The organism is Mesorhizobium sp. M7A.F.Ca.US.008.03.1.1, from assembly GCF_003997495.1.
Taxonomy (GTDB): Bacteria; Pseudomonadota; Alphaproteobacteria; order Rhizobiales; family Rhizobiaceae; genus Mesorhizobium.
Map to the genome: position 1 here is coordinate 78,225 of NZ_RZRU01000006.1, position 57,671 is coordinate 135,895.

The window sequence follows — 57,671 nt, forward strand, 5'->3', positions numbered from 1 at the left end:
TGGCGCCCAGAACCAGCGTGCCGTACTGGCCCACGATCCCGCCCAGGCCGCCGCTCACCGGGTTCGACACGTTCGATCCCGTCGCAACGCCCGTCACCGCGCCGCCAGGCGCTGCGCCGTCGGCGCCCAGAACGTCCGCCGTCCCGTCGCTCAGCACGTTGCCCGAAGCCTGCGCGCCTTCCGAGACGCTGTTGGTGTCGGCATGCGCCGTCGGAATGTCATCGACGATGTCGATGACGATGGCCGCCGGGACCGACGACGAGGTGCCGTCCGAGACGGTGAGCGAGAAGCTGTCGGTCTCGGTAACTGCCGGAACGTCCGTGGTCGTGCTGGTCAGTGTGTATTGATAGCTCGCGACGCCGGTTGCCGGGTTGTAGCCGGTGATCAACAGCGTGCCGTGGTCGCCCTGGAAAGCCGAACCGCTGAGGCTGCCGATGGCAACCGTGACGCCGCCGATGGTGACGGTCTGCACATCGTCGAGCCCGTCGGCGTCCGACACCGTGAAGGTGCCTGTCGCCACCGTACTGCCGTCACCGGCCGCCGAACCCGCCGCCAGACCTGCTTCATAAACCTGGTCATGCGCGCCGGCCGGATTGCCCTGGTCAACGACGATCTGCGGCACGTCGTTGGTGCCGTTGATGGTGATGGTCAGCGTTGCCGTATCGGTGTCGCCGTCGGCATCCTTCATCGTGTAGTTGAAGGTCTCGGTCAGCGTCTGGCCGGCGTCCAGCGCCTGCACCGCCGGATCGGCATTGTTGAGCGTATAGGTGTAGGTGCCGTCGGGATTGGCAACGAAGGTGCCGTGCGCGCCCGTCGTCGAGCCATCCCAACTGACGAAGCTCGTCGGCGTGTCGGCGCCCGGCTGGTTGTTAGCATGCAGGTCGTTGGTCAGCACATTGCCGTTGACCGGCGAGAGCGCGTCCTCGCTGATGCTGTTGATGTCGTTGACCGCATTGGGCAGGTCGTCGACGATGTCGATGACGATGGCCGCCGGGACCGACGACGAGGTGCCGTCCGAGACGGTGAGCGAGAAGCTATCGGTCTCGGTGACTGCCGGAACGTCCGTGGTCGTGCTGGTCAGTGTGTACTGATAGGTCGCGACGCCGGTTGCCGGGTTATAGCCGGTGATCAGCAGCGTGCCGTGGTCGCCCTGGAAAGCCGAACCGTTGAGGCTGCCGATGGCAACCGTGACGCCGCCGATGGTGACGGTCTGCACGTCGTCGAGCCCGTCGGCGTCCGACACCGTGAAGGTGCCTGTCGCCACCGTGCTGCCGTCGCCAGCCGCCGAACCCGCCGCCAGACCTGCTTCATAGACCTGGTCATGCGCGCCGGCCGGGTTGCCCTGGTCAACGACGATCTGCGGCACGTCGTTGGTGCCGTTGATGGTGATCTCGACCGTTGTCGTCGAGATGTCGCCGTCGCCATCGGTCAGCGTGTAGGTGAACGTGTCCGTCAGATGCTGCCCGGTGGTCAGCGCCTGGACCGCCGCAGCGCCGTTGTTCAGCGTATAGCTGTAGTGGCCATCCGCATCGATCGTGATCGAACCGTAGCTGCCCGCCACGGCCGAACCGACATGGCCCGAGGCCGATGCCACCGTGCCCGCCTCGACGCCCGTTACCGTTGCGCCGTCCGCGCCCTTGGTGTCGGCAACGCCGTCCGTGTTGTTCGCGTCCGCGCCGCCGCTGGCCGTGATGACGTTGCCGTCCGCGACCGTCGCACCGTCTTCCGTCACACTATCCGTATCGGCATGCGCCGTCGGCACGTCGTCGACGATGTTGACGGCAAAGGTGGTGCTGGCAGTATCGCCGTCGACATCCGTGACAGTGATGCTGAAATTCTCAGGAACCGTGTCGGTGCTAGGATCATAGCCGGGTGTCTGATCCGTATGGGAAACCGATTCGGTCACCGTGTAATTGTATTCGATGGCACCGGTGCTCGGATTGAAGGAGACGATCGTCAGGTAGCCGTACTGCCCTAGGATGTGCTGATCGACGCCGGTGACGGTGACACCGTTGATGACGATCGAGCCAATTCCATCCGGCGCGTCGATGCTGATCGTACCGGTGCTGGACGTTTCTTTGTCGGTCGACGCTTCGCTACCCGGAGATTGCGCCCCACCGCCATCGAGGCCAGTTTCACTGGCCGCTTCGGTCGGGGCAAGCAGTGACGTGGCCGTCACGGTAACCTGCCTGTCGACGATCGAGGGGAACAGTTCGCGCCTGTCCAATTGACCAAACTGCAAGGCAGTCGGCGGCAACAGAGCCGACAGGTCGAACCCGTCGCCGATGCCGCCGGGGGGAACCGAGAAATCTCCGCCTGCGCTTGAATTAGAACCGCCAGGGCCAGCCGAGATCGAACCGTCGGCGCCGAAGGCAACGTCGACATGGCTGGCTTCCAGCGCCGCCAGCAACGCAACGCGCGGCACCTCGACGTCGCCAATGATGAAGGTCGGCACGTTCAGGGCGCCATCCTTGATCACGATCACCGAGCCGTCGGCCTGCTCGAGTACAAGGTTTTGGCCGTCGACCTTGATGTTGTCGATGGAGGCGTTGGCCGGAAGCCTTACCACGTGGCTGGCGTCGGCTACATATTCGTGCGGCGCAGCTGCCGGCGGTGCCTTTGCTTCCGCGGGGGCTTCCGGCTTGACAGGCGCTCCGCCGCCGACATCGACCGGCACCGGTTCGGACGCTGCCGGCGCGGGCTGCTGCGTCGAACTTGCCTGGGCGACGCGGATCTCCGCCGGCGATGTCTGATCGCCGTGTTCGTTGGACGCGGAATGCTCGTTCAAGGAACCCGAAAAGCTGTCCAACTCGATATTGTTCGTCATGGCTGAAACCCCTCCGATATTTACCGGATAGAGACAGCGGCCACTTCTACTTTGCAACTGCCTTCTAATCTATTTCATATATTATGATATGCATTGCTCGGCATTTTTTACACGTGGTAAACCGCAGCAATATAACCTGATATATGCTGCATTCTGGAGGCCTCCCTGACGGAGAGCCGGCCGGAGTCTTTTGGTAAATCAAAGTATAAATTTGAATAAAATTTTAAATAAAATGGATAGAGACAGTTGCTGGATCTTTATCCACCTTCCTTTCCAATAATTTGAGACAAGATTGGTAGCGTCCACAGTCAAAGGTGGGCGTTATGAAAAAGCAAAAATCAGCTCCGGGAAAAACCCGGCTCCAGATGCTCCTGCTGGCAATCGGACTTGTCGGCCTGGCGGGGCCGTCATTCGCGGGCGATATCGCCGCACCCGGCAGGCCTCAGGAGAAGGTCCAGACGCCGCCCTGTCTCGGCGGTGTTTCGCTGGTGAGGCCTCAGCCCTGGCAGCCCGCGGGCGCTTACCGGATCGGTATGGTCACCGGCAGCTATGGCCCAGATGTTGGCGGCGGGGATGGCTCGTCAACGGCGGGAGATGACGCCGGGATAGATCCGGTGCAGACCGCGTCGATTATTCCGGGGGTATTCGGATCGGTTGCCTTGTCCATGCGCAATTTCCCCGTCGCAGCGCGCTGGGCGCCCGTCTACCGGGCAATCACCGCCTGCTCGGCCGGTAGCGCCTGCGAGCACAAGAGCGCGGCTTTTGCCGGCATGATCGCCGCCGCTCAAGGCAAGGGCTTCAGCGAGAAGCTGTCCTTCGTCAACAGCAGCGTAAATCGCCTGATCGCCTACAGGAAAGACAGCGTCGTCTACGGCAAGCTCGACTATTGGGCGAAGCCTTCGGAAATTCTCGAGCGGCGAGCCGGCGATTGCGAAGATTTTGCCATCCTCAAGATGACGGCCCTGCTGAGGGCCGGCATTCCGACACAAAGCATGGCGCTTGTCGTACTCCAGGATCGCAAGCGAGGCTTCTTTCACGCAGTGCTGTCGGTGGGCACAGGCAGCGGCACCTTCATTCTCGACAGCCTCAGCAACACCGTCGTGCGCGACAGCGATCTCCCGGACTACGTTCCGCTCTATTCGTTCAGCACGGACCGGGCCTGGATCCACGGTTCAAGACCGGGCGGAGCCCAGATGGCCGACATCAAGGGCGGTTTCGCAACCGTCGCACCCGGCGAAGGTTTTCAGCCGTAAGTTCTCGTTGGGATTGGTGGTAATTCAGCCGCCGAAGACGAACGCCATCAGCAGCTCCGGCTCGAGCACCGGAGCCCGAACCGCATTCAATTGCCCCCGATAACGACGGTCACCGGCGCCGATGACAAAGCCGGTGGCCACCGGCGATTCGCCGTTGGCGTCGAGCCGCGTGAAGATGTCGGCCACATTGAGGTCCAATGCCAGCTTGAGGTCGTGCCGTGCTTCATCGCTTGGGGCGATCGGCAATTGACGCTTGACCAGCTGCTGGAACGGCGCGTTGAACGACAGGATCTTCTTCGACGATGCCAGGGCAAAGGCCGGAGACGGGCAAGCGACCAGTATGGCATTGATGGTGTTGATCGATGCAAGCCTTCGCAAGGTCAGGTTTTCGTCCCCCAATCCACGCATGCAGGCCACCCGGATCGCGGATGTCAAATTGCCTGTCTGGGCCTGGCTTTCGGCGATCTCGTCGATGAGCATGCCGATGGTGCATTTCCGACGTTCGGCCATCTGCTTCAGCGACACCCAGAATGCCCGCTCCAAACGGATGCCGCGCCGTATGCCGCCGCGCGCCACGACCCGAAATTCCAGCCCGAAATCCTCGGCGGCGACTGGCGGAAGCAGCCGTTCGCGATCGGAATGATGAGGGCTGGCGCTACCGCTCACTCATCGCCTCCTCACGCGCCTTGTTGATCGGCTTCAGGAGGTAATGCAGGATCGTCTTGCGCCCGGTCTTGATATCGACCGAGCAGATCATTCCGGGAATGATCGAATAGGCCTTGCCGTCTCTTTGAAGCGTAGATTTGTCCGTCGCCACACGCACCTGATAATAGGGTTCCCCCGTTTTCTGGTCGACCAGGCTGTCGGCTGTGATGTTGGAGACCTTGCCCTCGATGCCGCCGAAGATCGAGAAATCATAGGCGGTGACCTTGATAAGCGCTTCCTGGTCGGGGCGGATGAACGCGACATCCCGTGGCGAGACCCGTGCCTCCACCAGCAACGTTTCGGAGGTCGGCACGATGCCGGCCACGACGGCGCCAGGCTGGACGAAGGCGCCTACCGTGTTGAGCTCCAGCGTGTTGACGATGCCGTCCACGGGAGAACGGATATCGGTGCGCGCGACCTTGTCGGTGGCTCCCCTTATGGTCTCATCCACCACCGAAAGGTCCGCCAGCGCCTGGGTAAGGTCGTCCAACGCCTCCTGCTGCAGTTGCAGGCCCAGTTCCTCGACCTGAAGCTGGGCTTCCGTGATCGACGATTTGATCTTCTTTATCGTTTCGCCCGCCAGGTTCAGCTGGCCGTTGAGTTCGGTCTGTTCGCGCTCGACGCGAAGCTGCTCGGTCCTTGCCATCAGGCCTTTCTTGACCATCGCGTCAACCAGTTTTGCCTCCTGGTCGCTGACGACCAGGTTTTTGGTCAGACGGTCGGAATTGGCCTCCGCCTCGGCCAGCTCCTTCTCGCGCTGATCGAGGCGTGACTTGAGCACGGACAGCTTGTTGTCGAAGTTCCCGCGCCGGGCGATGAGCAGCTTCTGTTCATTGTCGCAGATTTGGGGAGCGACCGACTGAATGTCCTGAGGACACGGAAATGGACCCGAGAGATTGCCGGCCTGTTCGTATTTCAGCCTTGCTATGCGCACTTCCAGCGCGCGCGCCTTGGCCTGCTGCTCGCCCAGACTGGACGTGTTGAGCGTGTTGTCCAGACGAATGACGAGATCGTTCTTTTTGACGATCTGGCCGATCGTCACCGCGATTTCCTGAACGACGCCTGCTTCACTCGCCTGAATGATCTGGGTCTTGGAAGCGGGTATGACCTTGCCGTCGCCGCGTGCGATCTCATCGACTTCGGCAAAGGACGCCCAGGCGACAAAAACCACGAAGAGCGCTCCGATGATGAATATGGACGCCGACGCAAACAGCGGCGGCCGATCTTCCCTGGCAAGCATTTCCTACGCCCCAACGCATTGGATGCATTACTATTTGTTCTATCAGGCGCTTGTTTTCTGCAGCGCCTGTATGACTTGGTCCTTCGGTCCGTCGGCAACGATCTTGCCCCGCTCGATTACGATCAGGCGGTCGGCCAGTTCAAGCATGCTGAACCGGTGTGTGGAGACGATCAGCGTGGTGTCGCGGTCAAAGGCGACTTTGAGCTGTTTTATCAACTGCCGTTCCGATGCGAGATCCATCGAGCCCGATGGCTCGTCCAGAAAGACGATTTTCGGTTTGGTCAAAAGCAGACGTGCGATCGCCACCGTCTGCCTCTGGCCGCCGGAAAGATTGGTGCCGCGCTCGCCGACATTCATGTCGTAGCCGCGCGGGTGGCGTGAAACGAAATCGTCGACACCGGCCGCCTTTGCCGCTTCGATGATCTGTTCGTCGGTAGCCTCGGGGCATGCCATCAGGAGGTTTTCCTTGATGGTGCCCGAGAACAGGTCGCCGGCCTGCGCAACGATGCCGACCGCGGCGCGAACCTCGGACGGGTGATACTGGCGAATGTCGATCCCATCCAGCAGCAACTCACCGGAAGTCGGCAGGAAGAGCCGGCCGATCAGCCGCCCCATCGTCGTCTTTCCCGATCCTATGCGGCCTATGATGCCGATCCGCTCACCCGGCTTGACCGAGAAATTCAGGCCGGTCAGAACCTCGTTTTCGGACCCGGGATAGACAAACCCGACATTCCTGAACACCATCGCCCCCTTGCGAATGGGGCGGTTGACGAAACCCACCGTGTCGGGTCGGTCTTCCGGTTGAGCCATGATCGAGTTCACCATTCTCAGCGAGAGCATGGCCTGGCGGAACCGGGACAACGTTATGGCGATCTGGCCGAGCGGCGCCACGGCCCTGCTCGCCAGCATCACCGTTCCTATGATTGCTCCTGTCGAAACATGCCCTTCCGAGAAGGCATAGGCGCCGGCCACGACCAGAGCGACGGTCACCAGCTGTTGTATGGACTGGGTGATGTTGCCCGCCGCCGCCGATAGCTGCTTGATCTTCTCGGACGTGTTGGCGGCGTTCTTGGAGTGCTCCCCCCATTTTCGCAGCAGATACGCCTCGGCCCGCAGCGACTTGATGGTCTCCAGCGTCGAGATCGATTCGACCAGCAGGGCCTGGCGCTGCGATGCTTCGTTCATCGAGGCGGCGACGCGCTTGCCGATGCGGCGCTGGGTGACCAGGCCGACGATGACGGACATCACGAAGGCCAGCGCCGGTATGATCACCAGCCAGCCGCCTATTGCATAGATCACAAGGAGAAAGACGAAGACGAATGCCGTGTCGATGAACACGCTTATGGTGTTGGAGGTGAAGAACTCCCTGACGAATTCATATTGCGTGACCCTGTTTGCGTATTCGCCGGTCGATCCAGGGCGCGCCGACAGCGACGAGTTCAGCACTTTTTCGAACAGGAGATAGGATATCCGGAGATCCGCCTTGCGGCCGGCATAGTCGATGAGGGAAGCCCTGGCCGTCTTCAAAAGCAGATCGAACAGGATGACCGCACCGATGCCGAGAGCCAGGACCCACAGTGTCGATATTGCCTTGTTCGGCAGGATCCTGTCGTAGACGTTCATGGTGAAGATCGGCGAGGCTATGGCGAGCAGATTGATGAACACCGCCGCCAGGACGACTTTCGAGTAGGTGCGCCAGAAAGCGCCCATCGTCCCCGTAAGCCAATGTCTCCGCTCGATCCTGGCAGCCGAGCCGACCGACATGGTCTCCGCGGCATTGGCATAGGTGATCGAGAAGGAAGCGCCGCCGCTGATGTAGCTGGCGGCCAGTTCCGATCGGCCAATCGTGGTGCGGCCGTCTTCCTGGGGCGCGGTGATATACGCATCGTCTTCGCCTAGAGCGAGCAGGGCAACCGGCAATTGGCTGACGCGAAAGACGATTGCCGGCAGGTCGATACGCCCCCTGAGAAAATCGCGGTGGCTGAACTCGGTGACTTCCAGGCCGATGCGTTCGGCAAGGTGCCTGATGTCGTCGACCGCAATTCGCGTGTCCGAGAGCGGCACGCCGGCAAACAGCACGGTCTCCGCGCTCGGCCTGCCGAGATATCCGGCAACGGCTGAGAAACAGGCCTTGAACGCCTCCTTGGGGGAGAGGATGTTGGGTTGCTGGTTCACGATCTGCCCGTCAGGACGCTCGCTGGACCTTGCGTCGTCTTATTTCTTCCTCACCGGGGCGAGAATATCGAATGGCAGGTCGTTCTTCTGCTCCGATGGCGTCCGCGCATAGGTTTCGGTGTCTGCGGTTTCCGGTGCCGCAAACTCGGTTCGTGCATAGGCCGTCGCTTGTTTCGCCGGCTGAAGGTTCATCGTTTTCAGCAATTGTCCGGTCGCGGCCAGAAGCCGATACTGGGCAAACAGCGATGCGTAGGACGCGGTATCCGCCAGCGTTGCCGTGTTGAACCGCGTATTCTGCGCATCCAGCACGTCGAGCAGCGAGCGCTGTCCGACCTTGAACTGCTCGCGATAGGAACCGACCAGCTTCTCATTGGCGGCGGCTTGCTGCCTCAGGGTCTTTGCCAGATCGGCTTGCCGGAAACGGCGATCCCATGACGTGCGAACGGCTTCCTCGATTTCGCGCTGCACCTGATGCAGCGCCAGGCGCTGTTCACTGGTGCGGCGGATCTGCTCCTGCTCGTTGGCCTTGTCGATCCCACCGCGATAGAGATTCCAGCGCAGGACCAGCCGCGCCTGCAGATCGCTGGTGTCGCCATCGTCGCCGTCAATGTCGGTTCCCGCCCGCGCGCGACCTTCAGCGATGATGGAGGGGCCAAATTTTGCCCGTGCGGCATCCACGAGGGAGGCCGCCGCGTCGATGTCGCTGTTGGCCATGTGCACGCGCGGGTTGCTTTCCCGTGCCAACCCTATCGCCTCGTCAAGCGAGCGCGGGAGCGCGGCCGAGACATCGCCCGGCCTCGAAGGGCTGGTCAGTGGCTTTCCGACGGTCTTGAAGAAGCGGATCTTGGCCGCTTCCAGTTCCTCGGTCGCCTCCTGCATGCGCGCCTTGGCGGCGAACAACCGTTCCTCGGCCTGTTGCCGGTCGGCCTCGTTCAGCGCGCCGCCCGAGATGCCTTGCCGGATGTCGCCGAGAATTCCCTGGTGGAAGCCGAGATTCTTCTTCGCTTCGACAACGATCGAAGCCTGCAGCATGTACTCCAGGTAATCCTGGACAACGGACAGCCCGATGAATTCGGACCGTTCCAGCACCCGGAATGAAGCGCCGTCGACGCGCGATGCCTGACGGTTCAATTCGGCCCGCCTTGCGCCGCTGTCATAAAGCGTCTGCGAAACTGTAAGGTCCGTTTCAGCCGGATAGAGCGCGTCGTCTTCGATGGAAAGTGAGCGCCGGGATGGATTGTCGAGCCGGCGAACGCCGGCCGATGCCTCGACATCGACGCTGGGAAGATAAAGGCCCTTGGCCTGCCGCAGCTCGAACTCGATTGCTTCGCGGTTTTCGATCGCCTGTCCAATCTCGGGATTGGATTCCACCGCGACAGCCATCGCCTCCTTGAGCGTGAGCGCGTGAGCACTCCCGCAGGTCAGCATGGTGGCCGCCATCAAAAGACCAAGGCGCCTGCCTATGGTCGACATATTTGTCGTATTCATCAATCCCACCCTAACGTTTCCCCAGCGTCCTTTTCAGAGCGCTAACCAGGCCAAGGCCTGCCCGTCGGTGGATTATTCACAAATTCACGAAATATGTGAGCGATTATTGATTTAGAACTCGCTAAATAGCCTTTTTGGGCAACAAGGCTGCGAGATGTAGCAAAAATAGCACATAACGTCGGCTCGCTGCGGTTGTATCCGGACGCCGCACTCTGCGGGAAAATTCAGAAAACGCCGCGCTGTGGGCCGATAAGGTCAGACTCATGGCCGGTTTGGAGAGCGGTCGCTGGAGACCCAACCGGGAGTTGTAGTATTTTCAAGCACGCGACCTCGGGTGCCGCTCGCTCGTTATGGCCATAAGTCTGTCAGCGCGCACCATTGCGGAGCCACTTTTTGTCGCGGCCCGAGTCGTCGCCCCTAATTTGCCCTCAACGCCACCATGCGGTCGAGCGCTGCGGTCAGGCCGCGAAGCGAGACCGGGAAGCTCAGCGGGGTCTCGGCGTCCGTGGTGACATTGAGCTTCAGCACCGAGCCTCCCCTCAGCTTTTCAAGCGTCGGCCGATCGATCGTAAAGACGGAGACGCAACCCGTCGGCAGGCAGGTCCTGAAGCGCTGCGGGGACAGTGGCGGTTGATCGTCGATCTGCAGCGTCACGCCCGGATCGAGCAGGATGCCGAAGGGCAGAAGCAAGGTAGCCGTCGTCGAGCCGTCCGGGCGTGCCGCGATCTCCACGGCAAGAAGCCTCTGCCCGTTCTGCTGGACCTGGTCTTGCGCGAGCGAGCACACTCTCGCCTTCTCGCGAACAGAGCAGGTCACACTCCAGTCCTGATAGACCTCACGCAGCGATGAGGGTCCATCCGGGACAGCCGCCACCTGTTGCTGGGCAGACACCGGTGACATCAACGGGAATAGAATTGCCCCACATGCGGAGACGGCCTTCGGGCCAAGCTTCATGTGCAGACCCACTCGCGGATCTTGCATTTCTCTCCCGCCGCCTCGCAGGCCTGCAAAGCGAGATCCTCCGCTTCCCGACGGGTCTCGGCCGAATTCACGCCCCAGGCCGTGAAACGGTTCTCCACTTTGTCTGCCACGGCAAGCGCACCGCAATGCTTGTAGGGAAAGCCGGTCTCGTCGTCATCATTCCAATGGCGATGGTTGCGGAAGACGGTGACGACGTTGCAGGCCTTTCCGCCCGCGTTCTCGCAATATTTCTGTGCGATGTCCTTCGCTTCCTGCCGCTTGTCGGCGCCCCAGAAGAAGCCGTATTTGCTATCGGCCTGCGAATAGGCAATGGCCGCCCAGATGCCTTTTTCCTCCTGTTGCGGCTCCGATGGGGCCACAAGGTCGGCTGAGACGACTTGTCCGCTCCACAACAAAGTCAAGCCCAAAACTGCCAAAGCCTGCAATCTCATGGTCGGCATCCCTTTCCTTAACCTCATCGCTTCGCGTCCTACTTCGCCGCCGAAGCGAGGGAGATCACCACACAGCTTTTGCCCGTCGGCAGGAGAAGCGCTTCACCGGCATTGCCGCCGAGCTCGTAGACCTCGACCTGCCCGAGATGGTCGGTAATTTTGCTGCCCTGCGGCAGGATGGATGCGATGTCGGCGCACGGGCTGGCGAATGGCGCCACCCGCACCATCGCTCCTTCGCAACCCGTGGCGGTGGGCGACGCGAAGACGATGCCGGCGGCCGGTCCGCTATAGCGTTCCGACGCATAGTCCATGCCGACATAGGCCTGAATGGCGTGCTTGTCGGCGGCCTGGTCGTTCCACAGGGATTTGACGCTGTATTTCGTGCCGGTCGTCAGAATCTGTCCGAGCACCGGATAGACGGTCGAGCAAGCCTGCACCCCGGCCTGCTTGACATGCTCGAGGAAGGGCGTGTCCGGAAGCACGGGGGCCGCCGCTGTTTCTGCGGGTGCGGCCGTCGCGCCGCCGACCAGATTGGCGATCGCGGCATAGTTTCCGGCGGCGAAGCCAAGGCCCGCCACGACCAATCCCAGCAGTGAATATCCGGCCACGCGTGGCCAGCGCCGCCTTGGCGACTCGGCCCGCCTCTGCCGATCCGCCTCGACGGTCGCGGTGCGTTTCGCGGACGTGAACTGGTCCTGCTGGCTCATGGTGATGCCCCGGTTACTTGAGTGGTGAAAGGGCCTCTGACAGCCCCTTGAGCGTTGCGGTCACGGTGATCGTCTGGCCGTCGGCTGTCGAATAGGAGATCGCCGGTGTCGCATTCTGCGATATCTGTCGACGCATGACGGGGCCTACCGGCAACATGCCGACACAGACCATTTCGTTGCAGCCGTTCAGGTGCACATCGATCGGCTGCTTCTGTCCATCGAACTTCAGCGACACCAGGCCATCGCTCCTGGCGTTCGGAGCGGTGCGCAGGATCATGTACGGCTTGCCGTCCTGGGTGGCGGCAAGCGACCAGCTGAAAGCCATCTTGCCTGATGCGTCCTCGATGATCTGCGAGACGTTGCAGACCTTCTTGCGAGCCTTGAGGTTCTCGTCGCAGATCAGCGTCCAGTTATCGAATGGGCGAATGGTGCGCTGATAGTCTCCGAGCTTCACCTCGGGCGGCACCACTACGTCCGATGGCTTGATCCTGTAGGTCGACGCGACCTGCCCGGCGGCCGGCACGAGGCCGCCGCAGAGCGCCAGGCAGGTCAGGGCAGCAAATCCTTTCATTCCCGCCTCAGTTCAAGGTGAAGCTGATGCCGGCGCCGACACCGACATGCCCACCCGCGGCCGTGCCCGACAGATTGCCCCGGATGCGGCCGTCTTCGCTGGTGTAGCCAGCGCCGAAGGCGAACGCGCCTGCGTCCCGCCACAAGCCGCCACCCGCCGCGACGCTCAGCTTTCCGGGCCGGTCGTCATAGCGCAGCGAGGCGGCCGCAAGGCCTATTGCGGCCGCCTGCCGCGCCTCGTCGCGGATGCCGCTGATGTCCGAATTGAGCTGGCTGAGCTTCTGGTCGGTATAGTCGTTGGCCTGCTGCAAGGTCGTCACCGCCACCTTGTCGGTGTAGGCGTTGGACGTATCGATAGCGTAGGCCACGCGGTTGTCCGTATAGCTCTTGCCCGCGGTCAGGCCCTGGTTCATCTGGTCGACGTTGACCGCATCGGTCCCTTTGACGCCGGGGCCGACATTGGAGATGACGACCGGCGCGTTGACGTCGCCACCTTGCAACGTGATGGTGTTCGTCTTGTTGCCGCCCTGGGTGTCATAGGTCACCGCGTTCTGGGTGAGGTTTCCGACGCCGGCTTTCAGATCCTCGATCGCCGTGTTGGTGGCGTAGAGCTGCGAGCCGTTGATCGCATCGGTGCTGTCGGAAGACACGCGGCCGGCCGCGACATTGGTGATCGTCCGCTCGGCGCCGGCGTCGCCGACGCTGACGGTTCCGGTCGGCGTCGTCCCGGCATAAGTGTAGGTCTTGCCGTTGATGACGGTGCTGGAGGTCCCGACCGCGGTCTGTGTCACCGAACCGGAACCGAGCGCCACATCGTTGGCGTTGTTGGCCTTGGCGCCTTGGCCGAGCGCGACAGCGCCCTGCCCAGTGGCCGTCGAGCCATGTCCCGCGGCCAGGCTGTCGGTACCGCTGGCCACGCTCTCCGGTCCGATCGCAACGGCGTTGGTGCCGCCCGCGATGCTGTCGGCCAGTGTCGAGTTGGCGTGGAAATATTTGATGCCGCCGCCATTGCTGATGCTGGTCAGCGCATTGTCGACCGCCGTGAAGCCGTCATAGACGGTGGAATAATTGTTGCCCTGGATGTTGTAGGTCGGGCCGGTGATCGAGCCGTCGGGATTGACGGTCGTGCCGCCGCCGAACAGGTTACTGACGTTTTGCGTCACGCCGCGCAATTGCGAGACGTTGACGCCGTCGGTGTCGGCCGAGCCCGCCGCGACATTGGTGAGCTTGCGTTCGGCCCCGGCGGCGCCGATCGACACCTCGCCGACCGAGGTCTGCGGACCGGCGAGTGCGAAGGCCGTGTAGCCCGCCTGCGCGCCGACCGTGGTGATGGATTGCGCACCGAGCGCCACGCTGTTGATGAAGGTGCTCTGGGCGCCGGCGCCGAGCGCCACCGACTGGATGCCGGACGCCAGCGAATTGGTGCCGAGCGCCAGCCCATCGGCCAGCATCACATGGGCGCCCTGGCCGATCGCTGTGCCGCCAGGTGCTGTCTGGTCGACTATGGCGCCATTGCCGATGCCGATGCCGTTGTCGCCATTGACGACCGTTGTCGGGCCAACCGCGACCGACTCGGCGCCGACCGCCAGCGAGTCGCCCGCCGTCGAATTGGCATGGAAATACTTGGTCGAGGTGGCCGATACGGAAGCGATGGCGCCGGCGAGCTGGCGGACCGTCACCGCATCCTGATCCTGCGTGCCGTCGGCCACGTTGGTGATCTGCCGGTAGGATGTTGCGTCGCCGACCGAAACGGCGCCGAGCAGCGTCTTGTCGGTCGTGTTGTACTGGATGAAGTTGGCTGGGCCGGCCGCGATCTGGCCCGTGGCCGGAGCCAGCGCGCGATCGGAGACCGAACCGGAACCGAGCGCCACGCCGCCGTCGATGCTGACATTGCTGTCGCGGCCGAGCGCCAGCGCGCTGTCGCCCGTCGCGGTCGCCTGGTAGCCGACGGCGGTGGAGCCGACCCCTTGTGCGAAGGAATCGGTCTGCGCCAGCCCGGCCTCGTTGGTGCGGGCGTAGCGGATGCCCTCGCCATTGGCGTCGGTATAGGCGGTCGACGTGTCGCCGGCGATGTTGTTGATCGTGTTGCCGAGATTGGTCACGCCACTGCCGATATTGGCGATGTCGGTGGTGTTCTGCGTCACCTGCTGGTTGGTGGCGAAAAGCTGCGAGCCGTTGACGGCATCGGTCGAACCGCCATTCAACTGCCCGGCCGCGACATTCTGGATCTGGCGCTCGGCGCCCGCCGAGCCGACCGAGAAGGCGCCGGCCGGCGTGCCGCCGGCAAAGGTGTAGTTGACGCCGCCGATCGTCGTGCCACCGACGGCAGTCGTTGCGCCCGATGTCGAATTCAGGCCGATCGCGACGTCGCCGGCATTGTTGGCCACCGCATTGGGCCCGACAGCGACGGAATCCGTTCCGAGAGCCTGTGAATCCGCCAGGGTCGAGTTGGCGTGGAAATACTTGATGCCGCCACCGGTGTTGAGGTTATTGACGGTAACGCCGATGGCGTCGACCGCCTGGTTGGTGGCGAAGAGCTGCGAGCCGTTGATCGCATCGGTCGAGAGCGCGCTGATGCGCCCCGCCGCCAGGTTGGTGAGCGTGCGTTCCGCACCGGGCGCGCCGATGCTGACCGTCGAGGTTGGGTTGGTGCCCTGGAAAGCATAGGTCGTGCCGTTGATCACCCCGCTCGCCGTGCCGACGGCCGTGGTGGTCACCGAGCCGGACCCGAGCGCCACGTCACCAGTGCTTGCCGCCGCCGTCGCGCCATTGCCCAGCGCGACATTGCCCGCAAGGCCGGCGGCGCCCGCCGTCGAGCCATTGCCCAGCGCCACGGAACCTTGCCCGATCGCCTTGTTGTTGTTGCCGATGGCGACCGCGCCGTTGGCCATGTTCGCGGCCGTGGCGGTTACCGTACCATCGCTGTTGGCGATGTTGTTGGCGCCCCCGGTGAAGGCGCCGGTGCCGCTGGCATAGCTCGGATCGCCGATGGCGACCGCACCGTCACCATAGGCTTCGTTGCCGGCACCGATGGCGACCGCCTTGCCGCCGTCGGCCACCGCGCCCGTGCCGATGGCGACAGAATCGGCGGTGATCGCGCTGGCGGCGGTGCCCATGGCGACCGCGTTTACGTCCTGTGCCACCGCGCCTGCTCCAACTGCCGTCGAGGCTGCCCCTGAAGAGACGGCCGTCGTGCCGATGGCGATGGAATCGTCGCCTGAGGCCGTGACCGTACGGCCGCCCGCGAACGCACGGGCACCGGTGGCCTTGGCGGCGGACCCAATCGAAACGGAGTCAGCTCCCGTCGCGCTGGCCTGGTAGCCCATGGCTGCCGAATTGTCGCCGCCAGCTACGGTGCTCATGCCAATTGCGGTGCTGGCGACGCCACTGGCAGTTGAGGAAGTGCCCACTGCGGTGGCGAAACCGCCGGAAGAGAGCGAATTGGTGCCGATTGCGATGCTGTTGGGCACGGCCGTGTTGGCCTGAACGCCCGCCTGCGCGCCCACACCAAATGCGATGGATTGATTGCCCCAGGCACTGGCTGCGTTGCCCATCGCCGTTGCGCCAGTTCCGGTTGCTTTGGTCAGGGTACCTATTGCAACCGTGTTATCCTGCGATGCCGCGGCCTGATAGCCGTTGGCGATCGATTGGGTGCCGGTGGCTTGGGCCGCTGTTCCGACTGCAATTGCGTTGGCGCCTGCTCCGTTCGCGTTGATACCCAAAGAGACCGCCTGAAGCCCGCTTGCGACCGACCCACCACCGATCGATGTGCTGTTCACGCCACTGGCAGTGGAGGACTCGCCTAAAGCTAGGGTGTTTGCCTGGCTCGCGGTCGCGCCCGCGCCCAAGGCGACTGCATTGATGGCTGTGGCTTTCGCGAGAGATCCCATGGATACGCCCCCCGTCGCCGTGGCGGTCGCTCCGTTACCTATCGCGACGGTCAGATTGCTCGACGCAACGGCTGTGGCGCCCATCGCTATGGCGGCCGTTCCCGTTGCCTTGCTTGCGCGTCCGATCGCAGTGGTGTCAACCTGGGACGCCACCACATCCGTACCGATGGCGATGGCGCTCTGGGCCAGCGCTCCCGTTCCAGCGGCAGTGCGCGAGCCAAGATAGACGGAGTTTATCGCGGTTGCTGTCGACTGGAAGCCGACAGCGATGGCGTTCTGGGCGCTTGCGTTGGTGTTGGTGCCTTGGGCAATGGTGTCCAGTGCCGACGAGATTGCTTGACTCCCGATCGCGACGGCGCGGGACCCGGTGGCTTGAGACCCCCAGCCTCCGGCGAACGCCTGGCCGCCGCTGGCCAAGGAACTGACGCCGACGGCGGTGGAGTTGCCTCCCGAAGCAACGGAGAAGGTACCCAGGGCGCTGGCGCCGGCCCCGGTGGCATTTGCATCAACGCCGACTGCGAGTGTATTGACATTGTTTGATACAGTGCCGGAGCCCAGCGCCACCGCTCCGCCGGAGCCCGTGGCCGACGCATTCAGGCCGATGGCGACCGAGTATTGCGCCGACGAAACGGTCTGGGTGCCGAGCGCTATCGACCAGACATTGGTGGCGGAGGCGCTATTTCCGATCGCTATGGAGTTGGGAGTTGTCGCGGTTCCACCGCCAGCGGCATATTGCGCCTGTGCCGGCATTGTGGCCATGCTCAGTGCAAAAGCGCCCAGCATCGCGGCCGCTGCCGACCCGCCGACGCCCAGCGTCCCCAGTCCCAGGCGCTTGCGCCGCATGCCGAGCACGCTATGGGCCATGCGCAGCACCGCCATCAAGCGGCGCCGGACCGAGCGTGAGCGAGGATCGGCCCCCGCGATCCACTGCCCGGCGAAATGCGCCGTGCGGCGCTGAACAAACGAGTCGTTCGAAAACTGGTTGTCGGTCATGGTTCCCTCTCCGCTGGCCGGCACGAAATGTCTGACAATTCCGTTCCACCGCAGGAAGACATGATTCCTGCCCGCGGTATTTCACGAAATTGCTGTCTTGTGAGAAAAGATCGGAGCAAACCGACAGAGGTTAACGGCTCGTTACCTTAGCCAATGCTTTAAAATCAAGTAATCAAGCAATGCCGCAAGCGCCGCCTCATCTAACCTTGGCGTTAAGCTTGCCCACCCGTAGCTGCAGCGGCGTCACCTGCCGGTATTTCTTCATCACGGTGGTAAAATGGCTCTGGCTTGAAAACCCGCTGGAGTGAGCGATGTCCGCGATCGTCATTCGGCTGTCGGCGAGCAGTTTTTCAGCCAAATCCAGCCGCAGCTCAAGAACGTACTGGTGCGGCGGCATGCCGAACGTGCGCGAAAAAGCGCGCACGAAGTGATAGGGCGAAAGCCCGCAAACCGCGGCCATCTCGGCAAGCGCCAGCTTGCGCGAAAAGTTCTCGTTCAGGAATTCCTGCACCTTGCGTGCACTGCGCACCGAAAGTCCGCCTTTCGCGTTGAGCGTCGGCTGTCGCGAATTGGTTCCGGAAACCGGCCCGGGGGAACCATCATCACCCGGCATTTTTCGCCCTCCTGATACGTCCCATATGACGTTCAACCCGAGGCCTTCCTCCCCGTTCCCCTGCAAAACAATTCGTGATTGGCCGAAGCTGACCGGCATCGCCATTCATCGGATCGTTCCGGCCGGATGGCGAACAATGCGCGGGCTGCATGACATTCCAGAGGACTCCTGCGGGGCTTGGGGCAGATTTGCAGCGGGACGTATTTTGAAAAACTCAGCAAGCCTTGTAGAAAATTCCGGTCTTGCGTCGCGGGTGAGCAGGCGTGGCCATTTTGCCATGGCCGGGCCCTCGGTTCTTGAGGGAAGCATACCCGGCCCCGGCCGGCGTTCTCACGGCCAGATGGCTCCGATCGGAAAAACCGGCGAGACAAGCGACTTCGGCAATCGGCAACTCACCGCAACGCGGCGGTATGCCGAACGTTGCTACGAGATGGTTGGATGAACCCCCCGCGAAGGATGCCAATTCGGCGACGACTTTTCGCGCGAAGTTTTCGTCGGGATATTCCTGCACGCGCCGCGCGACGTATTCCGTGATCTTGTCGCTACCGAGCGAGGCTCTCATTCCGCGTGCGGGCCTCAGCACAATTGCGGTGGAATGCTCCTTGACCAGGAACGTCTGCGAGGCGGGATCGCGGACGGAATATACGACATTCCCCCGCGCGAAGGCTCTCCTGCGACCTGCGCCTTGAGGAATTATGTCTTCAGGAATTATGTCCGGGACATATCGAACTGTCCGTTCTCGATTGACGCCCCGGGAATCGCCGCTTTCCCGAGCATCGTCCGTATGTTTCATTGCCTGGCCTCAGCCGCTTTGTCCGCCGCCTGAAATCCCCCTTAGCCCGACCCGGCTCCAACGTAACGCACATGCCGCGGATAGTGAATAACATCCGTACGCAAACAAAAAATTTTGTTCGGGATAAAAAGAAGAAGCAGTCACAAGGGAAGGACTGGAACATTTTTCGGAGCTTCGCCAGCACATTGGCTGACGGAGCATCAAACGAAAAACCCGCCTGCACGGCGGGTCACTGGCGCAAATCAGCACCATGGACGAATATATAGCTTAGCTGGGGTCACCGAGTCAAGAAAAAATTCCTATCGTGAAAAGCTGCCAACACCGCCGAACTGGCTGCCGCGCGGCCTCTGGTTGACCTGAGTTCGGACCCCTGCTTCAGATTTGGGATAGTTCGACCAGTTCAGCGGCCATTCACAAGGCAACGCAGAGCTACCGGATTTGCCACCGGTCATTGCAGATCGTCGCGACGATTCTCATACAAATCCCATGTAAGTTCCACAAAACCCAGAAGAACGTCTTCTTCGCTCCACCCGGCAGCGACGGCTGCCTGAACGATCTCGCGGACGAGAGGCAGCAATTGGCGTTGGCATTCTGCCGACGTGTCGGCAGTTGCGTCATCGCCGGAAGGTCCATCGAAGTTGAATTTCATCATTCGGCGCCCCCCTCGCCATCAGTCAAAGTGTTTATATCACTAAATTCATTCCTCCTGATATACAATAGAGGTGGCACCAAAGCATAAGAGGCTTCGGAGGGCCTGAGCAGAACAGGACGATGCCAGGCTCTATGCTTCCCCTGGGTCAGGTTTGTCCTTCTGAACAGGATCTATCGGGAGCTTCAACCCATCGATCTCTGCGGCTGGTCGAAATCTTCAGCCAGGGCCGCATGCCGCCATCCGGCGAATGCGCGGCATGACCGGCTGGATTGCCTTCTGTAACCGCTCGCTGGATAGTCTCGGCATGTTGGAGACCCTGGCGACTCACTGGCAGCAAATTCTGGCGATCATCTCCGTGGTGATGGCAACGGCTGGCATCGTCCATGCCGTCATGACCAAGGAGGATGTCCGCGCCGCCACGGGCTGGGTCGGCGTGATGGTGCTGTCCCCGATCCTCGGCGTGCTGATCTATGCCGTCGCCGGCATCAACCGCATCCGCCGCGCCACGATCACCGCCCAGCGCCCGTTTGCCGACGGCGCGGTGTCCGCCAAGCATGAGCGCGACGTCGCTGTCGAAGAGGCCCTGATCGTCGAGCGGTACGGGCAACGGTTCACGGGCTTGCGGACACTTGGCGACAGGGTGGCACGGCGCGCGCTCAACCCTGGAAATGCGATCGATGTGCTGGAGACCGGCGACGAGGCCTATGCCGCCATGTGCGCGGCGATCGATGGCGCCGAGCGCAGCGTCCTGCTCGAGACCTATATTTTCGACAATGACGCCGTCGGCCTGCTCTTCGTCGAGGCGCTGGCCGGCGCCGTCCGGCGCGGCGTCACCGTCCGCGTGCTGATCGATGCCGTCGGCGCCCGCTACTCGGTGCCGAGCATCCTTGGGCATTTGCGCGAGGCCAACATCCCCGCCGATGTCTTCAACGGCAACATCGTCATGGGCCTGCGGCTGCCCTACGCCAATCTGAGGACCCACCGGAAGATCCTGGTGGTCGACGGCATCGCCGCCTTCACCGGGGGCATGAACATCCGAAAAGGCTTCTCCGCCGAATTCGCCGGCTCCAACAGCGCCAGGGACACACATTTCCGGGTGACCGGTCCGATCGTCGCCGACCTTTTTTCCGTCGCCGCCGAGGACTGGCGCTTTGCCACCAACGAGGTGCTGAAGGGCGACGCCTGGCGCATTGGCCCGCTGTCGCCGTCGCCGGGCGCACCGATGATGGTGCGGGCAGTCGCTTCCGGCCCGGATGCCAGCAACGAGACCAACCACAAGCTGCTCATCGGTGCATTCTCGGTCGCCCGCAAGTCGATACGCCTGATGTCCCCCTATTTCCTGCCGGATCGGGAACTGATCAGTGCGCTGATCACCGCCGGCAGGCGCGGGGTCGAAATCGACATCGTGGTGCCGGCGGTGAACAATCTTTTCCTCGTCGACCGCGCGATGATGGCGCAGTTCGATCAGGTGCTCAAACACTATTGCCGTGTCTGGCGAACCGAGGGACCGTTCGACCATTCGAAGCTGCTTTCGATCGACGGCGTGTGGGCCTATGTCGGATCTTCCAATCTTGACGCCCGATCGCTGCGGCTGAACTTCGAGATCGACTTGGAGGTGCTCGATGCCGGCTTTGCCAGCGAGATCGAGGCGCGGATCGGGTCGGCGATCGCCTCCGCCGTGCCGGTGACGCTGGAAGCCTTGCGAGCCCGGCCGTTTCTTATCCGGCTGTTCGACCGGGTATTGTGGCTCGGTTCACCCTATCTCTAAGGCGGAGGTGCGCTTGAGGAATTCGTCTGTCATGGAACATACGCCGAAATTGCCTATTTTGATTGTATCCGGCTTCTGAATTGAAGTCAGCGAGGACGAGCAGCACAGAGATGCACAGAATTGGACGCAGCCTCCCGGCAAGCATGCTTCTGTCCCTTCGTGACCGCCGGATGAAGAGGGCTAACGCCGCCGCACTCAAGACGACAGCCACCACCGGCACGCTGGTTGCCTCCTACAATGTCCACAAATGCATCGGCGTCGACAGAAAATTCGACCCGGAGCGGATCATCCGCGTCATCCGCGAAATCGATCCGGATGTCATTGCGCTGCAGGAAGCCGACAATCGCTTCGGCGACCGTGATGGTCTTCTCGACCTGCCCCGGCTCGAACGGGAAACCGGCCTGGTTCCGGTGCCGATTTCGGCCACCGGCAAGGGCCATGGCTGGCATGGCAACGTCCTGCTGTTCAAGAAGGGCGTCGTTCGCGACGTGCACCAGATCAAGCTTCCGGGACTGGAGCCGCGCGGCGCGGTGGTGGCGGAGATCGACCTCGATGGAAGCCGGACGCTGCGCATCATCGCCGCCCATCTTGGCCTGCTGCGCCGCTCGCGCTCCCAGCAGGCGCGCGTCGTGCTCGACCTGATGAACAGCCCGGACGAAAGACCGACCTTGCTGCTCGGCGACCTCAACGAATGGCGGCTCGGCAACCGCTCCGCCCTCAACACGCTGCATGCGACGTTCGGCCCGCAGCCGCCGGCGGTCCCCACCTTCCCGTCGAACCTGCCGCTGCTGGCGCTCGACCGGATCATGGCCAATCGGCATGGCATGATTGCCGCCATCGATGCGCATGACACGCCGCTTTCACGCGTTGCCTCCGACCACCTGCCGCTGACGGCCTTCGTGCGCCTGGAGCGGGTGGACGATAACGCCTTGATGTCTTCCGCGTCTCAAAGCGTGTAAAATTAGGCGGAACGCCCAGTTCTTCCGCGAGTTGATATGTCTTGAACACGCAGGAGGACGAGATGAAAAAACTGATTCTGGCTTCCCTGTTGGCATTGGCCGCGACAGCGGCGATCACCGCGCCGACGCAAGCGGCAAGCGTGACCATCCAGTCCGACGACGGCGACCGATATTTGCCGGATGACGATTCCGATAGTGGGATTGTTATTCGCCGTCATCACCGGGATCGCAATTATGACAATCAGTATGATAGCGACCAGAACGTTCAGTATGACAATGGCGAATACCGGTACGGCGAATATCGCCGCCACCACCGGCATCATCGCTGCCATATCGAACTGGTCAAGCACTGGCGCCACCACCATAGGGTGATCGAAGAGGTTCGCGTCTGCGGCTGATACTGATCGGACCAACCGGCCGGCGAAAGCCGGCCAGTTCCATCGTGCATGATCGGCTGACGAAATAGCGCTGATGTGAGAGGCGGTGCCGGACCGCGTCAAATCGTGTAGCCAGCACGCGCGGCTGGATTGCGACCCTTGTCGCCATTGCGCTTGGCGCGGTGACCTCCCTCTCCGTCATCCTCCTCAAGCCGCGGGTCACCGGCCCGCTCCCCAGAGCATAGCACTCGGTTAGCGGATCCCATCATGGACCGGTCATGGCCGGACCCGTGTTCGGGTTGGGCTTGCTCTTCGCATATGGTGCCTCTGGACACAGCCGTGGAAGGCTGAAAAATGGGAAGCGCAACTCGACTTTTGGAGTTGAGCCGGGACACCAGGAGGATGGCGCTGAAATTGGAAGATATTGCCGGCCATCCGGCGTTGCATCGCTACGTTCAGGAACAGTCCCTGGCGCTGATCCGAATCTATGAAGAGAGCCCTCGGCTGGCTTCCATTTTCGCCACGCAGCAGCGTTGGCTGATGGGTCATGTCGGCCTTGCCATGCATTTCAGGCGCGATCCGCACGACCGCCGCAAGGAACTGACAGTATCGCGGTTCATCGAGTTCGTGCACCAACATGCGGTGGCCAGCCGCAACACGGCGGACGCTTTCATCAAGGAGATGCTGCACTACCACATCGCGGAGTATGTGTCGGGTGGCGACGGGCGGACGCACCCTTTGCAGCCGACGGCGGCAACCGTGCAGACTTTTACCGGCTGGGTTCTTGCCCATCTGCGGACGCTGGATCGTCTCGACCGCGCTGACCGCTTGGCCAGATTCCTCGAGCACCCCGAGATGGTTGCCAGGCTGCAGCCTCTGGTGGCGGACGGCCTGCTTGCCTCCAAGCCGGTGCGCGAGCCTAACCAGACCTTTTCCCTGTTCATCTGGCTCAACAATGGCGGTATCGTCATGGACTGGCTGATGTCAGGCATCGACCCCGATCACGCTGGCCTGGACCAGATTCCGACCAGCGTGGTTTCGATCGGAGATTTCGCCAAGTGGCTCAAGCTCTCACGGACCCATCTGGCCCGCAAGCTGCGCGCTGCCGAGAATCTCGGCAGCATTGGCTGGCTCGGCCAGCGAGGCCATTCGGTGATGTGGGTGTCGAACACCTTCTACCAGGAATACATGACAGTCCAGGCTGCCAAACTGGCCATCGTCGACACCGCTTTCAATGCCTGTTTTCCGCCGGCTGGAAGCTGATCGGTGCGGCATCCCCGTTACGGGGATGCCTTTCAACGCGGATGATCAAAATCCCGGAGTTCTCAGTCGATGTCGAACGACACGCCCTGGGCGAGCGGCAGCGCCTTGGAATAGTTCACCGTGTTGGTGGCGCGCCGCATATAGGCCTTCCATGCGTCGGAGCCGCTCTCGCGGCCGCCGCCGGTTTCCTTTTCGCCGCCAAAGGCACCGCCGATCTCGGCGCCCGAGGTTCCGATGTTGACATTGGCAATGCCGCAATCCGATCCGTCGACACCCAGGAAACGCTCGGATTCCTGCAGGTCTCGGGTGAAGATGGACGACGACAGGCCGGCACCAACCGCATTGTGCTCTTCGAGCACGGCGTCGAAATCCGAATATTTCATCACATAGAGGATCGGCGCGAAGGTCTCTTCCGTCACCGGGGACACCTGGCTTGGCATTTCGACCAGCGCCGGGTGCACGTAATACGCATCCGGATGGCCGTTCTCGACCCGCGTGCCGCCGGTCGCCTTGCCGCCATGGGCGGCGGCTTCCTTCAGCGCCTTTTGCATGGCGTCGAAGGCCGCCTTGTCGATCAGCGGCCCGACCAGCGAGGAGGTCTCCAGCGGATTGCCGACAGACACACTCTCGTAGGCCTTCTTGAGGCGTGGAACCAGGGCGTCGTAGACGCTGTCATGCACGAACAGGCGCCGCAGCGTCGTGCAGCGCTGTCCCGCCGTGCCCATCGCTCCAAACGCGATCGCGCGCAGCGCCATGTCGAGATCGGCGGTCGGGCAGACGATGCCTGCATTGTTGCCGCCGAGTTCGAGCACCGCGCGCGCAAAGCGCTTGGCCAGCCGCGGGCCGACGTCGCGGCCCATGCGGGTCGAACCGGTCGCCGAAACCAGCGGCACTTTAGGGTGATCGACCAGTATCTCGCCGACGGCGCGGTCGCCGATCAGCACCGGCGCCAGGCCATCAGGTGCGTCCGCGCCGAAGCGCTTGACCGCACGCTTGAAGATAGCCTCGCAGGCAAGTGCGGTCAGCGGCGTCTTTTCCGACGGCTTCCACACCACCGCGTCGCCGCAGACCAGCGCCAGGGCGGCATTCCAAGACCACACGGCCACCGGGAAATTGAAGGCGGAAATGACGCCGACGACGCCGAGCGGATGCCAGGTTTCCATCATCCGATGGCCCGGGCGCTCGGTGGCGATGGTCAGGCCGTACAATTGCCGGGAGAGGCCTACGGCGAAATCGCAGATGTCGATCATCTCCTGCACTTCGCCGAGCCCCTCGGACGGGATCTTGCCGACCTCGATCGAAACCAGCCGGCCAAGCTCGGCCTTGTGCGCGCGCAGTTCCTCGCCGAGCAGCCGCACCAGTTCGCCACGCCGAGGGCCCGGCACCATGCGCCAGGACTGGAAGGCCTTGTGCGCAGCATCGATCACCTTGGCCGCGTCAGCCGGCGAGATCGTCTTCAGCGCCGCGATCTGCTCGCCCGTCACCGGGCTGCGCACGATCAGGTCGCCGCCGACGAGCGCCTCCTTGGCCACACCCAGTTTCGCCAGCAGTTCGGTCGTTTCCTTGCCTATCGTCATTCTTGTCCCTTTCAGATCCCGTCGCCATCATATGGCGCCGGTCAAAGCCTGGCGCCATGCTGCCCGCGTGCACAAAGGCACCTCAGGCACGATCATCGCGTGGCATTACTCGTTTCAAAGGAAAATCACCACCCCGGCATGGTCTAAGCCCAAACTGCACGATTGAGCCAGATGGGGCAGATGGCGCTCAGTTTGCCTTCTTGGCCGGTGGGCGTACCGCACCGTCCTTGATCAGCCGGTCGATATGCATGCGGATATGGGCAGCTTCCGCCGCCGTGTTCGCAAGCGCTATGGCGCGGTCGAAGGCGACGCGCGCCTCGTCGCCCCGGTCAAGCTGCATCAAGAGCCCCCCCTTGAGGCCGAAAAAATGGAAATAGCCGGAAAGCCGTTCTTCCAGCGGCTCGATCATGGCCAGCGCCTCTGCCGGTCCACGCACCTTCGAGACCGCGACGGCCCGGTTGAGCGTGACCACCGGCGACGGCTGCATCTGCTCAAGCAAGCGATAGAGCAGGTCGATCTCGCTCCAGTCGGTATCCTCGGCCTTTTCGGCCCGCGCATGCAGCGCGGCAATCGCCGCTTGCACCTGGTAAGGGCCGGGCTTGCGATGGCGCAGCGCCTTGTCGACCAGTGCCAGCCCCTCATCGATCATCTTGCGGCTCCACAGGCTGCGATCCTGGTCTTCGAGCAGCACGATCTCGCCGCTGTCGTCGAAACGGGCCGGTGCGCGCGCATGCTGCAGAAGCAACAGCGCCGTCAGCCCCATGATCTCCGGCTCGGTCTGGAACAGCCGCAGCAACAGCCGTGCCAGCCGGATCGCCTCCTCGCACAGCGGCGCGCGGGCCGGCGCCTCGCCGCTGTTGGTCGAATAGCCCTCGTTGAAGACCAGGTAGACCATGGCGGCGACGGCGGCGAGCCGTTCCGACCGCTCGACCGCGCCAGGCGTCTCGAACGGCACGCCGGCGTCCGCAATGCGCGCCTTGGCGCGAGTGATGCGCTGCTCCATGGCACTTTCACCAACCAGGAAGGCGCGCGCGATCTGCTTGACGGTGAGACCCGAGACGATGCGCAGCGCCACCGCGATCTGCTGCGTGGCCGGCAGATCGGGATGGCAGCAGATGAACAGCAGCCGCAATATGTCGTCGCGGTAGTGCGCCCCGTCCAGCCGCTCGGCGATATCGCTCTCGGCGTCTTCCAGATCGGAAACCTGGTCTTCCTCCGGCATCGGCGCCTGCTTGGCGCGCTTGCGCACCGCATCGATGCCGCTGTTGCGGCCAACGAAGATCAGCCAGGCCGCCGGGTCGCGCGGCGGTCCGTTCTGCGGCCAGTTCTTCAGCGCCCTGAGGCACGCGTCCTGGAAAGCTTCCTCCGCCGTATCGAGATCGCGGAAATAACGCAGCAACGCGCCCATCGCCTGCGGGCGGGCGGCGCTGATCGCGGAGCTGATCCAGGCCATTTCGGTCATGCGGAAACCCTTGTGGGGTTGAAGACCGAAACCGGCCGGATTTCATAGGAGCCGCCGCTCGGATTGACCTCGGAAAGCTCACGGGCGAACTCCACCGCCTCGTCGAGATCCGCGCATTCGAGCGTGTAGAAGCCGAGAAACTGTTCCTTGGTCTCCGCGAACGGCCCGTCAATGACGACCGATTCGCCCTTGACCTTTCTCAGGGTCGTCGCCGCGGTCGTCGGCAGAAGCCGTGCCACCGGGCCGAGCCGACCGGCCTTGGCATATTTTTCCTGAACGCCAAGGATATTGGCCATGACCTCGTCGTCCTGTGCCTTGCTCCAGGAGCAGACGACATCTTCGGAGGCATAGCAGAGGATTGCGTAGAGCATGGCTGGTCCTTTTCTCTGTCAAAGGACGAAACAGTAAGACCGATCCCGACACGACGTCGATAAAAAAAATCCGGATGTGACGGATTTGGCCACGGCCGGCCGCGCCGGTCAGCTTTCTCCCAGTTTCAGCCATCGCAGCACGAGAGCTTCCTCGTCATCGAGACCGGCAATCGCGCGTTTGCGTTTGTTGGCCTGCGCCATTTCATCCAGCAACCGCCCCTCGGACCACGCTTCGAAGACCCGCGGATGGACATAGCATTTGCGGCAGACGGCACGCGTATTGCCCAGCCGCTCGGCAACCTTGTCGATGACGCTGTTCATCGCCCTGTTTCGCTGCGCCTGGCTTTGCGGCAGTTCCGTTTGCGCAAACAGCGACGCAGCGTGAATGGTGCCGCCCCAGGTGCGGAAATGCTTTGAACTGAAGGCGTCACCCACCGCCTCACGGATATAGCGGTTGACGTCCTCGGAGCGCACCGGCCGCCTGTTGCCGCCCTCATCGAGATACTGGAACAGCTTCTGGCCCGGCAGGTCCTGCGCGCCACGCACAATCCTGGCGATGCGGCGGTCGGCCAGCTTCAGCTTCCACTCCTTGCCCGACTTGCCCTTGAAGGCAAAGCGCAGGCTTGAGCCGACAATATCGACATGCCGGTCGCGCAACGTGGTCAACCCGAAACTCTTGTTGTCCCGGGCGTAGGCGGCATTGCCGACGCGGATCATCGTGTTGTCGAGCAGCCAGACAACCGCGGCGACGACACGCTCGAACGGCAAGCCACGACGGCGCAGATCGCCGTCGATCCTGTGCCGCAGGTCCGGCAGGCTCTCGGCGAAAGCGACAAGGCTCGAATATTTGGCACCATCGCGCTCTTCGGCCCATTGCGGATGATAGCGATATTGCTTGCGCCCGCGCTGGTCCCTGCCGGTTGCCTGGATATGGCCGTCCGCGTCCGGCGAAATCCACACATCCGTCCAGGCCGGCGGAATGACGATCGCCTCGATGCGCGCTTTAGTGGCGTCCGAAACCGTCCGTCCGTCCGGTCCCCTGTAGGAAAACCCCTTGCCTGTCTTCAGCCGCCGGATACCAGGCTCGGCATCGCTGACATAGCTAAGCGACGCATGGTCGGCCGAGCTTTGTGCCCCGTTTTTGGGCGCACCACCTGGCGATACAGCATCCTCGCCAGCCGGTCGGCTGGGCGACAATCCGGATTTTTGCAACATGTCGGCTCCACGCGAATTCCGTAGATAAGCCACTGGCCGACCGCTGGTTCCACGCGCCGTCCGAAAAGCCCTTGGCGCCGATATCGCGTCGGCTGGCGCCTACAGAGCGCCTTGCAGCTTGATCGACGGCGCGGACAAACGCCGCCGCGCCGCGAGCTTGAACCTGTAGCGCAGGCAGCGCCAAGCTTCCGAGCGTCGCTTTGGCGCGGCCGCGGCCACCGCCAGGAAGCGCGCCGCGATGTCCAGATCGCCGCGTGCATAGTGGACCCGGGCGATCTTGAGGGCGACAAGCCCTTCCCTGGCCTTGAGCGCCGCCAACGGGATGTTGCAGTCGGTGAGCGTGCGCAGTTCCCGGCGCCAGTCCAGGAAGCGCTGCACCGGGTTGAGGGCAAAGCGGTCATCGGAACGCACCGGCGAAACCTCATAGACCATCACAGGTTGCGAAACCATGGCGAGCGATGCCTTGCTCATCAGCCGCGCCCAGAACAGCGTGTCCTCGTCATAGGCCATTCCGATCGGGAACCGCGTCTCGCCGATCAGGGTCCGCGATGCCAGAACGCTGCCCACGGCGACCGAACGTATGTCGCCTTTCACATAGGCCGAGGCGTTGGCAAGGCACGCAGCCCGGTAGCCGTTCGGCATCTTGATCTGCCGATCCTGGCCGTTCACCCGTCGCCGGTATGCACCCACGATCATGTCGGCCTCCGGCTGCTCCTGGGCCTTCCGGAGCAGGGCGCGCAATCCACCCTGCAGATGCAGGTCGTCGGCATCGATCAGGTAGACCCAGGGATGGACCGCTTCGGCCAGCGCCACGTTGCGGGCACCACCGGCATCGCGGCAGTTGGCCGGCAGCACGCGCAGCGGCAGCGACAGTTGCGCCGCGGCCTCCCGCGCGATGATTGCCGTACCATCGGTCGACGCATCGTCGACCAGCAAGATCTCGCCGATGATCTCGGCTTCGCTGCGTAGCGACGCCAGCGTTGCAGCGATGGTCGCCGCCGCATTACAGGCAGGAATGACGACGCTGATTGCTCTCAACTACAAACCTCGCGCCATGCGCTTGAGGATACAATTACCGTCACCCCGAAACGGATACAGACTAGCGGCCGCATCGGTATTTGAGAAGCGGTCTTGTCCATCCGGAATTGCAGCGGAAATACCGCTGCGTGTACGACCTGCTTTCAGGCTCTTTCGAGCACGACTGGAATGACGTCGACAGCTTGCTCGCCGACCTGTCCCCCCGTGGTCTTGAGCACGCCGACGATCGGCGCCACGTCCGAATAGTCGCGGCCGTAGCCGACGGTGATATGGTCGTTGCTGGCCCGCATGCCATTGGTCGGATCGAATTCCTGCCAGCCAGCGTCGCGCCCGCACCAGACCTTGACCCAGGCATGCATGGCATCGGCGCCTTCCAGCCGGGGCTTGCCCTTCGGCGGGATGGTGCGCAGAAAGCCGCTGACATAGCCAGCGGGAATGCCGAGCCCGCGCAGGCCGGCGATCATGATGTGCGAAAAGTCCTGGCAGACACCGCGCTTCAGCCTGAAGGCATCGCTGGCCCGGGTCCGCACCGTCGTCGCTTCGCCGTCATAGGTGAAATCACGATGAATGCGATTGCACAGGTTCATGGCCGTGCTGGCGGCGGAACCGGCGATGCTGCTCCGTACGTAGGCGGTGATCGCATCGTCGATGCCGGCATGAGTGCTGGCCGTCAGGAAGTGGTGCGGTGCATCAGGTGCCAGAGACCGCACCGCGGCGAGCTCCTGCCTGAGCCGGACGATATCGGGCGACACGTCGAGCCCGGGCTCGGGCCGAGACACCGACACGCGGGCGCTCATCCTGATGTCGAGCGCATCATGCGCATCGCGAAAGGCGATCGAGGTCACGTTGTTGCCGAAGAAATCGGAAAAGTCGGAACGCTCGTTGGGCGCCGGCGCAAAGGACAGCGATGCGGCGATGACGCGCTGCACGCCTGATATCGTCGACGGCAGTACGCGCACCTGATGACGACCGCCGCCGGCAGCGGAAGCGTAATCGTAGTGGAGATGAAGCCTGATATCGTAGAGCATGATTTATCCGAAATAGGCTTTGGCTAGGCTGTTGTAGAGGCCGCCGATTTCGTAGGCGAGCTCGTCCAGCGCCGTTGCCGTCATATCCGAAGGCTCCTTGATGGCGATCTGGGTGTTGAGCTGCAGGATTTCCTTCGCCGCCGGCGACATTTGCCCCTCCCCGCCGAGCGACGGCAACAGGCCGATTTCGGCCTTCAGCCTTTCGAGTTGGAACAGGATGGAGCGCGGGTTAAGCGGATCGAGCGCCAGCAGATCGATCACTGTGCGCCGACCGGCCTGCACCGGATATTGGCGACGATGGGTCATCACGCTGTCGCCGATCTCCAGCATCATGTCGAGCGCGCCGTCCGGCGCATTGGCGCTGGTCAGCCGCGACAGCGTGCGGGAGATCTGGATACCGCGCTCCAGCCGGCGGCCGATCTCGAGGAAGCGCCAGCCGGCGAAGCGGTACATGTTCTCGTGCAGCAGGCCGGAAAAGCCGGCGAGCTTACGCAGGATGACTGTCATCGCCCGGGTCGCGTCGTCGCCGGGCGCGACCGTCGTTGCGAACTGATGGATGGTTTTCGACAGGTCCTTCAGCGCCAGCCAGCCATCGGGCGAGAAGCGGTCGCGGATCTGCCCGGCGCTGTAGACCGCGCTGTCCAGCGTGCCGATCAGCCCTGACGGGATCGCCGTCTCCACATCGATGCCGAAAGGTTCGAGATAATCCCTGATGTCGGCCAGCAGCGGCATATCCGGGTCGGAAGTTTCGGCGAGCCGCACATGATAGGCGCGCAGGATGCGCACCGTGTCTTCCGAGCGTTCGATGTAGCGGCCGAGCCAGGTCAGGTTCTCCGCCGCGCGGCTGGGCAGGCTGCCGGGCCTGGTGCGGCTGAAACTGTCGCCTTCTTGTGGCAGCAGCGTCTCGCGCTCCACCGGTTTGTCGCTGACAACCCAGACATCTGCTGCCTGGCCGCCGCGCTGCATGGCGATCGCCGTCGGGTCGAGCGACAGGCCGATGCGGGCAAAACCGCCCGGCATCACCGTCCAGCCCTCCGGCGTTCGCGCCAGGTAGACGCGCAGGCTCGCTGGCCGCGGCTCCAGCCAGCCGCCGACATAGACGGGCGTCGTCGAAAGCGTCACCGCTTCCTGGCCGACGAAATCGCCGCCATCGCGTTCGATGCGCGCCACCAGCTCCGCCCGCTCTCCAGCCGACAGGGCCGAGCCGAGCTTCGTTGAATCGTCGTCCTCGAAGGCAAGTCTCGTCGACAGCGCCGGCCCGATCACCATGCGATCGATGTTGGCCAGCACATGCGCGCGTTCGGTTGCTTGCCCGCACCACCATGTCGCGACGCTTGGCAGCAGCAATTCCTCGCTCCGCAAGGCCCGTGAAATCTTGGGCAGGAAGGCGAGCAGCGCACGCGTCTCCATCAGGCCGGAGCCAAGCGCATTGACGGTAGCAACCGCGCCCTGGCGGATCGCCTCGACCAGGCCCGGCGTGCCGATCTGCGAATCCGGGCGCAATTCGAGCGGGTCGGCGAACGCGGCATCGAGTCGCCGCCACAACACGCTGATCGGCATCAGGCCGGAAACCGTGCGCACCATCAGCCGGCCGCCGGAGACGGTCAAATCCTCGCCTTCGAGCAGCATGATGCCAAGATAACGGGCGATGTAGGCGTGTTCGTAATAGGTTTCGTTAAGCGGCCCCGGCGTCAGGATGGCGACGCGGCCGTCGGTCTCCTTGGCCATGCCGATCAGCGCGTCGCGAAAACGGCGGAAAAAGCCGGCAAGGCGGTGCACATGCATCTCGCCATAGATGTCGGACAGCGCGCGTGTGGTGGCGACGCGGTTTTCCAGTGCGAAACCGGCGCCGGACGGCGCCTGCGTGCGATCGCCCAGCACCCACCACCGACCGTCAGGCCCACGGCCGAGCTCGAAGGCACAGAAATGCAGGAAATGGCCGCCGGCCGGCCTGGTGCCGACGACAGGCCGCAAATATTCGGGGCCGGCGGCGATCAATCCCGCCGGCAGGATGCCTTTTTCGACCAGCCGGTTCGGCCCGTAGATATCGGCGATGGTTTCCTCGAACAGTTCGGCGCGCTGCACGAGGCCGGCGCTGATCGCCGCCCACTCGCTCTCTTCGATGAGAACCGGGACATGCGCCAGCGGCCATTCGCGCTCATTGGCACCGGCCTTGTCGTAGACGCGGTAATAAACGCCGGCATCGCGCAGATACTGGTCGGCGCGGGCAAAGCGCTGGCCGAGCTTTTCAGCACCGAGTTCCTCGAGCGCCTCGACAAAATGCTTCCAGGCCGGGCGAGGATTGCCCGACGCATCGACCATCTCGTCAACGACGCCGTCGATCGGCTGGTAGTGCTCCAGCAGGCTGTGGGTCTGCGGCTTGCCGCGTCCCCGCTTGTGATTCCCCTTTGCCATCGCTGATCAGAGTCTTGCCGGCCGCCGAAGGTCAAGGGTCATCGGGAAATCTTCCGCCGGTTGTTCTTCACGGATCACATAGGCGGATGGCGTATGGCCGCGCGGTTCGAAGCGGGCGAGCCGCCGAGCTTCCGCCTCGTTGCCATTGACCGGAAAGGTGTCGTAATTGCGCCCGCCGGGATGGGCGACATGGTAGACGCAGCCGCCGACCGCACGGCCCGACCAGCGGTCATAGATGTCGAAGACCAGCGGTGTGTTGACCGGCAGCGCCGGATGCAGGCCCGATGCCGGCTGCCAAGCCTTGAAGCGGACACCCGCTACCGCCACTTCGCGATTGTCAGTGACCTTCATCGGCACGATGCGGCCGTTGCAGACGACTGCGTGGCGCTCCGGGTTCAGCCCTTCGGTCTTGACCTGCAGCCGTTCGACCGAGGAATCGACGAAGCGCACGGTCCCGCCGATCGCGCCTTGCTCGCCCATCACATGCCACGGCTCCAGCGCCTGGCGCAGCTCCAGCTTGATGCCGGCATGCTGAACCTCGCCGCAGAACGGGAAGCGGAATTCGAGCTGAGCATCGAACCATTCGGGCCTGAATTCGAAGCCGTTGAGCTTGAGGTCGTCGAGCACGTCGAGAAAATCGGCCCAGACATGATGCGGCAGCATGAAACGGTCATGCAGCGACGTGCCCCAGCGCACGAAGCGGCCGTCGAGCGGGCTCTTCCAAGCGCGGGCGATGATGGCGCGGACCAAAAGTTGCTGCGCCAGCGACATGCGCGCATTGGGCGGCATCTCGAAACCGCGGAATTCGACCAGCCCCAGCCGGCCGGTCGGTCCGTCCGGCGAAAACAGCTTGTCGATGCAGATTTCCGAACGATGCGTATTGCCGGTGACGTCAGTCAACAAATTGCGAAACAGCCGGTCGACCAGCCATGGCAAGGGTGCATTGCCCCGGTCTGGATGTGGCACCTGCGCCATCGCGATCTCAAGCTCGTAGAGCGAGTCGTGACGCGCTTCGTCAAAGCGTGGCGCCTGGCTGGTCGGCCCGATGAACAGGCCCGAGAACAGATAGGACAGCGACGGATGGCGCTGCCATTGCAGCACCAGGCTCTTCAACAGGTGCGGCCTTCGCAGGAACGGGCTGTCATTGGGTGTCGCACCGCCGACCACGACATGGTTGCCGCCGCCAGTGCCAGTGTGGCGGCCATCGATCATGAACTTGTCGGCGCCAAGCCGCGTCTGCCGCGCCTCCTCGTAGATCGCCGTCGTCGTCGCCACGCAATCCTGCCAGTTGGACGCCGGATGGATGTTGACCTCGATGACGCCGGGATCGGGCGCGACGCGGATGACGTTGAGGCGAGGATCGTGCGGTGGGCCATAGCCTTCGATATGCACGGGAAGGCCGATCGCCTTTGCCGCGTTCTCGGCCGCCGCGACCAGTTCGAGATAGTCTTCCAGCGCCTCGACCGGCGGCATGAACACGCACAGCCGGCCATCGCGCGGCTCAACCGAAAGTGCGGTACGCACCGCGCCGCCGATCTCGGTGATCTCCTGCTCGACCCGGTCCTGCTGGCCGGTCGCAGCGGTAAACGATGCCGCTTGCTGGCGGCGCGCCATCTCGTCGGCGCCTTCCAGTTCGGCTGGAGCCGTTCCGGACAGTATGGCTTCACGCGCGGGCAGCGGGCCGCGTGGCAGTGACGGATCGACCGGCACGATATAGGGGAATTGCTCCGGCGGCACATAGGGCAACGTGCCGAGCGGCAGCCGGTAGCCGACCGGTGAATCGCCTGGCACCAGGAACAGCCGGCCGCGCCGCGTCTTCCATTTTTCCGAGCGCCAGCGCGGATCCGATGCCTGGCTGTTCCAGCGCTGGACGGGCAGCACATAGCCGGACGGCTTGGTCAGCCCGCGTTCGAACACTTTCGCCATGCGGCTGCGTTCTTCCGGATCCTCCAGCCTGGAGTTGGACGGATCGACATTGTCGGGCAGCTTGCCTTCCTTGAGCAGCCATTCGGCCGGATCCTCATAGGCTTCGCTGACCATGGCCTTATCGATGCCGAGTTCGCCGGCAATCGCGGTGAGCAGGCTTTCGGCCTGCTCCGGGCCGATATCGGCTTCGCTCTTTTCGCGGGCGATCAGCGACGGATCGCTCCACACCGGCTGGCCGTCGGCACGCCAGTAGAGCGAAAAGGTCCAGCGCGGCAAGCTCTCGCCCGGATACCATTTGCCCTGGCCATAATGGAGAAAGCCGCCGGGCGCGAAGCGCTCGCGCAGTTTACGGATCAGTTCGTCCGCCTTTTCGCGCTTGGTGGGACCGACGGCGGCGGTGTTCCACTCGGCCGACTCGAAATCGTCGATCGACACGAAAGTCGGCTCGCCGCCCATCGTCAGCCGCACGTCGCCGGCGGCAAGCGCTGCATCGACCTTGTTGCCCAGAGCGTCGAGCGCCTGCCAGCTTTCGTCCGAAAATGGCTTGGTGATGCGCGGGTGCTCGGCGATGCGGTCGACCCGCATCTCGAAGCCGAATTCGACATTGGCGAAGCTCGCCATGCCGGAAATCGGGGCCGCGTTGCGGAAATGCGGCGTGGCGGCCAGCGGCACATGGCTCTCGCCGGTGAGCAGGCCCGAGGTTGGATCGAAGCCGATCCAGCCGGCGCCGGGAAGATAGACCTCGCACCAGGCATGCAGATCGGTGAAGTCGACGGCGGTTCCGGCTGGACCGTCCAGCGCCACCACATCGGGCTTCAACTGGACCAGATAGCCGGAAACGAAGCGCGCGGCGATGCCGAGATTGCGCAGGATCTGCACCAGCAGCCAGCTCGAATCCCGGCATGACCCCTTTTTCGCGGCAAGCGTCTCCTCCGGCGAGAACACACCGGTCTCCATGCGCACGATATAGGCGATCTCGCGCTGCAGCCGTGCATTGAGATCGACCAGGAAATTGACGGTATTGGCGGCGCTGCGATCGATGGTCTTCAGCAGCGCCGACAGCAGCGGTCCCGCCGGTTCCGGGGTGCGATAGATGGCGAGATCGTCGCGTATTTCTTCCGGATACTCGAACGGAAACGCCTCGGCCGACGGCTCGACGAAGAAATCAAACGGATTGTAGACCGTCATGTCGGCGACGAGGTCGACCTCGATCTTCAGCTCCGTCACCGGCTCCGGAAAGACGAAGCGGGCGAGGAAATTGCCGTAGGGATCCTGCTGCAGATTGACGAAATGGTTCGCCGGCTCGACCTTGAGCGAATGACTGAGCACCTTGGTGCGGGAATGCGGCGCCGGCTGCAGCCTGATGATCTGGGGCCCGAGAACCACCGGCCGGTCATATTTGTAGTGGGTCAGGTGGTAGACGGCTGCCAGAATTGCCATGGGGCCCCGGAATTCAGCGTTTCAAACGATTTCGCTGAACCCTGACACATCTGGCGACCATTCTCCAAGCAGAGATGTTGCGGTGCACCTAATTTAAGCAACGGTTGCCGGCTCAGAAAAACGCCTGTATCCCCGTCTGCGCCCTTCCCAGGATCAGCGCATGCACGTCATGTGTGCCTTCATAGGTGTTGACCGTCTCCAGGTTCTGCGCATGGCGCATCACGTGGTAGCCGATCTGGATGCCGTTGCCGCCATGCATGTCGCGGGCCTGGCGGGCGATGTCGAGAGCCTTGCCGCAATTGTTGCGCTTGACGATCGAGATCATTTCCGGCGCCATCTTGCCTTCATCCAGCAACCGCCCGACACGCAAGGATGCCTGCAATCCCAACGCAATTTCGGTCTGCATATCGGCAAGCTTCTTCTGGTAAAGCTGCGTGCCGGCCAGCGGCTTGCCGAACTGCTTGCGATCAAGACCGTACTGGCGGGCGCGGTGCCAGCAATCTTCCGCGGCGCCCATCGAGCCCCAGGAAATGCCGAAGCGAGCCCGGTTGAGGCATCCGAACGGTCCGCCAAGGCCCTTTGCGTTGGGCAGCAGCGCGTCCTCGCCGACCTCGACGCCTTCCATCACCACTTCGCCGGTAATCGACGCCCGCAGCGACAGCTTGCCGCCGATCTTCGGTGCCGAAAGCCCCTTCATGCCCTTTTCCAGCACGAAGCCGCGGATCTCGTCCTTGCCGTTCTCGCCCTTCAGCTTCGCCCAGACGACGAACACATCGGCGACCGGTGCGTTGGAAATCCACATCTTCGAACCGGACAGCTTGTAGCCGTTGGCTGTCCTCTCGGCGCGTGTCTTCATGCCGCCCGGGTCGGAGCCGGCATCCGGCTCGGTCAGGCCGAAACAGCCGATCCACTCGCCGCTGGCAAGCTTGGGCAGGTACTTCCTGCGCTGTTCGTCCGAGCCATAGGCGTAGATCGGATACATCACCAGCGACGACTGCACTGACATCATCGAGCGATAGCCGGAGTCAACACGTTCGACTTCCCGCGCGACCAGCCCGTAGGTCACATAGTTGGCGCCAAGCCCGCCGAATTCCTCGGGGATGTTGATGCCGAGCAGGCCGGCCTCGCCCATTTCGCGGAAGATCGCGGTGTCGAAGGTCTCGTTGAGGTAGGCGTCCTCGATCCGCGGCGCCAGCTTGTCGGCGGCGAAGGCGGCCGCACCGTCGCGCACCATGCGCTCGTCTTCCGAAAGCTGGCCCTCGATCAGGAACGGGTCTTCCCAGACGAATGCGTTCTTGTCGGCGGCCATCGCGTTTCTCCCAAACCGATGCATGTCGCTCAAAACGATGACATGCATGAAGCAAAATGTTGGCCCGTTCTATCGGCCTGCGCCTCGAAAAAATCAAACGAAATTGATTCACCGATCAATGACCGTTAGGAATGGATCATGAATGTCCAACGCCGCCTTTTGCCCAACATAAGCGCCCTTGCCGCCTTCGAGGCTGTGGCGCGACTGGGCAGTTTCACCGCTGCCGCCCAGGAGCTCGATCTGACCCAAGGCGCGGTTAGCCGGCAGATCAGATTGCTGGAAGATCAGTTCGGCCGCCGGCTGTTCGAACGCGACAGCCGCAATGTCAGGCTGTCGACATCGGGCGAAATCTACGCCGAGGCAGTGCGTTCAGCACTTGGCCAGTTGCGTGACGCAGCCCTTGGATTGATGAGCAATCGGCATAGTGGCATCCTGAACCTTGCTATTTTGCCGACCTTCGGCACGCGCTGGCTGATGCCGATGATCCCCGATTTCGTCGAAAACAATTCCGATATCACCATCAATTTCGTCACCCGCGTCGGCCGCTTCGATTTCGCCAGGGAGAGGCTGGATGCCGCCATCCATTATGGCCTGCCGGACTGGCCTGAGGCCGACTCGACATTGTTGGTGCGCGAAACCGTGGCGCCGGTCGTGTCGCCCGAATTCCTCGCCGGCCGCGCCATTGCGTCACCGGCCGATATCGGCCGCCTGCCGCTGCTGCACATGGCGACGCGTCCTGGCGCCTGGACCGAATGGTTCGAGCATCAGGGCCTGAGCGCGCCGACCGGGCCCGGCATGCAGTTCGAGCAGTTCGGCACCGCCGCCCAGGCCTGCATGGCGGGGCTCGGCGTGGCGCTGCTGCCGCTGATCCTCATTGCAGGCGAATTGCAGCGCGGCCAGCTGGTGCCGGCGCCAGGCCAGCCCATGCAAAGCCGCAGCGCCTACTATCTCGTCGTCCCGCACGACAAGCGCGGCCATCCGCCCGTCGCCAGTTTTCGCGACTGGCTGCTGAGCCAGGTCGAGAAGGAGCCGGCCGTTCTGGCGTGGTAGCTACTTCCGCTTCAGCGCATCCGCCAGCGCAGCGCCGAATGCTCCTTGCTGTGCCGGCCGCTCCGGCTGGCGCTGCGGCGCCGGCGACCGTGGGGCCGGCCTGCCGCCACCATTGTCGCGCGGCCCGCCACGCGGTGCGCCACCCTCGCCACCATCCTTGCGCATGGACAGAGCGATGCGCTTGCGCTTGATGTCGACTTCGACGACGCGCACCTTGACCACGTCGCCGGCCTTGACCACCTCATGCGCGTCCTTGATGAACCGGTCGGCCAGTTGCGAGACATGCACCAGCCCGTCCTGATGCACTCCGATATCGACGAAGGCGCCGAAGGCGGCCACGTTGGTGACCGTGCCTTCCAGCAGCATGCCGGGCTTCAGATCCTTGATGTCGTCGATGCCGTCGGCGAAGGTAGCCGTCTTGAAGCCAGGGCGCGGGTCGCGACCGGGCTTTTCCAGCTCCGCCAGGATGTCGCGTACCGTCGGCAGGCCGAAACGCTCGTCGACGAAGACGCGCGGGTCGAGTGCCTTGAGCGCGGCACTATCGCCCATCAGCGACCGCACATCGCGCCCGCAGGCGGTGACGATCTTCTTGGCAACGCCATAGGCTTCCGGATGCACCGACGAGGCATCGAGCGGCTCGCTGCCATTGGCAATGCGCAGGAAGCCGGCGGATTGTTCGAAGGCCCGAGGTCCGAGCCGCGGCACCTTGAGCAGATCCTTCCGGCTGGCGAAGGGGCCGGTCGCGTCGCGATGCGCAACGATCGCGTCGGCCAGCGACGCACCCAGGCCTGAAACGCGCGCCAGCAGCGGCGCCGAGGCAGTGTTGAGATCGACGCCGACTGCATTGACTGCGTCCTCGACCACCGCTTCCAGCGAACGGCCGAGCCGGTATTGGTCGACATCGTGCTGGTATTGGCCGACGCCGATCGACTTCGGCTCGATCTTGACCAGTTCGGCCAGCGGATCCTGCAGGCGCCGGGCGATCGACACCGCGCCGCGCAACGACACGTCGAGGCCGGGGAATTCCGCCGCCGCCGTCGCCGATGCCGAATAGACCGAGGCGCCTGCCTCGCTGACGATCACTTTCAAGGGCTTCGGCCCGCCATCAGCCGGCATGTCGGACAGCATGTCCGCGACCAGCTTTTCCGTCTCGCGGCTGCCGGTGCCGTTGCCGATCGAGATCAGTTCGACCTTGTGCTGGCGGATGAGCTTGGCCAGTTCCGCTTGCGTGCCGCGCACATCGTTCTTGGGCGGAAACGGATAGACAGTCGTCGTGGTCAGCACCTTGCCGGTGCCGTCGACCACCGCCACCTTGACGCCGGTGCGGATGCCCGGATCGAGCCCCATCGTGGCGCGCGAACCAGCCGGGGCGGCGAGCAGCAGATCCTTCAGATTGCGGGCGAAGACATGGATCGCCTCTTCCTCGGCCCGCTCACGCAAATCGCGCATCAAATCGAGCGTCAGGTGCAGCGACAGTTTTATACGCCAGGTCCAACCGGCGACCTCCGTCAGCCAGCGATCGCCCGGCAGGCTGCCGCCAATGGCATAGGCATTGGCGATCATCCGCTCGACCGGCTTCACCGGTGAGGTGTCGTCGGCATCGACCTCGATGTCGAGGGACAGCACCTCCTCGTTGCGGCCGCGCAGCATGGCCAGTGCCCGATGGCTCGGCACATTTGCCCAGCGCTCGACATGATCAAAATAATCGGAGAATTTCGCGCCGGCCTCCTGCTTGCCGTCGACCACTCTGGCGCGCATGAAGGCGCGTTCCTTCATGTAGCTGCGCAATTTGCCGACCAGATCGGCATTCTCGGCGAATTGTTCCGACAGGATGTCGCGCGCGCCGTCGAGCGCCGCTTTGGCATCAGCCACCTCTTCGGTCACATAGGCCAGTGCCAGTTCGGCAGGCACGAGCGAACGGTCGGCAAGAATGGCTTCGGCCAGCGGCCCCAGTCCGCGCTCCCGGGCGATCTCGGCCTTGGTCCGGCGCTTGGGCTTGTAGGGCAGGTAGATGTCCTCAAGTTCCGCCTTGGTGGTGGCGGCGACGATCTTGCCTTCAAGCTCCTCGGTCAGCTTGCCCTGTTCGCGGATCGAGCCAAGGATGGTGTCGCGGCGCGCGTCGAGCTCGCGCAGATAGGCAAGCCGTTCGGCAAGATCGCGCAATTGCGTATCGTCCAGCCCGCCGGTGACCTCCTTGCGGTAGCGCGCCACGAACGGCACCGTCGCGCCCTCGTCCAGCAGCCCGATCGCCGCGGCCGCCTGCTCTGGCCGCGCGTTGATCTCGGCTGCGATGATGGCTGCAATGCGCTTGATATCGGATGCCATGTCGTTCCTGCTCTCATCCAAAGAGCGGCGACCATAGGCGCAGACGTCCGGCCCGCCAACCGCCGCGCTTCGATCCGCCCGGCGGGTCCACAGGAAAGCGTATGCTAATGTGGCGGCTCGGATCCAGCCTAGACCATGCGGCTGAGCGCCTCGAAGAAGGCGACAATCTCGACATCGAGCGGATCGTCGACCGGCTCGGGCTGCGACGACATCTTGGCGATCACCACCTCGGTCCTGGGATCGACATACAGCCACTGGCCATGAATACCGATGCCACAATAGGCGCCGTTCTCGTGTCCAGTCTGGTACCATTTGTTCCGGTAACGACCTTTGGGAAACAGTGGCAGCATCGCGCCGCGCTGCCAGGCGTCCGCACTGCCGCCGGTGCTGGTCGTGTCGCGCACCCAGGCTTCAGGCACGATGCGGCGGCCATTGGCCACCCCGCCTTGCCGCATCATCTCGCCGACACGCGCCAGGTCGCGCGGCGTCACCGAAATGCCGCCGGCCGTGCGCGCCGTGCCTTCCATGTCGACGCCGATCGAGGCTTCGCTGACAGCGCCGAGCGGCAGCCACAGCTTCTCGCGCATCAGGTCGCTGAACCGCTGGCCCGACGCGCGCTCAAGCAGCAGGCCGAGCAGGTCGGAATTGGGCGAGCGGTAGCGGAAGGTTTGGCCATGCGGCTCGGCAAGGCGCTGCAGGGTCAGGATGAACTCGCGCAGGCTCTCCGTGCCGCCACCCGGATTCCACAGCGTGGCGCGGCGGTAGCGGGCGAAAGCGCTTTCCGGATCGAGATAGGCTTCCTCGAAATCGAGGCTGACACTCATGTCGAGCACGTGCCGCACGCTGGCATCGCCATAGGCCGAGCCGGCGGCTTCAGGGATGTAGGCCGTCACCGGTGCTTCAGGGTCGAACACCCCCTCGCCTTCCAGTATGCCCGCAATGATGGCGGTCAGCGACTTGCTGATCGAAAAGATGATGTGGCGGGCGCCGAATTCCATGTGCGGGGCGAACCAGTCGCAGACGATCTTGCCGCCTTTCATCACCGTCAGAGCGTCGGTGCTCGAACGCACCAGAAATTCAGCCACCGTCTCCGGTGTGCTGGCGATCGCAACCTTCTCGCCGAGCAGCCCGCCCATATCGAGCACGGGGATTTCGACAACGCCCGACGCCGCCACTCGGGCGGTCGGCACCAGTTCGCCGAGATTCTGGAACGACCACCGGTTGAACGGATTCTCGCGCCAGTTGGCGAGCACCACCTCGTTGCGCCGGAAGCCATAGCGGGTCTCGAACACGGTCTTGCCGGTCATGGCGTTTCCTTCCGGGGTCGTTTCTTCTTGTGGGGCTCAGCGAAGTGCCGTTGCGATAGCGTGCACGGCTTTCAGAGTCGCTATGGAATAGGCACCATTGGCGAAATCCGGCCAGGTCGAAAGCTTCACCACGACCATTCCGGTGTTCCAGTCGATATGAATCATCTGACCGAACACGCCGCGGCACATCAGTGCGCGCGAGCGCGGGTCCTCGATCCAGAACTGGTTGCGATAGCTGCCCTCGGGCAGGCTGGGGCTGAAGTCCGGCCCATGCCTGCCGTTGCGCGTCGCCTCGACCCAGCCGGCCGGCACGACGCCGCCGCCATTGTCGAGGATCAGTTGGCCGAAGCGGCCATAGTCGCGCAGCGTCGCGTTGAAGCCACCGTCGGCCACCGCATAGCCGGCGCTGTCGACCGTGAAACAGGCGCTTTCATCAGCGCCGAGCTTTTGCCAGAGTTCTTCCGAAATCAGCTGCGGCAGCCTTTTGCCCGTCACCCGTTCCATGATGAAGGCGAGTACATCGGTCTCGATCGAGCGATACTCGAATTGAGCACCATGCGGGCGGATCGTTCCCTTCAAGCCGAGGATCAGCTCGAACATGTGCGAAGGCCAGCGGAAGGCCGGATCGCTGTCCGGCGGCACCGGCTTCCAGCCGGTGGCGACATCGACCTGGCCGATGTCGGAATAGCGGTCGGTATATTCCTCGGAGAAGCGGACGCCGCTGGTCATGTCCAGCACATGCTGCACGCTGGCGCCGGCCCAGCCGGTCACGACGAGTTCCGGCAGGTAGTCGGTTACCGGCCTGGCCGGATCGATCAGGCCGCGCCCAACCAGTATGCCGAACACCGAACCGGTAAGGGACTTCGCCATCGACTGCGACAGGTGCAGCGTGCGCTCATCCATGCCGTTGAAGTAGCGCTCATAGGCAACCTTGCCGTCCTTGAGCACCAGAAAGCCGTCCGTATAGGTCTCGTCAAGCAGCCCGGCGAGCGTTGTCGGCATGCCCTCGCTGTCCTCGACCTGCAGCCCGTCGAGATCGGCCTCGGCGCGTTCGAGACGGCGGCGATGGCCGTTGCCGCGCCAGACTTCGGCGGTCGGCAGAATTTCACGGATGTGCTGGAACGCCCAGCGGTTCCATGGCGGCCGGTCCCAGTCGAGCTTCGGCGGTACCATGGCGGGCGGCGAGCCCTGCATGATCGGCGGCCGCGGATCGGAATTGCGATAGGAGTCCATGACGGCCGTGTCCCTTGAACATAAAAACGGACCCGGCGGCGTGTGCCGCCGGGTCCGTCGAACCCAGTTTACTTCTGCAACTCGGTCCAGATCTTGGTGTAAAGTTCCTGGGTCTCCGGCGGGCACATCTGCTGGAGCTCGCCAAGGGGTTTGTCCGCGGCCGGAATGATGACTTCCGGCGCGTCCTTCATATCGGCAGGCATGTACTTGTCCGAGCCGGTGATGGCATTGGCGTAGCGATGGAAGGCCGAGAGACCTGCCGCGTTTTCCGGGTCCATGATGAAGTTCTGGAAAAGCTTGGCGTTCTCGACGTTCTTGGCTTCCTTCAGAACGACGACGTTGTCGCTCCACAGGCCGAAGCCTTCTTTCGGATAGTTGTAGTGGATGGCCGGGTTGGCCAGCCGCTGGCGCAGCGCCGAGCCGTTCCAGTCGCTGGTCGCCTTGAAGTCGCCGGCGCCCATCTTCTCGATGGTGTTGTATTCCATCGCGATCCAGTTCGGCTTGGCCGCCACCAGCAGGTCGCGCACCTTCTTCAGCACGGCCTTGTCGTCGGTGCATTGCTGGCCGCCGACATACTTGATCGCGGCGAACATCACATCGCCCATCTCCGGAACGACATTGACCTTGCCCTTCAGCTCGTCAGGCGTGTTGAAGACGATGCCCCACGTATTGGCCGGCCCCTTGTAGGCATCGGTGTTGACGACCACACCGATCGTGCCCCACGCCCACGGAACGCTGTATTTGCGACCCGGGTCGAAATCGGGATTGGCCCATTCCGGCGCCACGTTCTTGAAGTTCTCCATCTTGCCCGGATCGGTCTCCTGGATGAGGCCTTCCTTGATCCAGATCGGCACGTAGGTCTGCGACGGCACGGCGATGTCGAAGCCGGTGCCGCCCTGGCGAACCTTGGCCAGCGCGGTGTCGTTGGAATCGTAATCGGTGATGGTCACCTTGACGTTGTATTTGGCCTCGAACTTCTTGATCACGTCGGGGCTGGTGTAGTTGCCCCAATTGTAGATGTTGAGCACGCCGTCGGCGCGGGCCAGGCCCGTCGAGGCGAGCAGCGCCAACCCCATGGCGGTTGCTGTCGTTTTCCAGTTCATGGTTTTAACTCCCATTTTCGGTTCAGTCTCGTTTCCTGCTGACGAAGAAAAACAACGTGACGATCGCGACCGAAAGCAGCAGGAAGGCGGTCGATATCGCGTTGATCTCGGGTGTGATGCCGCGGCGGATCTGGCCGAGCATGTAGGTGGGCAGCGTGTCCTGGCCGCCCGATTTGACGAACTCGGTGATGACGACGTCGTCGAGCGAGATGACGAAGGCCAGCATCAGCCCGGCGAGGATGCCGGGCCACAGAAGCGGCAGCGTGATGCGCCGGAAGGCCTTCCAGGGCGTCGCGTAGAGGTCGGCTGCGGCGCGCTCCAGCGTCAGGTCCATATTCTCAAGCCGCGCCCGGATCGGCAGGTAGGCAAAGGGAATGCAGAACGCCGTGTGCGCGGCGACCAGATAGCCGATGCCGGAATAGCCGGTGAAGATCTTGATGCGCGAGAAGAAGATCAGCAGCGCCACCCCGGTGACGATCTCGGGCACCATCAGCGGCTGGTTGATCGCCGCATATTTGAAGGTGAGGCCGGGATAGGGCGCGGTGCGGGTGGTGGCGAGCGCCGCCATCGTGGCAAAGATCGTGGAGAGCACCGCCGCGATGGAGCCTATCTGGAAGGAACGCAGCGTGGCATCGACGACCTGCGTGTTCTGCCATGCCGACTGGAACCATTTCAGCGAAAAGCCGCCCCATTCGGAGGTCGAGCTCGCCGCGTTGAAGGCATAGATGACCAACACGATGATCGGCAGATACAGCACGATAAAGCAGGTCGCGGCGATCGCGGTGAATCCTGGCTGGTGCTTGATGGAAAAGTTCTTAGCCATGACGCACCCCCGACTTGCCGGCATTGCGCACATAGGCAAGCAGCGCCACCATGACGATGATCATGACGGCGATCGACAGCGCCGAGCCGAGTGGCCAGTTGCGGCCCTGCCCGAACTGCAATTCGATCAGGTTGGACAGCATCATGTTCTTGCCGCCGCCAAGAACGCTCGGTGTCACATAGGCGCCAAGCGCTGGAATGAAGACCAGTATGGAGCCGGCGATGACGCCCGGCTTGACCAGAGGAAAGATGATCCGCCGCAGCACCTGGAAGCGCGACGCGTAAAGGTCGTACCCCGCCTCGACCAACCGGAAATCGAGCTTTTCCATGCTGGCATAGATCGGCAGCACCATCAGCGGCAGGTAGACATAGGCCATGCCGATCAGGATCGCCGTGTCGGTATAAAGGATCTGGATCGGCGCCGAGATGATGCCGAGCTTGAGCAGGATCGTGTTGATGATGCCTTCGTTGCGGATGATCTGCAGCACCGCGAAGGTGCGGATCAGGAGGTTGGTCCAGAACGGAATGGTGATCAGGAACAGCCAGAGATCGCGGGTCTTTTCGCTGCGCGTCGCCATGAAATAAGCAGTCGGGAAACCAAGCACCAAGGTGGCGATCGTCGTCACCACCGAGAGCTTGATCGAGCGCAGGAAGATGGTGACGTGGGCGGCAGCGATCGAAAGCGTGTCGTCGAAGATATCGCGTTCCAGAAACACCGCTATCCAGGCTTCCGGCGAGAACTGCCACTTCACGTCGCCATAGGAGCCTGGCGTCAGGAACGAGTAGACGAGCACGATCAGCAGGGGGCCGGTCGCGGCGAGAAAAATGACCAGCAGCGCTGGCGCTGACAAAAGCCAGCGGTCACGGACATCGCGCCGCTCCACTGCCTTGGCGACTTCTTCCGCGGTCGCCATCGTCAGTCCTTCAGGACCTGGGCGGCATCGCTGCCGATGAGGATGCCGACCGCGTCGCCCTTCTCGAAACCGCAGCCCGCGCTGCGCGTGTTCTGCTGGCGTACGGTGAAGAGTTCGCCACTGTCGAGATGAACATGGACGTGGGTGTCGGTACCGAAATAGACGATGTTGTCGACCGTCCCCGAGAGTTCGCCCTTGGCCTTGGTCAGCTTGGCGTGTTCAGGCCGAACCACGACCGTGGCATTGGGTTTGGGCTGGAAACCCTGGGCCACGGTCGCCTCGATGGTCGCACCGGACTTGAGCGTGGCGCGCGCCTTGCCGTTGGCTATCTCGCTGATGGCGGCCGTGAGGAAGTTGGTTTCACCGATAAAGTCGGCAACGAAGCGTTCGGCCGGCTTGTCGTAGATATCCCAGGGCGAACCGACCTGGAGGATCTTGCCCGATGACATCACAGCGATGCGGTCGGACATGGTCAGCGCTTCTTCCTGGTCGTGGGTGACGAAGATGAAGGTGATACCGGTCTCGTGCTGCAGCCGCTTCAACTCGATCTGCATCTCCTTGCGCAGCTTGTAGTCGAGTGCGGAGAGCGGCTCGTCGAGCAAAAGCACCTTCGGCTGCGGTGCCAAGGCGCGGGCCAAGGCCACGCGCTGCTGCTGGCCGCCGGAGATCTGGCTGGTGCGACGACCGGCGAGTGCCTCCATCTTGACCAGCTTCAGCATCTCGGCGACGCGCGCCTTGATCTCGGCCTTCGGCTTACCCAGCATTTCCAGGCCAAAGCCGATATTGTCGGCGACCGTCATGTGCGGGAACAGCGCATAGGACTGGAAAACAGTGTTGACTGGCCGCTTGAAGGGTGGCAGCGGCGCGATGTCCTGGCCGTAGAGCAGGATTTCACCGGCGGTTGGAAAGTCGAAGCCGGCGATCAGCCTGAGCAACGTCGTCTTGCCGCAGCCGGATGGCCCCAGCAACGTGAAGAATTCGTTCTCGCGGATAGATACAGAGACCGTGTCGAGGGCAGCTACCTGCCCCTCACCTGATCCGAAAATTTTGCTGACGTTTACTACTTCAATCGCATTCCGATCCGGTTTGTCCGGCACGATTACGCCTCACTGTTGACCCCGCTCTTGCTGGCGGAGCTCTTCCCCTGTTCGATGTGACCACATGGCCGGAGGGTTGGCAAGCCCGGCATTGGGTCACAGTTCAATCAGTCATTGAGGCCTGCAAGCCCCATGCCATAGTCAGGCCTGATAGGTGACCTTGCCGCCGCAAATCGTCGTCACCGGCCGCACCTTGTGCAGATCGGCCGGGGCGGTGTTCTCGATATCCATCGACAAAACCACCAGATCGGCCATGTAGCCTGATTTCAGCGTGCCCTTGCGGTGCTCGGCGAATTCGGCGTAGGCGCCCTCGATCGTGTAACCGGCGATCGCTTCATGCAGTGAGAAACTCTGATCCGGGTCGCTTTCTGCCCACGGTTTGCGCAACACTGCCGCCTGAATGCCCAGGATCGGATCGATCGGCGACACCGGCCAATCGGATGCGAAGACGACATGCGCGCCGGCATCCTTCAAGGTCCGCCAGGCATAGCTCAGCGGCCAGCGCGCCGGCCCGATGCGCGACACGGTCGGCTCCAGCGGAAAATCCATGGCGCCGGGCGGATGCGGCGGTTGCATGGAGGCAATGACGCCGAGTTCGGCGAAACGCGGCACATCAGCGGTGGTGGTGACCTCGATGTGCTCGACCCGGTGACGGCTGTCGCGCTTGCCGTTCGCCTTCTGCGCCGCCTCATAACCGTCGAGCACCGCGCGCACCGCGCCGTCGCCGATCGAGTGCACGGCGATCTGCAATCCGCGTCTGTCGACCGCGACGGCGAGATCGATGAATTGTTGCGGCGTGAACAGCGGCTCGCCCACCCAGTCGGGCCGGTCGGCGTATGGCTCGACCATGACAGCTGTCCAGGAATCGAGAACGCCGTCGTAGAACACCTTGACCATGCCCGACGACAGCCATTCGCTGTTGTACCGTTCGGCCATCGATGACGCCTTGTCGAGCATGTCGAGCGTCATGAAATTCTTGTAGTGGAACGGGATCTTGACGCGGCAGGGCAAGCCTTCCTCGGCTTCGATCTCGGCCAGCAACTCGAGCTGGTAGAGGTTGCCGTCCATGTTATGGATCGAGGTGATGCCGTGGCGGGCGCACCAGGCGAGCCCGCGCCGCATGATGTCGCGGTCGGCGTCCCGCTCGGCCGCCGTCGGCATCGGGTCCGGTTCGCCGCCGGTCGACAGCCCCAGCCTGACCCGGCCTTCGCCGGCAAGGTCGAGCACCGGACCAAAGGCCTCGCCCTCGCGCAATTCACCGGCGGCCAGACCATCGTCACCCATGACGATCTCATTGCCCGGACCAAGCGCGCGCCCCTGCAGGATGCCGGCCATTTCCAGCGCCTTGGTGTTGGCCCACATGGTGTGATGGTCAGGCGCGGCCATGCAGAACGGTCGATCGGGCAAAATGCCGTCGAGGTGATGGCGCGTCACCCGCTCGCTGCCGAGCACGGTGTAGTCGACACCTTGGCCGACCAGCATCTTCGCATCGGGCCGCGTCGGCGCATAGTCGCGGATCGCCTTCTGCAGCGCCTCGAAGCCATGAATACCGGTGAGTTGAAGGTGGGCAAGTTCAGCCCCGCCCGAAAACAGATGCATGTGGGCTTCGATGAAACCCGGCAGGACGGACCCGCCCTTGGCGTCGATCACCTTGGTGGCCGGCCCCTTGAAATCTTCGATGGAGGTGCGGCTGCCGATGGCGATGATGGCGCCGTCCTTGACGGCGACGGCTTCGGCGGCGGGATTGTCGTCGTCCATGGTCCGTACACGACCGTTGACGACGATCAGATCCGCATTGTGACCCGCACCTGTGACAGACATCGCGACTCCGCGCTTTTGACGACTGACTGAGACCGACAACCTCCGTGTCCACTCCGCTGGAGCGGCGCTATCGGACAGAAATGATGCCAGCGCGCCGTCTTCGAAATTCCCCTTGTTATCCCAAGAGACAGCGGGATAAGAATGCGACTGATTATTCGCGTTTGTCAACATGCGGAATTTAGAATGTATTGTGGACAGCACCCTTTGCCTGTGTTGAGACCGGGCGGGGAACGAGGACATCGGACAGTGAAGCGCAGTCTCGATCGCAAAACCAGGATAGCGCTCGAACCGCGCAAACAGCCGCGGCAACAACGCTCCAGCAAGGTGGTCGACCGGATTCTCGACGCAGCGCTGGTCTTGACGCGGGAACAAGGAACCAAGACGCCGACGACGCTCGCCATTGCGCAACGCGCAGGCTTGTCTGTTGGTTCGATCTACCAATACTTTCCCAACAAGGAAGCCATTCTTCTGGACCTTGCCCGGCGCTGGCTGTCATCCTTTCCCGAGGTGATCGCCAAGCGTATCAAGGTCGCCCCGCCCACCAACCGTGAAGAGTTTCGGCAGGAAGTGCGCAGGCTCTTCACCGATACGTCCAGGCTCTACCTCGAAAACGCCAGCCTGATGCCGGTGATCGAGGCCATTTCAGGCAATGCCGACCTCAGGCCGATCCAGAACGAATATGACGATCAGATCATCGCCCTCTACGCCGCATGGCTGCAGCATGTGAACCCAGCCCTTGAAGACAAGATCGCCAGCCGGCTCGGCGTGCTGATGATGGAGGTCGGACACGTTTGCCGGCTTGTGGGACTGAAAAAGGATCGCAGGACGTTCGACCTCATCGAGGACGATGTGGAAACCATGTGGCTCGCTCTGGTGAGCCCTTATCTCAATCTTGAATCTTGACTGATTTCACACTTCGAGAGGAATTTATGAAGACTGTTTTCTCCCCCCTGCACGCCGGCCATGCCGGCCAAATGGAACTGGTCACATCAGCCATCGTGCCGGGTTTCGAAAAGCCATCGAGGGCCGAATTCATCAAGGCACGGGTCGAAAGCGAGAAACTGGGTCCCATCATCGCGCCGCACGAACATGACCTCGCCGCCGCCAAGCGCATCCACAAATCAGACTATATCGACTTTCTCCCGACGGTCTGGCCGCAATGGCTGGAAGCAGGCCTCACGGGCACGGCGATGCCTTTCACCTGGCCGACGCGCGGCCTGCGCGGCGACGTGCCGCCAAAGCGCATAGACGCCCTGCTGGGCTATTATTCCTTCGATGCCGGCGCCACCTTCGTCGAAGGCACCTGGGCGGCGATCAAGTCTTCCTACGACGTGGCGCTGACCGCCGCCGGCCTGGTCAAGGATGGCGAGGCTTCCGCCTTCGCGCTCTGCCGTCCGCCCGGCCACCATGCCGGGGCCGGCTTCATGGGCGGCTATTGCTACATCAACAACGCCGCCGTCGCCGCGCAATGGTTCCGCGACCAGGGCGCCAAACGCATCTCGATCCTCGATGTCGACTACCACCACGGCAACGGCACGCAGGAAATCTTCTACGACCGTGCCGACGTCCAGGTGCTCAATCTGCATGGCGATCCGATGGTCGAGTACCCATTCTTCCTCGGCCATGCCGACGAACGCGGCGCGGGTGCCGGCGAAGGCTTCAACATCAACTATCCGATGCCCTTCGGCACCGACTGGGATGCATGGAACGCCTCGCTCGAGGATGCCTGCACCAGGCTCACCGCTTATGCACCGGATGTGGTCATCGTCTCGCTGGGTGTCGATACGTTCGAGAAGGACCCAATCAGCCAATTCAAGCTGAAGACATCTGATTATCCCAAGATCGGCCGCCGCATCGCCAGGCTCGGCCTGCCGACGCTGTTCGTCATGGAAGGCGGCTATGCCGTCGAGGAGATCGGCATCAACGCGGTCGGCGTGCTGACCGGGTTCGAGGATCGGTAAATGCCTGTCGTCCAGGAGCATCCAGCGATTTTGGGACAACGACAGGCATAAGCAAAGGACCACCGGGACCGGGCGGCAACATCGCCCGGCTCCCACTATCGGGCCAAGGCACCAGCGTTCGGCACAGCAACCGGCGCGCCCGTCTATTCAATGCTCCCGAGCCTGGCGAAATCGACTAGCCGCCGAGATGGCCGGCGAAGACTTTCGCGTCCCGGTCTTCTGTCCAGGGCGCGAAAACCGACCTCTGAGTCGCACGTGAGTCCACCGCATTCGATTTTGTCAAATCGCGTTTGATGTCAGATTCAACTGCGGGTAGATTAGACCCGAATCAGCCGGTCCTGGGGGGCGCGGCGACCACCCAAAGTCTCTTGTTCCGGAGCTTTTTCCGGCACCAGACGCGGACGGCTTCGCGTTCCCTGAATGGATTCGGGATTTGGTTCGGCGCAGCCCTGCGCCACGCGTGTGTCTTCGTCAAAGTAATGCGTATTCGGGTTCGGCGGCTGACTTCCAGCATCCGGACAGCAGAAACGATTCCGGCCAAAAGCAACAAGAATGAGCAGTCCCGCCGCACTTCTTCAATCCGACACATTGGGCTCGCGCCTGACGTCGCGCGGCGATCTCACCAGCTTTTTCATGCAACTGACCGCCGAGATCTGCGCCGACAGCTACATGTTGGTCGCCATTGTCCACGACCAGGACCGCAACGATGCGCGCATCGTCTCCTCCAACTGGATTTTCGATGCCATCGAGCTGATCGGCAAGCGGTTGATCGCCGGGCTTGCGCAAGGCGCGCTCACCGTCGCGCCAGGCATCCGCCCACAGCCGCTGGTGGCATCCCGGGCACCAGAAGCAGACGGATTGGTCACCGGCGAGGAAGCCCGACTTCTCGACGTGCTCGGCCATGCCGAAATCTATTCGCTGCGCCTCAATGTCGGTCGCCAGCGCCTGTTCGCCCTGTTCTCTGCGGCGACCGCCGGCAGCATCGACCAGCCGGCGCTGATGCGGGCGCAGCTGAAATGCTGCTACGCGCTCTCGCACATCCCGCAACTGATTGCCGCCGCCGCCATGCAGGACCCGTTGTCGGATCGCGAGCGCGAATGCCTGTTCTGGGTTTCCGAAGGCAAGACCACCGACGAGGTCGCCGTCATCCTTGGCGTCTCCTCCAACACCGTCAACAGCTACATCACCCACGCCATCCAGAAATTCGCGGCCAGCAACCGCGCGATGGCCATCGCCACGGCGATCAGGAGCGGCATCATTTGAAACACGCCGATATCAAGGAAACGGCCGAAGCCCTTTTCAACGAGCAGCGCAACCCGTTCGGGGCCTTCACCCTTGGCTCCGAAACCCATCACGCGGTCACCATTCCCGATGCCGTGCGCCGCTGCCGCTGGATCGCCGTTGACATGAATGCCTCGGCTTTCGGCCTCTTCTTCGTAAGCCCCTCGCCCGAGCGGGCGCGGCTCGTGCCATGCTTCGATTCCGACTATCCCGGCGTCGCCGTGGCGACCAAGTTCATCTCAGGTGCCAACGGCGAGGAGATCGTGCGCCACACCCGCGTCTCGACCGAACCGCGCTGGTGGACGGATGACGGCGTCGCCGCCATGGCGGAGTTGTTTGGCAATCTCGCCTGGACCGAGCGGATGGCGGCGCTGGCGCCCGGAACCAGCGGCATCGCTTTTCCCGTGCACGCCGACCGCGGCCAATGCGGCCTTGTCGTGTTCCTGGGCTCGGAGATGACCTTGCAGCAGGATGCGCTCTACGAAATACACGCCCGCTGCTTTTCGCTGTTCGCCGCCGTCGCCCGCATCCGTCCGGCCGATGCCGGCCGCATGCGCGCAATCTCCAAGCGCGAACTCGAATGCCTGAAGCTGACCGCCAACGGCAACACCAGCGAGGAGATCGCGCGTCTCCTGAAACTGTCGGTGCACACCGCCAACCAGTATCTGACCCAGTCGACCCAGAAGCTCAACGCCGTCAACCGCAACCAGGCCGTTGCCAAGGCGCTTCGGCTGGGCCTGATCGAATAGGGGAATTCGACAGCAGTTCGAAAGGTGACCGACGGTCAGCGATAGCCGAGCGGCTCGACCTTGCGGATACGCGCCTCTTCGATCACCGCCTCGAGCAGCGCCGTATTGTGCTCCGGGTCTTCGCCCGGCTTCTCGAACGACACGTAGTTGACCGCCACCGAAGCGCCGAGCTCGCTCAGCGTCAGCTGGAAATAGACGGTGACGCCGGGCGGCCTGAGTTCCAGATCGAGCACGATGCGCGGGCTGCCGCTCCAGTCGACATGTGCCTCACCACCGTGGCCGAGCCGCAGAGTGCCCGGCAAGAAGAACAGCTCAACCGCTGAATCGACCAGGTCCGACAGGCATGCGAAATGCTCCAGCCGGATAAAGGCGATGTAGTCGGCGACATCGATCAGCCTGAGTTCCCCCACCACCTGCTCGATGGCGCTGGCGACGATGATCTCGCGGGATTTTGCGTGCGGTTGGCGGTTCATGAAATCTGTCTGCGCTCAGCCTTTTTCGAGTAGACGATCCGCACCAGTTCGGCGACGGCCTGGTAGAATTGCGACGGGATCACACTATCGACTGAAACTTGCTTGTACATGGAGCGGGCGAGCGCCACGTCCTCGAAGACCGGGATGTTGTGTTCCCGCGCGATCTCGCGGATTTTCAGCGCCACCAGATCCTGGCCCTTGGCCAGCACCATGGGTGCCGAGTCCTCGTCGCGCACATATTTCAGCGCGATCGAGAAGTGCGTCGGGTTGGCGATGATCAGCGTCGCGCGCGGCACCGCCGTCATCATCCGCTTGCGTGCCCGGTCGCGCGCCAGCGAGCGCAGCCGCGACTTGACGATCGGGTCGCCCTCGGACTGTTTGAACTCGTCCTTGACCTCCTGCTTGCTCATGCGCAGATCCTGCTTCCAGTGGAAGCGCGACCAGACGATGTCGATTGCCGCGATCAGCCCCATGACGAAGACGATCGCCACCAGGATGTCGACGGCGATGCCGCGGATGACGAGACCGAAGGCGACCGGATTGGTGATCATCCCGGCGAGCAGCTTGCGGTGGTCTTCCGACAGGGTGAAGCTCAGCACGACGATGGCAAACCCGACCTTGCCGAGTGACTTCAGGAACTCGACCCAACCCTGGATGCCGAACAGCCTGTTCCACCCCTTGGCGATGGAAATGCGCGAGAGTTGCGGCCGGACCCGCTCGCCTACGAATTGCGGCATGTTCTGGAACACCGAGGCGCCGACGCCGGCGACGGTCAGCAGCACCATCAAGCTCAGGACGGCGCGGCCAACCTCGAGGAGGACGATTTTGTAAAGCGCGATGACGTCGGTCTCCGTGTCCATCGGCCAGGCTTCCGGCTTCTCCAGGAACATCGACAGGAACATGCCGAAATCGATGATCGCATCCTTGGCGTAGAAGACGGTGAACACCAGTATGGCAACGAACGAGGCAAAGAGCGCTGTCTCCCGCGAATGGGGCAGTTTGCCCTGTTCGATGGTGTCGCGGATCTTCTTTTCCGTCGCCTCTTCGGTTTTCGAATCCTTGTCGACCGCGTCAGCCATGGCGCGGTCTTAGGCGGCGTCTTGGGTCGAGGGTAGTTCGAAGGCGCCTTCGCGCGACAGCCGGATCGTCGTCGTAACGATCGTCTTGCGGGCCGCCGTGATGTCGGCGAGAGGGACCCCGTCCGAGCCCTGCCCGAGTTCGGCTTCGATCATGCGCCGCGAGCGGGCGCCGATGGCCGACAGCACCGATTCTGCGAGTGCGGCCGAAGTGCCGCGCAGGGCCAGCGTGACCAGCTCCGTCGACAGCCCGTCGAACAGCAGCACCCGGGCTTTCTGGGTGAGCAGCGGCAAGTCGTCGAAAGCAAACAGCCGGGCCCTCACACCGTCGAGATCAGGCGTGCCGGCGGCTTCCAGATCCTGCATGACCTCCTCGAGCAGCGGCTTGTCGAGTTCATTGAGAACGCTGGCGACACGCGCCTGCCCGGCCGAGGTGTCCTTGGTCGAGGTTTCCGCCAGCACGCTGGTGCGCAGCCGGTTTTCGACGATCCTGGCGGCAGCGTCGGGAACATTGGCCATCGTCACCATGCGCTTGATGATTTCTCCACGCATCGGCTTGGTCAGTGTCAGCAGCACGTTGGCCGCCACCTGCGGCGCCAGCTTCGACAACACCATGGCCGCCGTCTGCGGATGCTCACCGGCCAGGAAGGCACCAAGCCGCGCCGGTTCGAGCTTTTCGAGCTCGGGCCAGATCGGCGGCGGGCCTTCCGGTGCGACCTCGAATTTCTTGTCACCCATGATCGCGCTCATCTCTTCGGGCGAGAGCGATTCGTTGAGGATGGTGTCCATCCTGTCGGCGGAATCGAGCAATCCCGCCCCTTCCGTGAACTCGGCCTCGAACTCGGCGACGATGCGCTCAAGATCGCTTTGCGGAATCGTCCGCAGCAGGCGGGCGCCCTCGATGAGGGCCTTCAGTTCTTCCTGCTTGAAGAATTTCAGCAGGCGGCTGGCCGACGGCTTGCCCATCGCCACAAGTATGGCGGCCGCCTTCTGCGCGCGGGTCAAGGTCACCGGCGTCGTCATGCCACTCGCCTCCGTTGCCGCCGGCAAGCCCCGCAAACCATGTCTAGGCGCCCTTCGTGCCGGCGATGATTTCGGTCAGCCTGATGCCGAAACGCGACGGATCGCTTTCCAGCACAGTGATCTCGCCGCGCGCGATCTTGCGGCCGTTGACCACGACGTCGACAGGTTCCCCGATGCGGCGATTGAGCGCCACGGTCGACCCTTTTTGCAGCGCCATCAGATCGGAGACCGGCATCTCGGTGCTGCCGAGGATGATCTGGACATCGACGGGGATGTTCATGATCACGCTCGAATTGGCTGATGAGGCCGCCTTGAACGCCGCATCGGGGCGTTGCTCCTCTTCATGCAGGACACCGCGCAACTCTTCGATGGCACGGTCGAGCTGCTCGTCCGGCTGGTCGAGGTCGGCTTCCGCCTTGGTCTTGGCCATGATCGTCTCCAAATGCTCAGGCGCGTCCGGCGGCAGCCGGCATCAGCCCGTCGATAAAATCCTGCCCGGCGTCGTAAGGATGCCTGATCCGGACGGTGTAATTCTGTCCCAGTTTGCCGAACTCGCATACGAACAGCGTCTTGCCGCGTGCGCTGAGACGCGCCTGGGACTGGGCCGTTTCCTCGAATTCGATGACGTCGCCGATTTCGAAACCGGCGAGGTCGCCGAGCGTCAGCCGCGCCAGCGGCATGGTGGCCTCGAGCGCCACGGTGGAGCGCATCACCTCTTCCGAAAAACGGGCGCGCCAGCTGGGGCCGTGATCGTCGTCGCTGACAGGCACCGCTCCGTCGCGGCTGGCCAGCACGACGCGCTGCGGCATCGTCACCGTGACGGTGCCACTGTCGGCCGGCGTCGAAATGCCAAGCACGATGCGGATTGCCGCGCCATCGCGCAGCACATACCGCTTCGCCTCGGTGCCAGACATTGCTCGCGGCGCGGGCAGGCGCAGGTCGAGCGAACGCTTTCCCGATCCGTTGAGGGCCTGCGCGACCTGCTGGAACACCATGGTCGAGACATCGATTTCGATTTGCGACAGATCGCGCTCGATCGGCGAGACCGGCAGATCCGGGTCGCCGCCGAACAGCGTGCAGACCATGATCGCGATCGCCGGAGCATCGATCACCAGGGTCATCGCATCGGAGGACGCGGACGAGCCGATCACGGTCATGGCAAACGTGTCGCCGGCACGCGAACGCGCCTCGGGTACGCGACTGACCTCGATCGCTTTGAGATCGACGACGACCGGAACGCCAAGCTCGCTGGTCAGGCTTTTCTGCAACAGCGGTACGGCGCGTTCGGCCATTGCGCGGCCTGCGTCGATGACCTGCGTGGCCTCGCCGCTGTCGCCGACCAGACGCTCGATGATCAGCGAGCGCGCTTCCGCTGGGCTGCCCGGGCTGGTCATGACAGTGCCGGGACCGATCTGTCGCGCATCGTTCAGGCGGCCTTCTTTTCGATTGTGCCGGTATTCATCGTGCTCTGCTCGACGGCGTCGATCGTCGGCCGTTCATAGGACGAGATGGTCTTGCGGCCGAACTCGATCGCCACCTGCGGCAGCGCGCCGTTCATGTAGGCCAGCAGTGTCTGCTTGACGATGATATAGAGGCGGTTCTTCTTCTCGCGCACTGTCTTGATCTTGGTGGCGACCGGCCCAACCACCGAATAGGACAGGAAGATGCCGAGGAACGTTCCGACAAGTGCGGCACCAATCAAACCGCCGAGGATTTCCGGCGACTGGTCGAGCGCGCCCATCGCCTTGACCACCCCGAGCACGGCGGCGACGATGCCGAGCGCCGGCAAGCCGTCGCCCACCGCCACCATCGCGTGATAGGCCTTCATCTTGTCGGACCTGATGGTCTGGATCTCTTCGTCCATCAGCGCCTCGATCTCGTGCGAGCGGGCATTGCCGATGATGATGATGCGGCAGTAGTCGCAGATGAAATGCGTCAGGTCATGATTGTGCAGCACGGTTGGGAACGCC

At 63.1% G+C, this 57,671-nt stretch carries 46 protein-coding genes (1 of these 46 only partly in view); 10 read left to right on the plus strand and 36 right to left on the minus strand.

What is annotated here, in order from left to right:
- Nucleotides 1-2,827 (minus strand): VCBS domain-containing protein (locus EOA16_RS10670; protein WP_206517328.1); only part of this gene is annotated, 2,827 nt, incomplete at its 3' end.
- Between the two features lie 323 nt (nucleotides 2,828-3,150).
- Between EOA16_RS10670 and EOA16_RS10675 the strand changes: the two genes are divergently transcribed.
- On the plus strand, nucleotides 3,151-4,080 hold the full coding sequence (locus tag EOA16_RS10675) for a transglutaminase-like cysteine peptidase (RefSeq protein WP_127257751.1): 930 nt from the start codon (nucleotides 3,151-3,153) through the stop codon (nucleotides 4,078-4,080).
- Nucleotides 4,081-4,104: 24 nt separating this feature from the next.
- Here the strand turns inward: EOA16_RS10675 and EOA16_RS10680 are convergent, their stop codons facing one another.
- The 12 genes from EOA16_RS10680 to EOA16_RS10735 form a co-directional block, all read right to left on the minus strand.
- Nucleotides 4,105-4,746, minus strand: coding sequence for a ribbon-helix-helix domain-containing protein (locus EOA16_RS10680; RefSeq protein ID WP_127257753.1), 642 nt, complete (start codon nucleotides 4,744-4,746; stop codon nucleotides 4,105-4,107).
- Complete coding sequence (locus EOA16_RS10685) at nucleotides 4,736-6,025, minus strand: HlyD family type I secretion periplasmic adaptor subunit (protein ID WP_127257755.1); 1,290 nt, start codon at nucleotides 6,023-6,025, stop codon at nucleotides 4,736-4,738. The genes EOA16_RS10680 and EOA16_RS10685 overlap by 11 nt, the downstream gene beginning before the upstream one ends.
- Before the next feature lie 42 nt (nucleotides 6,026-6,067).
- Nucleotides 6,068-8,200, minus strand: a complete 2,133-nt coding sequence (locus tag EOA16_RS10690; RefSeq protein WP_127257757.1) for a type I secretion system permease/ATPase — start codon at nucleotides 8,198-8,200, stop codon at nucleotides 6,068-6,070.
- A gap of 39 nt (nucleotides 8,201-8,239) precedes the next feature.
- The gene (locus EOA16_RS10695; RefSeq protein WP_127257759.1) at nucleotides 8,240-9,688 is read right to left on the minus strand and encodes a TolC family protein; all 1,449 of its coding nucleotides are present in this window, start codon (nucleotides 9,686-9,688) and stop codon (nucleotides 8,240-8,242) included.
- Nucleotides 9,689-10,105: 417 nt separating this feature from the next.
- On the minus strand, nucleotides 10,106-10,642 hold the full coding sequence (locus EOA16_RS10700) for an invasion associated locus B family protein (RefSeq protein WP_206517329.1): 537 nt from the start codon (nucleotides 10,640-10,642) through the stop codon (nucleotides 10,106-10,108).
- Nucleotides 10,639-11,100 carry a DUF4189 domain-containing protein gene (locus EOA16_RS10705; RefSeq protein WP_127257763.1) on the minus strand — a complete coding sequence of 154 codons (462 nt, stop codon included), beginning with the start codon at nucleotides 11,098-11,100 and terminating at the stop codon, nucleotides 10,639-10,641. Before EOA16_RS10705 ends, EOA16_RS10700 begins: the two co-directional genes overlap by 4 nt.
- A 38-nt stretch (nucleotides 11,101-11,138) precedes the next feature.
- The gene (locus EOA16_RS10710) at nucleotides 11,139-11,807 is read right to left on the minus strand and encodes a hypothetical protein (RefSeq protein WP_127257765.1); all 669 of its coding nucleotides are present in this window, start codon (nucleotides 11,805-11,807) and stop codon (nucleotides 11,139-11,141) included.
- 13 nt (nucleotides 11,808-11,820) lie between these two features.
- The gene (locus tag EOA16_RS10715; RefSeq protein WP_127257767.1) at nucleotides 11,821-12,378 is read right to left on the minus strand and encodes an invasion associated locus B family protein; all 558 of its coding nucleotides are present in this window, start codon (nucleotides 12,376-12,378) and stop codon (nucleotides 11,821-11,823) included.
- A 7-nt stretch (nucleotides 12,379-12,385) separates the two neighbouring features.
- Nucleotides 12,386-17,260: a YadA-like family protein gene (locus EOA16_RS10720; RefSeq protein WP_127257769.1), complete on the minus strand. Its 4,875-nt coding sequence runs from the start codon at nucleotides 17,258-17,260 to the stop codon at nucleotides 12,386-12,388.
- A gap of 196 nt (nucleotides 17,261-17,456) precedes the next feature.
- Entirely contained in the window at nucleotides 17,457-17,978 is a 522-nt protein-coding gene (locus tag EOA16_RS10725; RefSeq protein ID WP_127257771.1) for an AraC family transcriptional regulator, read from the minus strand.
- Nucleotides 17,979-18,087: 109 nt separating this feature from the next.
- Nucleotides 18,088-18,435, minus strand: coding sequence for a hypothetical protein (locus EOA16_RS33105; protein ID WP_245455903.1), 348 nt, complete (start codon nucleotides 18,433-18,435; stop codon nucleotides 18,088-18,090).
- Between the two features lie 679 nt (nucleotides 18,436-19,114).
- Nucleotides 19,115-19,318 carry a hypothetical protein gene (locus EOA16_RS10735; protein WP_164754211.1) on the minus strand — a complete coding sequence of 68 codons (204 nt, stop codon included), beginning with the start codon at nucleotides 19,316-19,318 and terminating at the stop codon, nucleotides 19,115-19,117.
- Between the two features lie 304 nt (nucleotides 19,319-19,622).
- Here EOA16_RS10735 and EOA16_RS10740 point away from each other — a divergent pair, with 304 nt between their 5' ends.
- The 4 genes from EOA16_RS10740 to EOA16_RS10755 all read left to right on the plus strand — a co-directional run bounded on the left by EOA16_RS10740 (nucleotide 19,623) and on the right by EOA16_RS10755 (nucleotide 23,685).
- Nucleotides 19,623-21,086, plus strand: a complete 1,464-nt coding sequence (locus EOA16_RS10740; RefSeq protein WP_127257773.1) for a phosphatidylserine/phosphatidylglycerophosphate/cardiolipin synthase family protein — start codon at nucleotides 19,623-19,625, stop codon at nucleotides 21,084-21,086.
- A gap of 110 nt (nucleotides 21,087-21,196) precedes the next feature.
- On the plus strand, nucleotides 21,197-22,045 hold the full coding sequence (locus tag EOA16_RS10745) for an endonuclease/exonuclease/phosphatase family protein (protein WP_127257775.1): 849 nt from the start codon (nucleotides 21,197-21,199) through the stop codon (nucleotides 22,043-22,045).
- Between the two features lie 62 nt (nucleotides 22,046-22,107).
- On the plus strand, nucleotides 22,108-22,443 hold the full coding sequence (locus EOA16_RS10750; protein ID WP_127257910.1) for a hypothetical protein: 336 nt from the start codon (nucleotides 22,108-22,110) through the stop codon (nucleotides 22,441-22,443).
- A gap of 381 nt (nucleotides 22,444-22,824) precedes the next feature.
- Entirely contained in the window at nucleotides 22,825-23,685 is an 861-nt protein-coding gene (locus tag EOA16_RS10755) for a hypothetical protein (RefSeq protein ID WP_164754213.1), read from the plus strand.
- A gap of 62 nt (nucleotides 23,686-23,747) precedes the next feature.
- Here EOA16_RS10755 and EOA16_RS10760 read toward each other — a convergent pair whose 3' ends face one another.
- The 9 genes from EOA16_RS10760 to EOA16_RS10800 form a co-directional block, all read right to left on the minus strand.
- Entirely contained in the window at nucleotides 23,748-25,262 is a 1,515-nt protein-coding gene (locus EOA16_RS10760; protein ID WP_127257778.1) for an aldehyde dehydrogenase family protein, read from the minus strand.
- A 187-nt stretch (nucleotides 25,263-25,449) separates the two neighbouring features.
- Nucleotides 25,450-26,724, minus strand: coding sequence for an RNA polymerase sigma factor (locus EOA16_RS10765; protein WP_127257780.1), 1,275 nt, complete (start codon nucleotides 26,722-26,724; stop codon nucleotides 25,450-25,452).
- Nucleotides 26,721-27,095 carry a YciI family protein gene (locus EOA16_RS10770; protein WP_023809971.1) on the minus strand — a complete coding sequence of 125 codons (375 nt, stop codon included), beginning with the start codon at nucleotides 27,093-27,095 and terminating at the stop codon, nucleotides 26,721-26,723. The genes EOA16_RS10765 and EOA16_RS10770 overlap by 4 nt, the downstream gene beginning before the upstream one ends.
- A 108-nt stretch (nucleotides 27,096-27,203) precedes the next feature.
- A complete protein-coding gene (locus tag EOA16_RS10775; protein ID WP_127257782.1) occupies nucleotides 27,204-28,310 on the minus strand; it encodes a DNA topoisomerase IB in 1,107 nt (368 codons plus the stop codon).
- 99 nt (nucleotides 28,311-28,409) lie between these two features.
- Entirely contained in the window at nucleotides 28,410-29,348 is a 939-nt protein-coding gene (locus EOA16_RS10780) for a glycosyltransferase family A protein (RefSeq protein ID WP_127257784.1), read from the minus strand.
- Between the two features lie 143 nt (nucleotides 29,349-29,491).
- Nucleotides 29,492-30,376, minus strand: coding sequence for a transglutaminase family protein (locus EOA16_RS10785; protein WP_127257786.1), 885 nt, complete (start codon nucleotides 30,374-30,376; stop codon nucleotides 29,492-29,494).
- 3 nt (nucleotides 30,377-30,379) lie between these two features.
- Nucleotides 30,380-32,791 (minus strand): circularly permuted type 2 ATP-grasp protein, encoded by a 2,412-nt coding sequence (locus EOA16_RS10790; protein ID WP_127257788.1) that lies wholly within the window; start codon nucleotides 32,789-32,791, stop codon nucleotides 30,380-30,382.
- Between the two features lie 6 nt (nucleotides 32,792-32,797).
- On the minus strand, nucleotides 32,798-36,157 hold the full coding sequence (locus EOA16_RS10795; RefSeq protein ID WP_127257790.1) for a transglutaminase family protein: 3,360 nt from the start codon (nucleotides 36,155-36,157) through the stop codon (nucleotides 32,798-32,800).
- Nucleotides 36,158-36,269: 112 nt separating this feature from the next.
- Nucleotides 36,270-37,466, minus strand: coding sequence for an acyl-CoA dehydrogenase (locus tag EOA16_RS10800; RefSeq protein ID WP_127257792.1), 1,197 nt, complete (start codon nucleotides 37,464-37,466; stop codon nucleotides 36,270-36,272).
- Between the two features lie 138 nt (nucleotides 37,467-37,604).
- On the opposite strand from EOA16_RS10800, the gene EOA16_RS10805 reads away from it, so the two are divergent.
- Nucleotides 37,605-38,516, plus strand: a complete 912-nt coding sequence (locus tag EOA16_RS10805) for a LysR family transcriptional regulator (protein ID WP_127257794.1) — start codon at nucleotides 37,605-37,607, stop codon at nucleotides 38,514-38,516.
- Here EOA16_RS10805 and EOA16_RS10810 read toward each other — a convergent pair whose 3' ends face one another.
- From EOA16_RS10810 to EOA16_RS10845, 8 genes are all read right to left on the minus strand, one after another.
- Nucleotides 38,517-40,841 (minus strand): Tex family protein, encoded by a 2,325-nt coding sequence (locus EOA16_RS10810; RefSeq protein WP_127257796.1) that lies wholly within the window; start codon nucleotides 40,839-40,841, stop codon nucleotides 38,517-38,519.
- A gap of 128 nt (nucleotides 40,842-40,969) precedes the next feature.
- The gene (locus EOA16_RS10815) at nucleotides 40,970-42,148 is read right to left on the minus strand and encodes a serine hydrolase (protein ID WP_127257798.1); all 1,179 of its coding nucleotides are present in this window, start codon (nucleotides 42,146-42,148) and stop codon (nucleotides 40,970-40,972) included.
- Nucleotides 42,149-42,184: 36 nt separating this feature from the next.
- Complete coding sequence (locus EOA16_RS10820; protein WP_127257800.1) at nucleotides 42,185-43,381, minus strand: serine hydrolase; 1,197 nt, start codon at nucleotides 43,379-43,381, stop codon at nucleotides 42,185-42,187.
- A gap of 68 nt (nucleotides 43,382-43,449) precedes the next feature.
- Nucleotides 43,450-44,484 carry an extracellular solute-binding protein gene (locus tag EOA16_RS10825; RefSeq protein WP_127257802.1) on the minus strand — a complete coding sequence of 345 codons (1,035 nt, stop codon included), beginning with the start codon at nucleotides 44,482-44,484 and terminating at the stop codon, nucleotides 43,450-43,452.
- A 22-nt stretch (nucleotides 44,485-44,506) separates the two neighbouring features.
- The gene (locus EOA16_RS10830; protein ID WP_023809983.1) at nucleotides 44,507-45,307 is read right to left on the minus strand and encodes an ABC transporter permease; all 801 of its coding nucleotides are present in this window, start codon (nucleotides 45,305-45,307) and stop codon (nucleotides 44,507-44,509) included.
- A complete protein-coding gene (locus tag EOA16_RS10835; protein WP_127257804.1) occupies nucleotides 45,300-46,220 on the minus strand; it encodes an ABC transporter permease in 921 nt (306 codons plus the stop codon). Before EOA16_RS10835 ends, EOA16_RS10830 begins: the two co-directional genes overlap by 8 nt.
- 2 nt (nucleotides 46,221-46,222) lie before the next feature.
- Nucleotides 46,223-47,317 carry an ABC transporter ATP-binding protein gene (locus EOA16_RS10840; RefSeq protein WP_127257806.1) on the minus strand — a complete coding sequence of 365 codons (1,095 nt, stop codon included), beginning with the start codon at nucleotides 47,315-47,317 and terminating at the stop codon, nucleotides 46,223-46,225.
- A gap of 141 nt (nucleotides 47,318-47,458) precedes the next feature.
- Nucleotides 47,459-49,138, minus strand: coding sequence for an amidohydrolase (locus tag EOA16_RS10845; RefSeq protein WP_127257808.1), 1,680 nt, complete (start codon nucleotides 49,136-49,138; stop codon nucleotides 47,459-47,461).
- Nucleotides 49,139-49,279: 141 nt separating this feature from the next.
- On the opposite strand from EOA16_RS10845, the gene EOA16_RS10850 reads away from it, so the two are divergent.
- The 4 genes from EOA16_RS10850 to EOA16_RS10865 all read left to right on the plus strand — a co-directional run bounded on the left by EOA16_RS10850 (nucleotide 49,280) and on the right by EOA16_RS10865 (nucleotide 53,129).
- Nucleotides 49,280-50,041, plus strand: a complete 762-nt coding sequence (locus tag EOA16_RS10850; protein WP_245455904.1) for a TetR/AcrR family transcriptional regulator — start codon at nucleotides 49,280-49,282, stop codon at nucleotides 50,039-50,041.
- Between the two features lie 26 nt (nucleotides 50,042-50,067).
- Nucleotides 50,068-51,099, plus strand: coding sequence for a histone deacetylase family protein (locus EOA16_RS10855; protein ID WP_127257810.1), 1,032 nt, complete (start codon nucleotides 50,068-50,070; stop codon nucleotides 51,097-51,099).
- A 552-nt stretch (nucleotides 51,100-51,651) separates the two neighbouring features.
- A complete protein-coding gene (locus EOA16_RS10860; RefSeq protein WP_127257812.1) occupies nucleotides 51,652-52,362 on the plus strand; it encodes a helix-turn-helix transcriptional regulator in 711 nt (236 codons plus the stop codon).
- A complete protein-coding gene (locus EOA16_RS10865) occupies nucleotides 52,359-53,129 on the plus strand; it encodes a helix-turn-helix transcriptional regulator (RefSeq protein WP_127257814.1) in 771 nt (256 codons plus the stop codon). The genes EOA16_RS10860 and EOA16_RS10865 overlap by 4 nt, the downstream gene beginning before the upstream one ends.
- 35 nt (nucleotides 53,130-53,164) lie before the next feature.
- Here EOA16_RS10865 and EOA16_RS10870 read toward each other — a convergent pair whose 3' ends face one another.
- The 6 genes in view from EOA16_RS10870 to motA are tightly spaced (at most 43 nt apart) and all read right to left on the minus strand, a layout consistent with a single transcriptional unit that may run on beyond the window.
- Nucleotides 53,165-53,602 carry a hypothetical protein gene (locus EOA16_RS10870; protein ID WP_127257816.1) on the minus strand — a complete coding sequence of 146 codons (438 nt, stop codon included), beginning with the start codon at nucleotides 53,600-53,602 and terminating at the stop codon, nucleotides 53,165-53,167.
- Nucleotides 53,599-54,681 (minus strand): flagellar biosynthesis protein FlhB, encoded by a 1,083-nt coding sequence (gene flhB, locus EOA16_RS10875; protein ID WP_127257818.1) that lies wholly within the window; start codon nucleotides 54,679-54,681, stop codon nucleotides 53,599-53,601. Before flhB ends, EOA16_RS10870 begins: the two co-directional genes overlap by 4 nt.
- A gap of 9 nt (nucleotides 54,682-54,690) precedes the next feature.
- Nucleotides 54,691-55,701, minus strand: coding sequence for a flagellar motor switch protein FliG (locus EOA16_RS10880; RefSeq protein WP_027038262.1), 1,011 nt, complete (start codon nucleotides 55,699-55,701; stop codon nucleotides 54,691-54,693).
- A 43-nt stretch (nucleotides 55,702-55,744) separates the two neighbouring features.
- On the minus strand, nucleotides 55,745-56,131 hold the full coding sequence (gene fliN / locus EOA16_RS10885; protein WP_127257820.1) for a flagellar motor switch protein FliN: 387 nt from the start codon (nucleotides 56,129-56,131) through the stop codon (nucleotides 55,745-55,747).
- A 16-nt stretch (nucleotides 56,132-56,147) separates the two neighbouring features.
- The gene (locus EOA16_RS10890; RefSeq protein ID WP_127257821.1) at nucleotides 56,148-57,095 is read right to left on the minus strand and encodes a FliM/FliN family flagellar motor switch protein; all 948 of its coding nucleotides are present in this window, start codon (nucleotides 57,093-57,095) and stop codon (nucleotides 56,148-56,150) included.
- A 32-nt stretch (nucleotides 57,096-57,127) separates the two neighbouring features.
- Nucleotides 57,128-57,671: the 3' portion of a flagellar motor stator protein MotA gene (gene motA, locus EOA16_RS10895; RefSeq protein WP_127257823.1), read on the minus strand. It continues 332 nt past the right edge of the window; only the last 544 of its 876 coding nucleotides appear in the window; the start codon falls outside the window, past its right edge — the gene reads right to left on this strand; it ends in the stop codon at nucleotides 57,128-57,130.

Excerpts from the sequence above, each read along its gene's own strand:
- EOA16_RS10735 (WP_164754211.1), bottom strand. The coding sequence starts at position 19,318 with ATGATGAAATTCAACTTCGATGGACCTTCCGGCGATGACGCAACTGCC.
- EOA16_RS10805 (WP_127257794.1), top strand. The coding sequence starts at position 37,605 with ATGAATGTCCAACGCCGCCTTTTGCCCAACATAAGCGCCCTTGCCGCC.
- EOA16_RS10755 (WP_164754213.1), top strand. The coding sequence starts at position 22,825 with ATGGCGCTGAAATTGGAAGATATTGCCGGCCATCCGGCGTTGCATCGC.
- EOA16_RS10710 (WP_127257765.1), bottom strand. The coding sequence starts at position 11,807 with ATGAGCCAGCAGGACCAGTTCACGTCCGCGAAACGCACCGCGACCGTC.
- EOA16_RS10685 (WP_127257755.1), bottom strand. The coding sequence starts at position 6,025 with ATGCTTGCCAGGGAAGATCGGCCGCCGCTGTTTGCGTCGGCGTCCATA.
- EOA16_RS10815 (WP_127257798.1), bottom strand. The coding sequence starts at position 42,148 with ATGACCGGCAAGACCGTGTTCGAGACCCGCTATGGCTTCCGGCGCAAC.
- EOA16_RS10770 (WP_023809971.1), bottom strand. The coding sequence starts at position 27,095 with ATGCTCTACGCAATCCTCTGCTATGCCTCCGAAGATGTCGTCTGCTCC.
- EOA16_RS10800 (WP_127257792.1), bottom strand. The coding sequence starts at position 37,466 with ATGGCCGCCGACAAGAACGCATTCGTCTGGGAAGACCCGTTCCTGATC.
- EOA16_RS10775 (WP_127257782.1), bottom strand. The coding sequence starts at position 28,310 with ATGTTGCAAAAATCCGGATTGTCGCCCAGCCGACCGGCTGGCGAGGAT.
- EOA16_RS10820 (WP_127257800.1), bottom strand. The coding sequence starts at position 43,381 with ATGGACTCCTATCGCAATTCCGATCCGCGGCCGCCGATCATGCAGGGC.
- EOA16_RS10695 (WP_127257759.1), bottom strand. The coding sequence starts at position 9,688 with ATGAATACGACAAATATGTCGACCATAGGCAGGCGCCTTGGTCTTTTG.
- EOA16_RS10845 (WP_127257808.1), bottom strand. The coding sequence starts at position 49,138 with ATGTCTGTCACAGGTGCGGGTCACAATGCGGATCTGATCGTCGTCAAC.
- EOA16_RS10760 (WP_127257778.1), bottom strand. The coding sequence starts at position 25,262 with ATGACGATAGGCAAGGAAACGACCGAACTGCTGGCGAAACTGGGTGTG.
- EOA16_RS10700 (WP_206517329.1), bottom strand. The coding sequence starts at position 10,642 with ATGAAGCTTGGCCCGAAGGCCGTCTCCGCATGTGGGGCAATTCTATTC.
- EOA16_RS10850 (WP_245455904.1), top strand. The coding sequence starts at position 49,280 with ATGCGACTGATTATTCGCGTTTGTCAACATGCGGAATTTAGAATGTAT.
- EOA16_RS10720 (WP_127257769.1), bottom strand. The coding sequence starts at position 17,260 with ATGACCGACAACCAGTTTTCGAACGACTCGTTTGTTCAGCGCCGCACG.
- EOA16_RS10745 (WP_127257775.1), top strand. The coding sequence starts at position 21,197 with ATGCACAGAATTGGACGCAGCCTCCCGGCAAGCATGCTTCTGTCCCTT.
- EOA16_RS10765 (WP_127257780.1), bottom strand. The coding sequence starts at position 26,724 with ATGACCGAAATGGCCTGGATCAGCTCCGCGATCAGCGCCGCCCGCCCG.
- EOA16_RS10715 (WP_127257767.1), bottom strand. The coding sequence starts at position 12,378 with ATGAAAGGATTTGCTGCCCTGACCTGCCTGGCGCTCTGCGGCGGCCTC.
- EOA16_RS10855 (WP_127257810.1), top strand. The coding sequence starts at position 50,068 with ATGAAGACTGTTTTCTCCCCCCTGCACGCCGGCCATGCCGGCCAAATG.
- EOA16_RS33105 (WP_245455903.1), bottom strand. The coding sequence starts at position 18,435 with ATGAGAGCCTCGCTCGGTAGCGACAAGATCACGGAATACGTCGCGCGG.
- EOA16_RS10725 (WP_127257771.1), bottom strand. The coding sequence starts at position 17,978 with ATGGCGATGCCGGTCAGCTTCGGCCAATCACGAATTGTTTTGCAGGGG.
- EOA16_RS10830 (WP_023809983.1), bottom strand. The coding sequence starts at position 45,307 with ATGGCTAAGAACTTTTCCATCAAGCACCAGCCAGGATTCACCGCGATC.
- EOA16_RS10795 (WP_127257790.1), bottom strand. The coding sequence starts at position 36,157 with ATGGCAATTCTGGCAGCCGTCTACCACCTGACCCACTACAAATATGAC.
- EOA16_RS10790 (WP_127257788.1), bottom strand. The coding sequence starts at position 32,791 with ATGGCAAAGGGGAATCACAAGCGGGGACGCGGCAAGCCGCAGACCCAC.
- EOA16_RS10835 (WP_127257804.1), bottom strand. The coding sequence starts at position 46,220 with ATGGCGACCGCGGAAGAAGTCGCCAAGGCAGTGGAGCGGCGCGATGTC.
- EOA16_RS10740 (WP_127257773.1), top strand. The coding sequence starts at position 19,623 with ATGTTGGAGACCCTGGCGACTCACTGGCAGCAAATTCTGGCGATCATC.
- EOA16_RS10880 (WP_027038262.1), bottom strand. The coding sequence starts at position 55,701 with ATGACGACGCCGGTGACCTTGACCCGCGCGCAGAAGGCGGCCGCCATA.
- EOA16_RS10705 (WP_127257763.1), bottom strand. The coding sequence starts at position 11,100 with ATGAGATTGCAGGCTTTGGCAGTTTTGGGCTTGACTTTGTTGTGGAGC.
- EOA16_RS10870 (WP_127257816.1), bottom strand. The coding sequence starts at position 53,602 with ATGAACCGCCAACCGCACGCAAAATCCCGCGAGATCATCGTCGCCAGC.
- EOA16_RS10890 (WP_127257821.1), bottom strand. The coding sequence starts at position 57,095 with ATGACCAGCCCGGGCAGCCCAGCGGAAGCGCGCTCGCTGATCATCGAG.
- EOA16_RS10785 (WP_127257786.1), bottom strand. The coding sequence starts at position 30,376 with ATGCTCTACGATATCAGGCTTCATCTCCACTACGATTACGCTTCCGCT.
- fliN (WP_127257820.1), bottom strand. The coding sequence starts at position 56,131 with ATGGCCAAGACCAAGGCGGAAGCCGACCTCGACCAGCCGGACGAGCAG.
- EOA16_RS10675 (WP_127257751.1), top strand. The coding sequence starts at position 3,151 with ATGAAAAAGCAAAAATCAGCTCCGGGAAAAACCCGGCTCCAGATGCTC.
- EOA16_RS10825 (WP_127257802.1), bottom strand. The coding sequence starts at position 44,484 with ATGAACTGGAAAACGACAGCAACCGCCATGGGGTTGGCGCTGCTCGCC.
- flhB (WP_127257818.1), bottom strand. The coding sequence starts at position 54,681 with ATGGCTGACGCGGTCGACAAGGATTCGAAAACCGAAGAGGCGACGGAA.
- EOA16_RS10750 (WP_127257910.1), top strand. The coding sequence starts at position 22,108 with ATGAAAAAACTGATTCTGGCTTCCCTGTTGGCATTGGCCGCGACAGCG.
- EOA16_RS10860 (WP_127257812.1), top strand. The coding sequence starts at position 51,652 with ATGAGCAGTCCCGCCGCACTTCTTCAATCCGACACATTGGGCTCGCGC.
- EOA16_RS10810 (WP_127257796.1), bottom strand. The coding sequence starts at position 40,841 with ATGGCATCCGATATCAAGCGCATTGCAGCCATCATCGCAGCCGAGATC.